This is a genomic window from Litorilinea aerophila, assembly GCF_006569185.2.
Taxonomy (GTDB): domain Bacteria; phylum Chloroflexota; class Anaerolineae; order Caldilineales; family Caldilineaceae; genus Litorilinea; species Litorilinea aerophila.
In genome coordinates this window covers 1-57,671 of sequence record NZ_VIGC02000034.1, presented here as the reverse complement: position 1 = coordinate 57,671, position 57,671 = coordinate 1, and the positions used below count along the sequence as shown (strand labels likewise).

General features: G+C 64.9%; 43 protein-coding genes (1 of these 43 running past the window's edge). 32 read left to right on the top strand and 11 right to left on the bottom strand.

Annotated elements, in window-relative coordinates; translation table 11 throughout:
- The 3 genes from FKZ61_RS20290 to FKZ61_RS20280 all read left to right on the top strand — a co-directional run.
- On the top strand, positions 1–86 hold the 3' portion of the coding sequence (locus FKZ61_RS20290) for a DUF3108 domain-containing protein (RefSeq protein ID WP_141611969.1). Its footprint begins 718 nt before the window's first position; 86 of the gene's 804 nt are visible here — the last part of the coding sequence; its start codon lies off the left edge, out of view; the stop codon is at positions 84–86.
- A 7-nt stretch (positions 87–93) separates the two neighbouring features.
- Complete coding sequence (locus FKZ61_RS20285; protein WP_141611968.1) at positions 94–576, top strand: hypothetical protein; 483 nt, start codon at positions 94–96, stop codon at positions 574–576.
- 79 nt (positions 577–655) lie between these two features.
- The gene (locus tag FKZ61_RS20280) at positions 656–2,284 is read left to right on the top strand and encodes a DUF5671 domain-containing protein (protein WP_141611967.1); all 1,629 of its coding nucleotides are present in this window, start codon (positions 656–658) and stop codon (positions 2,282–2,284) included.
- A gap of 24 nt (positions 2,285–2,308) precedes the next feature.
- Here the strand turns inward: FKZ61_RS20280 and dnaE are convergent, their stop codons facing one another.
- From dnaE to FKZ61_RS20250, 6 genes are all read right to left on the bottom strand, one after another.
- Positions 2,309–9,097 (bottom strand): DNA polymerase III subunit alpha, encoded by a 6,789-nt coding sequence (dnaE, locus tag FKZ61_RS20275; protein WP_141611966.1) that lies wholly within the window; start codon positions 9,095–9,097, stop codon positions 2,309–2,311.
- A 132-nt stretch (positions 9,098–9,229) separates the two neighbouring features.
- On the bottom strand, positions 9,230–10,249 hold the full coding sequence (locus FKZ61_RS20270; RefSeq protein ID WP_141611965.1) for a Gfo/Idh/MocA family protein: 1,020 nt from the start codon (positions 10,247–10,249) through the stop codon (positions 9,230–9,232).
- A gap of 379 nt (positions 10,250–10,628) precedes the next feature.
- Positions 10,629–12,158 (bottom strand): YifB family Mg chelatase-like AAA ATPase, encoded by a 1,530-nt coding sequence (locus tag FKZ61_RS20265; protein WP_141611964.1) that lies wholly within the window; start codon positions 12,156–12,158, stop codon positions 10,629–10,631.
- 363 nt (positions 12,159–12,521) lie between these two features.
- A complete protein-coding gene (locus FKZ61_RS20260; protein WP_229964338.1) occupies positions 12,522–13,832 on the bottom strand; it encodes a glutamate-5-semialdehyde dehydrogenase in 1,311 nt (436 codons plus the stop codon).
- A gap of 159 nt (positions 13,833–13,991) precedes the next feature.
- Positions 13,992–15,404: an arylsulfatase gene (locus FKZ61_RS20255; protein ID WP_170200073.1), complete on the bottom strand. Its 1,413-nt coding sequence runs from the start codon at positions 15,402–15,404 to the stop codon at positions 13,992–13,994.
- Positions 15,405–15,406: 2 nt separating this feature from the next.
- Positions 15,407–17,629 (bottom strand): CehA/McbA family metallohydrolase domain-containing protein, encoded by a 2,223-nt coding sequence (locus FKZ61_RS20250; protein WP_141611962.1) that lies wholly within the window; start codon positions 17,627–17,629, stop codon positions 15,407–15,409.
- A gap of 358 nt (positions 17,630–17,987) precedes the next feature.
- On the opposite strand from FKZ61_RS20250, the gene FKZ61_RS20245 reads away from it, so the two are divergent.
- From FKZ61_RS20245 to FKZ61_RS20210, 7 genes are all read left to right on the top strand, one after another.
- Positions 17,988–20,042 carry a beta-galactosidase gene (locus FKZ61_RS20245; RefSeq protein ID WP_141611961.1) on the top strand — a complete coding sequence of 685 codons (2,055 nt, stop codon included), beginning with the start codon at positions 17,988–17,990 and terminating at the stop codon, positions 20,040–20,042.
- Positions 20,043–20,354: 312 nt separating this feature from the next.
- Positions 20,355–22,424 carry a S8 family peptidase gene (locus tag FKZ61_RS24110; RefSeq protein ID WP_141611960.1) on the top strand — a complete coding sequence of 690 codons (2,070 nt, stop codon included), beginning with the start codon at positions 20,355–20,357 and terminating at the stop codon, positions 22,422–22,424.
- Between the two features lie 205 nt (positions 22,425–22,629).
- Positions 22,630–23,667: a potassium channel family protein gene (locus FKZ61_RS20230; RefSeq protein ID WP_141611959.1), complete on the top strand. Its 1,038-nt coding sequence runs from the start codon at positions 22,630–22,632 to the stop codon at positions 23,665–23,667.
- 355 nt (positions 23,668–24,022) lie between these two features.
- Positions 24,023–24,940, top strand: coding sequence for a hypothetical protein (locus FKZ61_RS20225; protein ID WP_229964337.1), 918 nt, complete (start codon positions 24,023–24,025; stop codon positions 24,938–24,940).
- A 187-nt stretch (positions 24,941–25,127) separates the two neighbouring features.
- Positions 25,128–26,804: a R3H domain-containing nucleic acid-binding protein gene (locus tag FKZ61_RS20220; RefSeq protein ID WP_141611957.1), complete on the top strand. Its 1,677-nt coding sequence runs from the start codon at positions 25,128–25,130 to the stop codon at positions 26,802–26,804.
- A gap of 10 nt (positions 26,805–26,814) precedes the next feature.
- Positions 26,815–27,453 (top strand): dTMP kinase, encoded by a 639-nt coding sequence (gene tmk, locus FKZ61_RS20215; RefSeq protein WP_141611956.1) that lies wholly within the window; start codon positions 26,815–26,817, stop codon positions 27,451–27,453.
- Positions 27,454–27,578: 125 nt separating this feature from the next.
- Positions 27,579–27,908 (top strand): cyclic-di-AMP receptor, encoded by a 330-nt coding sequence (locus tag FKZ61_RS20210; RefSeq protein WP_229964336.1) that lies wholly within the window; start codon positions 27,579–27,581, stop codon positions 27,906–27,908.
- 162 nt (positions 27,909–28,070) lie between these two features.
- Here FKZ61_RS20210 and FKZ61_RS20205 read toward each other — a convergent pair whose 3' ends face one another.
- On the bottom strand, positions 28,071–28,475 hold the full coding sequence (locus tag FKZ61_RS20205) for an FmdB family zinc ribbon protein (RefSeq protein ID WP_141611955.1): 405 nt from the start codon (positions 28,473–28,475) through the stop codon (positions 28,071–28,073).
- A 176-nt stretch (positions 28,476–28,651) separates the two neighbouring features.
- On the opposite strand from FKZ61_RS20205, the gene FKZ61_RS20200 reads away from it, so the two are divergent.
- The 8 genes from FKZ61_RS20200 to FKZ61_RS20165 all read left to right on the top strand — a co-directional run bounded on the left by FKZ61_RS20200 (position 28,652) and on the right by FKZ61_RS20165 (position 37,998).
- Positions 28,652–29,302, top strand: a complete 651-nt coding sequence (locus FKZ61_RS20200) for a guanylate kinase (protein WP_141611954.1) — start codon at positions 28,652–28,654, stop codon at positions 29,300–29,302.
- Between the two features lie 16 nt (positions 29,303–29,318).
- Positions 29,319–30,137, top strand: a complete 819-nt coding sequence (locus FKZ61_RS20195) for a rhomboid family intramembrane serine protease (protein WP_211358655.1) — start codon at positions 29,319–29,321, stop codon at positions 30,135–30,137.
- A gap of 73 nt (positions 30,138–30,210) precedes the next feature.
- Positions 30,211–31,782 (top strand): 4-alpha-glucanotransferase, encoded by a 1,572-nt coding sequence (malQ, locus tag FKZ61_RS20190; RefSeq protein ID WP_141611953.1) that lies wholly within the window; start codon positions 30,211–30,213, stop codon positions 31,780–31,782.
- 8 nt (positions 31,783–31,790) lie between these two features.
- Positions 31,791–33,848: a hypothetical protein gene (locus FKZ61_RS20185; RefSeq protein ID WP_141611952.1), complete on the top strand. Its 2,058-nt coding sequence runs from the start codon at positions 31,791–31,793 to the stop codon at positions 33,846–33,848.
- Positions 33,845–34,870: a glycosyltransferase family 2 protein gene (locus tag FKZ61_RS20180; RefSeq protein WP_141611951.1), complete on the top strand. Its 1,026-nt coding sequence runs from the start codon at positions 33,845–33,847 to the stop codon at positions 34,868–34,870. Before FKZ61_RS20185 ends, FKZ61_RS20180 begins: the two co-directional genes overlap by 4 nt.
- Positions 34,854–36,278 carry a Coenzyme F420 hydrogenase/dehydrogenase, beta subunit C-terminal domain gene (locus FKZ61_RS20175; RefSeq protein WP_141611950.1) on the top strand — a complete coding sequence of 475 codons (1,425 nt, stop codon included), beginning with the start codon at positions 34,854–34,856 and terminating at the stop codon, positions 36,276–36,278. The genes FKZ61_RS20180 and FKZ61_RS20175 overlap by 17 nt, the downstream gene beginning before the upstream one ends.
- Before the next feature lie 2 nt (positions 36,279–36,280).
- A complete protein-coding gene (locus FKZ61_RS20170) occupies positions 36,281–37,063 on the top strand; it encodes a class I SAM-dependent methyltransferase (RefSeq protein ID WP_141611949.1) in 783 nt (260 codons plus the stop codon).
- Positions 37,060–37,998 carry a metallophosphoesterase family protein gene (locus FKZ61_RS20165; RefSeq protein WP_141611948.1) on the top strand — a complete coding sequence of 313 codons (939 nt, stop codon included), beginning with the start codon at positions 37,060–37,062 and terminating at the stop codon, positions 37,996–37,998. The genes FKZ61_RS20170 and FKZ61_RS20165 overlap by 4 nt, the downstream gene beginning before the upstream one ends.
- A gap of 8 nt (positions 37,999–38,006) precedes the next feature.
- Here FKZ61_RS20165 and FKZ61_RS20160 read toward each other — a convergent pair whose 3' ends face one another.
- Positions 38,007–38,870: a TerC family protein gene (locus FKZ61_RS20160; protein ID WP_170200070.1), complete on the bottom strand. Its 864-nt coding sequence runs from the start codon at positions 38,868–38,870 to the stop codon at positions 38,007–38,009.
- A 127-nt stretch (positions 38,871–38,997) separates the two neighbouring features.
- Positions 38,998–39,615 (bottom strand): FmdE family protein, encoded by a 618-nt coding sequence (locus FKZ61_RS20155; RefSeq protein ID WP_141611946.1) that lies wholly within the window; start codon positions 39,613–39,615, stop codon positions 38,998–39,000.
- 729 nt (positions 39,616–40,344) lie between these two features.
- Between FKZ61_RS20155 and FKZ61_RS20150 the strand changes: the two genes are divergently transcribed.
- The 3 genes from FKZ61_RS20150 to FKZ61_RS20140 all read left to right on the top strand — a co-directional run bounded on the left by FKZ61_RS20150 (position 40,345) and on the right by FKZ61_RS20140 (position 44,767).
- Positions 40,345–41,847 (top strand): HlyD family secretion protein, encoded by a 1,503-nt coding sequence (locus tag FKZ61_RS20150; RefSeq protein ID WP_141611945.1) that lies wholly within the window; start codon positions 40,345–40,347, stop codon positions 41,845–41,847.
- A 133-nt stretch (positions 41,848–41,980) separates the two neighbouring features.
- Positions 41,981–43,927, top strand: coding sequence for an SH3 domain-containing protein (locus FKZ61_RS20145; protein ID WP_141611944.1), 1,947 nt, complete (start codon positions 41,981–41,983; stop codon positions 43,925–43,927).
- A gap of 222 nt (positions 43,928–44,149) precedes the next feature.
- Positions 44,150–44,767, top strand: coding sequence for an HAD family hydrolase (locus tag FKZ61_RS20140; protein WP_170200068.1), 618 nt, complete (start codon positions 44,150–44,152; stop codon positions 44,765–44,767).
- Here the strand turns inward: FKZ61_RS20140 and FKZ61_RS20135 are convergent.
- Entirely contained in the window at positions 44,703–46,019 is a 1,317-nt protein-coding gene (locus FKZ61_RS20135) for a glycosyltransferase (protein ID WP_229964334.1), read from the bottom strand. The genes FKZ61_RS20140 and FKZ61_RS20135 overlap by 65 nt on opposite strands.
- 201 nt (positions 46,020–46,220) lie before the next feature.
- Here FKZ61_RS20135 and FKZ61_RS20130 point away from each other — a divergent pair, with 201 nt between their 5' ends.
- The 6 genes from FKZ61_RS20130 to FKZ61_RS20105 all read left to right on the top strand — a co-directional run bounded on the left by FKZ61_RS20130 (position 46,221) and on the right by FKZ61_RS20105 (position 52,141).
- Positions 46,221–47,057 carry a PIG-L deacetylase family protein gene (locus FKZ61_RS20130; protein WP_141611942.1) on the top strand — a complete coding sequence of 279 codons (837 nt, stop codon included), beginning with the start codon at positions 46,221–46,223 and terminating at the stop codon, positions 47,055–47,057.
- A 123-nt stretch (positions 47,058–47,180) separates the two neighbouring features.
- Positions 47,181–47,924, top strand: a complete 744-nt coding sequence (locus FKZ61_RS20125; RefSeq protein WP_141611941.1) for a ThuA domain-containing protein — start codon at positions 47,181–47,183, stop codon at positions 47,922–47,924.
- Positions 47,925–48,053: 129 nt separating this feature from the next.
- Positions 48,054–49,136: a Gfo/Idh/MocA family protein gene (locus FKZ61_RS20120; RefSeq protein WP_141611940.1), complete on the top strand. Its 1,083-nt coding sequence runs from the start codon at positions 48,054–48,056 to the stop codon at positions 49,134–49,136.
- Between the two features lie 40 nt (positions 49,137–49,176).
- Complete coding sequence (locus FKZ61_RS20115) at positions 49,177–49,554, top strand: VOC family protein (RefSeq protein ID WP_141611939.1); 378 nt, start codon at positions 49,177–49,179, stop codon at positions 49,552–49,554.
- A 60-nt stretch (positions 49,555–49,614) separates the two neighbouring features.
- On the top strand, positions 49,615–50,163 hold the full coding sequence (locus FKZ61_RS20110; protein ID WP_141611938.1) for an MOSC domain-containing protein: 549 nt from the start codon (positions 49,615–49,617) through the stop codon (positions 50,161–50,163).
- 241 nt (positions 50,164–50,404) lie between these two features.
- Positions 50,405–52,141 (top strand): NAD(P)/FAD-dependent oxidoreductase, encoded by a 1,737-nt coding sequence (locus tag FKZ61_RS20105; RefSeq protein WP_141611937.1) that lies wholly within the window; start codon positions 50,405–50,407, stop codon positions 52,139–52,141.
- A gap of 16 nt (positions 52,142–52,157) precedes the next feature.
- On the opposite strand, the gene FKZ61_RS20100 is transcribed toward FKZ61_RS20105, so the two are convergent.
- Complete coding sequence (locus FKZ61_RS20100; RefSeq protein ID WP_141611936.1) at positions 52,158–52,376, bottom strand: hypothetical protein; 219 nt, start codon at positions 52,374–52,376, stop codon at positions 52,158–52,160.
- Between the two features lie 601 nt (positions 52,377–52,977).
- On the opposite strand from FKZ61_RS20100, the gene FKZ61_RS20095 reads away from it, so the two are divergent.
- From FKZ61_RS20095 to FKZ61_RS20075, 5 genes are read left to right on the top strand one after another with little or no spacing between them, the layout of a single operon-like run.
- Positions 52,978–53,730: a TVP38/TMEM64 family protein gene (locus FKZ61_RS20095; protein ID WP_141611935.1), complete on the top strand. Its 753-nt coding sequence runs from the start codon at positions 52,978–52,980 to the stop codon at positions 53,728–53,730.
- A gap of 17 nt (positions 53,731–53,747) precedes the next feature.
- Entirely contained in the window at positions 53,748–55,775 is a 2,028-nt protein-coding gene (locus tag FKZ61_RS20090; protein ID WP_141611934.1) for a glycosyltransferase family protein, read from the top strand.
- Positions 55,772–56,548, top strand: coding sequence for a class I SAM-dependent methyltransferase (locus FKZ61_RS20085; RefSeq protein ID WP_141611933.1), 777 nt, complete (start codon positions 55,772–55,774; stop codon positions 56,546–56,548). Before FKZ61_RS20090 ends, FKZ61_RS20085 begins: the two co-directional genes overlap by 4 nt.
- A 2-nt stretch (positions 56,549–56,550) precedes the next feature.
- Complete coding sequence (locus FKZ61_RS20080; protein ID WP_141611971.1) at positions 56,551–57,333, top strand: polyprenol monophosphomannose synthase; 783 nt, start codon at positions 56,551–56,553, stop codon at positions 57,331–57,333.
- Positions 57,334–57,351: 18 nt separating this feature from the next.
- Positions 57,352–57,591, top strand: a complete 240-nt coding sequence (locus FKZ61_RS20075; RefSeq protein WP_211358654.1) for a hypothetical protein — start codon at positions 57,352–57,354, stop codon at positions 57,589–57,591.
- Positions 57,592–57,671: the final 80 nt, after the last annotated feature.

Genomic DNA, 57,671 nt, shown 5'->3' with positions numbered 1-57,671 from the left:
TGGTCAAGTTTGTGGACGGCCATTCCCAGGGGACCTTTGAATTGACCCAGTTCGAGGCTGGCAAGCCAGGTCAGCAGGAGCCGTAAACTCACCATGGCATGGAAAATGGATCGCTTCACCTGGGGTGTCATCGGCGTGGTCGCCGTGCTGCTTCTGGCCGCCGTGATCAGTGTCACCTGGACCGGCGGCCGGGGGTGGGGAGAGGCGACCTACCTGGAAGAAGACACGCCCTCGGCCCCCGTCTACAACGCGTTTGTGGCCCTGCAGCAGGGCGACCTCTTCAAGGCCCGGGAGCAATACAGCCAGCGCATTCTGGAGGAGGCGGACAAGGAGCCGGGCTACGGCCCCTTGAGCAGTGGCGGCTACCGGGATACCAACAGCGCACGGCGGTTGCGCATCCTGAGTACTCAGCCCGATCCCAACGATCCAGATCGGGCCCTGGTCACCTTCGAGGTGGACACCTACACCAGCGGCGGCCTCTTCGGCGGCGGCTCCACCTGGACCCGCCGGGGAACGGTGGAGGTCATCCGCGAGGATGGGCGCTGGAAGATCAACGCCATGGAATTTTTCTATTGAGCGTGGCGAAAGATCGGGGCAGGGACAAAACAGTAGCATTGGCCAGGGGACATCTACCAGGGGAGAGGAGAAGAGAGGCATGCGCTTCGCCGTAGTCCGTCGGCTCTACTTCTATGGCATCGCCTTCATCAGCTTCATCGTCGGGATCAGCGCCCTGGACAACCTGCTGCGTATCCTGGCGGACTTTTGGCTGGAGTCGCCCGCCCTGTATGAGATAAATCGGGATCGCTACCTGGTGGACACGGTGGCGCGACAGGGTGGCCTGCTCCTGGTGGCCACGCCCATTTTCGTGCTCCACTGGCGCTACATCCAGACCCGTCTGGTGACAGATGAAGAACGCCAGGCGGGTCTGCGCAAGTTTTTCCTGTATGCTGCTTCGGCCGTGGCCGTGGGCTTCGTGCTGGTCCGGGCCTATGATTTGCTGCGGGGAATCGCCCTCCTGGCCCTGGGTGCCGGGCTGGCCGACATCGAGATCTGGCCCAGCCTCTGGCTCCACCGGCTGCTGATGGTGGTGTTGGGCAGCGCCGTCCAGGCCGCACTTCATGGGGTGCTGGTGGCCGACGGCGACTACGGCCAGGAGTCGGGCAACGCCGCCCTGTGGCGCCAGGTCTACCAGGTGCTGGCCGGCCTGGTGGGCCTCGGCCTGGTGATCGCCGGCATTTCCGGCATTCTGGAAACCGTCTGGCTGGCCGTGGTGGGGCGCCTGGTTCCGGCGGTGGAGGTGGGCTGGTGGCGCAGCGCCCTGTCAGACCGGCTGGCCATTCTGCTCCTGGGCGGGCTGTTGGCCCGGGTCAACTGGCGCCGCTGGCAGGCCATCACCGCCACGCGGCCAGCGGAGGCCCAGAGTGCCCTGCGGCGGCTCTACCTGTACGGCGCCGTGGTGATCAGCGCCCTGGCCACCCTGGTCCCGGCGGCCGGGCTGCTGCGGGAGCTGCTGTTGATCGCCTTTGGCGCCGGCAGCGGCACCCTGGCCGAGCTACTCCAGGATCTGGCCACGCCCGTCGGCCTGATTCCCGTGGGCCTGGTTACCTGGCGCTGGCACTGGCGCATCCTGGGCCAGGAAGCCGACCGTTACGGCGAGAGTCAGGAAGCCGCCACCGTGCGCCGTATCTACTATTACGCCGTGGCCGCCACCGGCCTGGGCCTCCTCTGGTTCGGCGCGGCAGATATTATCCAGATCCTGCTGGAAGCGGTGCTGGGGACAGGCGCAAGCACTCCGGGTGGTCCCTTCTGGCCGGAGCCCCTAGCCAACGGCCTGAGCCTCCTGGCGGTGGGCGCGCCCATCTGGGCTGCCCACTGGCGAGCCGTCCAGGGGATCGCCCGCCGACAGGATCGGGCCGGCCTGGCCGAGCGCAGCGCTGCCCCGCGCAAGGTCTACCTCTACGGCGTGGCCCTGGTGGGGGCTCTGCTCATCCTCTTCTACCTGGCCCAGGCCGTCTACCGGCTCCTCCTCTGGCTCCTGGGCGATCCAGAGGCCGGCTTTTTCTCCGCGACCACCGCCGAAGAAGTGGCCCGGAGCATGCTGGCCGCCATCCTGTGGGCGGTCCACGTGATGGCCATTCGAGATGATGGCCGCCTGGGCACGGAAGGGGAGCCTGAAGAGGAATCGCCCATGGATCGGGCCGAGATCTTGCGCCGGCAGATCGCCCGCCTGGAAGCCGAGCTGGCCCATGCCCGGGCCGAGCTGGAGGCCCTGGAACAAAAATGATGCATGGTGCGTGGTACGTGGTCCCTACGGGGCCGAATCGGTGACCGTGACCTCCAGCCGGAAGCGCTTGGTCAGCTCGTGGAGCAGGCGGTCGCTGATGGTGCAGGGATCGTTGGGGAAAGCCAGCTTGCGGGCGTGGCCGTTGCTCTTGAGAACGATGAAGAAGCGATCCCGCCCCCGAGGATCCCGGGTTGTCTCGTGAATTTCCTTGAGCCGGTATTTGTCCCGCTCCAGATTGCCACTACAGCGGAAGGTGATTTCCAGCACCCGAGGTTCGAGGGACGCCCGGGCAGCACGCTGGCTGCCACGTCTGGTGCCTTTGCGCTTTTCAACCCCCTGGGCCTCGTCCTCTCCGTTATCTGGGGCGGGATCATCTTGGTGGGCCTTGTGGCCGTTACCGCGTCCGTGGCCATTGCTCGGGGCGGCGCGGTCGGCGTAACCGTCAGGCTGGTTCGCCGCCGGTTCCTCCCCCGGGACGGCACGCCTGGTGGCTGATTCTTCCGACGGGCGGTCCCGGCCTGGCCCGGCAGTGGGGGACGGCTCTGGCGGCGCGGCTGAGGCCTGGGCCGTTTCCACCACTGCCAGAGCAGGGGCGGCGGTCGGCTCCTGGGATTCCGCTGGGGAGGACGTCGCCGCATGGGCCTCCGAATCGGCGGTTTCCGCGTCGGCAGGGGCAGCAGCATTGATCCAGGCGGGCGGAACATCCCGGAAGGGGCTTTCCTCGGCCAGGGGCAGGTCGTCGTCCGTGTAGGCGTCCATGTATTCTAGCTCCTCTTCGGCCACGGCCATTCCGTTGATGGTCGGTGCCACATCCAGCAGCGGCTTCTGGTATCGGCTGCTCTCGTCCTCATCCTTGACCACGGGCCGGTCGATGTAGGTCTGGATGCTGTCAGCCAGCAGGCTGGTCTGCCCTTCGCGCGTCTGGGCTTTGCCTTTCACCACCACCACATTGTCCGGGATCAGCAGCTCCTTGACCTCGGCGTAGGTGCGGGGGAAGACCACCACCTCACACTGGCCCTGCAGATCTTCCAGTTGTACAAAGGCCATGGGATCGCCCTTCTTGGTGGTGATGGTGCGCACGCCGGCGATCATGCCGGCCAGCATCACGTTCTTGCCGTCGTAGCGGGCATCCAGCTCATTACACCCACAGGTGACCAGGTTGCGCAGGTCCACTTCCAGGTGTTGCAGGGGGTGGCTCATGGCATAGACGCCCAGCAGCTCCTTCTCCCACTGGAGCCGTTCCCGGCCTTTGGCCTCCTCGATATCGGGCAGCCGGATGGGCGACACCTCGGCGGCGTTCACGTCCTCCAGGAGGTCAAACATGGAGAGCTGGCCGCTTTCCCGGGCCTGGTGGGTGCTGGCCGAGCGGGCCACCATTTCGTCGATAACGGCCAGGAGCTGGGTGCGTTTGCCGAAGCGGTCGAAGGCGCCCACCTTGATGAGACATTCCAGCGCGCGGCGGTTGACCTGGCGCAGGTCCACCCGGTCGCAGAAGTCCTCCAGGCTGGTGAAGGGGCCACCCTCTTCCCGGGCCTCGATGATGGCCTTGACCGGCCCTTCGCCCACGTTCTTCACGGCTGCCATGCCGAAGCGGATGGCGCTGCCGGGCGGCACGGGAAAATCGTAGCCCAGTTGGGGGTCCCGGTGGGCCATGGTGGGCGTATCGGCCGGGAGCTCCTGGATCTCGAAGTCCAGGCCGCTGTAGTTCACATCTGGCGGCAGGACGTCGATCCCCATACGGCGGCACTCGTTGATGAAGTTGACCACCTTCTCCGTCTTGTCCCGTTCCACCAGGAGCAGGGCCGCCATATACTCCACCGGGTAGCGGGCTTTGAGGAAGGCCGTCTGCACGGTGATGACCGCGTAGTCGGCGGCGTGGCTGTTGTGGACGAGGATGTCGTTGGCAATGAAATTGTGGGTGCCGGGGACCTCCAGATCGTACGTCTGCTTTTCGCCGACGTATTCAATGGATTCAATCTCATCCCAGTAGATGTCGTTATCGGCGTAGCGCCGCAACGCATCATCGTCGAAATAATCGGCCAGCCGCTGGATAGTCTGGCGGGTAAAACCCTGTTTGGTGGGCGCATTCGTTGGATAAAATTCGCGCTGGGCCACCCCGCAGTCGGCCTTGACCTGCGCCCAGGTGATGCCGGTGCGCTCTTTGGCTGCACGCACCAGGGCTTTGACGCCCAGCGGGACAATGTCTTTAGTAAATCCCGGCAGAAATTCGTTGATAGGCTCTACCAGAGACATTGCCGCCGAATTTCTGCCGTGGTATTTACGCCAGACCATACTGGTTCCATTTGCCAGGGGCGCTTTGAGCAACAGCTGCTCGAGCATGGCCTGGCGCTCCCGGCTGACGAAGAAGCAGCCAATTCGCTCCGCAAAGATCTGGATATTGTCGTGGCCCGTTATGAAAAGCTGATACCCAACACGTCCCTCCTTATACGGAAACTGAACCGTCCGTAAACGGCTGATGATGCCGAATCGCAGCAGGAGGTGTTGCATTTGCCGGGCCAGGCGTTCTGACGCAGTGGCGTAGTAGAGGCTACGCCCATGGACGTTGATGTGTCCGTCGCCTTCCCACATGCGGCTGAGAAGCAGGCCGATCTGCCGGTTGGTCAGCTCGAATACAGCCCCGGGAATCTCTTTATCGCGGGCATTTCGCCCCCAGATGCGGAGTTTTCTGGCCCAGGGGACAATCCCCGGCTCTTGTCGTCGGTCAATACGCCTGGCGTAGACCGAGAATGTTTCCCGATGCCTGGAGACGGTGCATTGGACGTTATCGAACTGTTCGGCGGCCTGGACATAATCCTCGACCTGCTCCCAATCCTGACTGTAGAAGTAGACCGAGTGTGGGTGGCAGAGGTTGCCTTCGGCCAGGAGATGTCCCAGCACGATCACTTCATGATCCGGCCACTCCTGCCTTCCCTCCACAGGTAGACGCCGGGGTACGGCGATCCGATCCCCTGGCTTCAGCTCTTCCAGGTGTCGCCAGCCCTCCAGGGTGTAGAAGGGGTGATTGGCCGTTGCTTCGAGCCGTTTCCCCAGGCGGGTGGTGAGCCGATAGACCGGCTTTACCCCATTATCCATCACAGCGGAGACACGCCCCGGCCTCAGGGTCAGGTGCGCCACATCGCAGGTGACAGTCTCCGCAAGTTGGACCGTACCGGCATAGAGATCCGCCACCCGTACCAACCTGCCAGAGGCCGCGTCCACGATTTCGGCGTCGCCCGGCAAACATTTGTTGAAGCCGTAACGGGCGAAATACTCGATGTCCGCGTAGATGGCGTGGGCCACCTCTTTGGGAATGCCGTTCCTGGCGCAGCCCTCGGCGAAGATCTTCTTATGCTTCTCGATGTCCGAGGCCTTCTTCTTGGAGATGGCCCGGCGCACCAGGTCGGCCTCGCCGGGAGTGTAGCCGGCGAGCTGGCTTAGGATCTGGATGATCTGCTCCTGGTAGACGCAGTTGTGGACGACAATGTTATCGGCCACAAAGCTATGGAGACCCTCTACGGTCAGATCGTACACATGCTCCACGCCGACGAACTCAATGGAGACGACTTCCTCCCAGGCCAGGTTGAGCCGCCTGCGGGTTTCGGGGAGGGGCATTACATCTGCCAATGAACCTGCCACCCGGGCGGAAATACGCTCCCTGGCACGCCCCTTCGGGTAGAAATGCTGGCGGCTGACGCCATAGGCTTCCATCAACCCTCGATAGGAGAGGGTACGGACTGCGTCCACCTCCTCTAAAAAAGGCTGGCGGGCAAGGGTGGGAGAACGCTGTTGGTTGCAGGCCACGTCCCGTTTGGCCGATACCATGTGGGGTTGAAGCAGGGCAGCAAAACGGGCTGTATCGTAAACGGTCACCTGGTAACTGGTGCGCTGTTGTGTCCCCCGGCCGACCGCGTATTGACTTTGATAGATGGCAGATTGAATCCCCAGCCGCAACAATAATGTCTGCACTTGTTCCGCCAGCCGCGGAGAAACTGTCCGGTAGTGACAGAGTTTATGGCTGACATATCCATCGCAGTCCCACAGGGATGCCAGGAAAAAGGCCAGATCTTCCGTCCCTAAACCAAAGACGAAATCGGGGATGAACTTTTCATGGCTGCGGACGCCGCCTGGCCGTTGGCCAGCTGGCGCCTTCAGCCCCAGTTCACGCAGCCAGGCCAACAGGACATTGGGCGTATGGTAGTCTCCAGCGCCCGCTTTCTTAGAAGCGCCAATTCGGATCACACCACGGACCTGTTTTGTGAAATGGGGACGAACCCCCTCGAATGCCTCCAGGCAGCGCTCATATTCGGCCAATAAGGCCGGATCTTTGGAGACAAAGTCAACGCAGGCAGCGCTGGCCAGGCTGCCATCCCCTAAGAGATAGGCCAATACCCGTAGCCGTCGACGATCTACCGGCTGAACAGTCTCTTGGGGACCAAACAGGGAAGGGGGCACAGCCACGTAGTCACCCGGCCTGAGATCACGCAAAGGACGCCAACCGAACTCGGTCAGGAGACGATGGTCTTCGGTGACTTTGGTACTGGCGCCGTTGCGCAACGTGATGCGATAGACGGGCTTCTCGCCGCTGTCAATCCAGTGGGTCACACGCCCTATCGCCGGTCGCCAATTGGCATCGACCCCCTGTACGTGGAACTCTTGGAGCTGGCCAATGTCAGCCAGCCGATAGCGACGACCGGTGCGCGCTTCGGTGATCAGCGCGTCACCGCTGACGCAGATCCCGTAGGTCTCCGAGAGGATGGGCTCCAGGGCCGGGTGCTTGTATTCCACCTGCTCTTCGCCGTGGAGGCGACGGATGAACTGGGGGATGTATTCCAGCGGGCCGGGCCGGTAGAGGGAAATGGTGGCCACGATGTGCTCGAAGGAAGTGGGGCGCATCTCGGTGAGCACCCGGCGCATGCCCTGGCTTTCCACCTGGAAGACGCCACTCACCTCCCCGCTGGAGAGGAGCTTGAAGGCATCTTCTGCCTCTGGCCCCTCGAAGGGAATGGTGCTCAGGTTATACTCCACCCCATGGCGCTCTTTGATCAGCCGGGCCGCCTCCCGCATGACCGACAGGGTGCTCAGGCCCAGGAAGTCCACCTTCAGCAGGCCGATGGACTCCAGGATGGGAAACTCATACTGGGTAATGGTGCTGGTGATGGTGTTCTTGTTCCCGCGCATGAGCGGGGTGTAGTGGGTTAGCTCCCGGTCGGCCACGATGACGGCCGCGGCGTGGACGCTGGAATGGCGGGCCACCCCCTCCAGCTTCATGGAGGTGTCCAGGAGGTCCCGCACCCACTCGTGCTGCTGGTAGAGCTCCACCAGCTCCGGGTTGTAAAATTCGTGGCCCTCGGTGAGCACATCCTGGATGGTGACCGGCTTGCCCGGGATGGCCGGGATCAGCTTGGCGATGCGGTCCACCTGTTTGAGCTCGATTCCCTTGGCCCGTCCCACGTCCCGGATGGCGGCCCGGGCTTTCATGCGGCCAAAGGTGACGATCTGGGCCACCTGATCTTCCCCATACTTTTCCACCGTGTAGCGGATCATCTCTTCCCGCTGGTCGTCGGGGAAATCCAGGTCGAAGTCGGGCATGGTGACCCGGCCGGGGTTGAGGAAGCGCTCGAAGATCAGGTTGTTCTTCAGGGGATCGATGCCGGTGATGCCGATGCAGTAGGCCACCAGGGAGCCCGCGCCAGACCCGCGCACGTTCCACCAGATGTTGCGGCTGCGGGCAAAGTTGCACAGATCCGCCACGATGAGGAAGTAGACATCGAACCCCATCTCGTGGATGATGCGCAGCTCCCGCTCCTTCCGCTCCTGCACCTCCGGATCATCGGCGCGGTCGCCATACCGTTCCCGCAGCCCCTTTTCGGTGAGATGGCGCAGGTAGGTTTCGTAGGTAAAGCCCTCGGGAATGGGCAGGTCGGGCAGGTGGTAGTTGGGATCCTCCAGATCCACCTGGCACATCTCGGCCACCAGCCGGGTGTTGTCGAAGGCGCTCCGCCCAAAAGGATCCTCCAGGTCGAGCAGGGGGCGGAAGGTCTCCTCCATCTGGGCGCGGCTCTTGAGGAAGTAGCTGCCGTCGCTCATGCGCATGCGGTCGGGCGCGTCCACGCTGGCGCCCGTCTGCACACAGAGCAAAATGTCGTGGGGGCCGCCATCTTCCTCCCGCACGTAGTGGACGTCGTTGGTCACCACCAGTTGCAGGCCGAACTTCTTGGCCCACGGGATCAGGACCTTGTTCACCTCCACCAGCTCGGGGATGCTGTGCTCCTGCAGCTCGATGAAGAAGTTTTCCTTGCCGAAGACATCCACATACCAGCCCAACCGCTGGTAGGCCTCCTCCTCCTTGCCCTGCATGAGGAGCTGGGGCACCTCTGCGCCCAGGCAGCCGGTGGTGCAGATCAGCCCTTTCGCGTGGGCCGCGAGGAAGTCGTGATCCACCCGTGGCCGGTAGTAGTAGCCCCGAAGATGGCTCTGGCTGCAGATTTTCAGGAGGTTGCGGTAGCCGGTCATGTCTTTGGCCAGGAGCAGCAGGTGGTAGTTCTCCCGGTCCAGCTGATGTTCCCGGCCGGTCATGGGCCGCCCCCAAAGGGTCTGGTAGGCCTCCAGCCCGATGATGGGCTGAATACCCGCGTCCCGGCAGGCCCGGAAAAACTCAATGGCGCCGTGCATGGCACCATGATCCGTCAGGGCCAGGGCCGGCTGCCCCAGGCGTTTGGCCTCGGCCACCAGCTTTTTGACCCGGCCCAGGCCATCCAGGAGGGAATATTCCGAGTGGGTATGCAGATGAACAAAGTCGTTGGAGTCGGCCATGGATCTGGTTTCTCCATCCTGGTCATGGGTGCGCCCCGATGGGACGCACCCCCTGGTCTTCGGTCTTCAACTGTCAGCGTCGATCCGCAGCGTTGACCCTGCAGCCGCCTGGAACCTGCCGCCGGGGTGACCTCACGCGCCGGTTTGCACGGGCACGCCGCCCTGGGCGGCCGAAGCCTGGATGGCGTCCCACAGGCGGGCCATGCGCAGGCCCACCTCCGGCGGGCAGGGATTGGCCATCTCGCCCCGGCGCACCCGCAGGAACTGTTCCCACTGGCCCAGGGAGGGAGGCACCGGCACCGGGCTCAGGTCTGCCTCACCCGACCGCTGGAGCAGGAGTCGCTCGCCCCAGATGCCCGTCTGGAGAATGCCCTGGGTGCAGAAGACCCGCACGTCCGACGCGCAGGATTTGATGGTGTCGCCGCAGGCGCTCAGGGTGACGAAGGCGCCGGAGCGGGTGCGGGCCATGACAGTGCCCAGGATGTCCACCGGCGTCCCCCGGTTGTCCAGCCAGGCCGCCACCTCGACGAAATCCTCGCCGGCCAGGTCGGCCACGGTGTTGAGCATGTGGGCACCCGTGTCGAAAAGGAAGCCGCCGCCGGCCAGGGCCGGGTTCTGACGCCAGGTGCCCGTGGTGCCGGCCTTCCAGCTCTGCCAGGCCACCGCGTGGATGTTGAGGATCTGGCCCAGTTCGCCCGAGCGCAGCAACTGCACTGCGGTGCGGATCTGGGGGGAGAGGCTGCCGTTGAAGGAGACCACCAGCAGCCGGCCGGTGCGATCCCGGACCTGGATCAAGCTTTCGGCCTCCTGGGCATTGAGCACCATGGGCTTTTCCAGCAGCACATCCAGGCCGGCTTCCAGGCAGGCCCGGGCCTGATCGTGGTGGAAGGCGTGGGGCGTGATGATGAAGGCCGCGTCCAACTCATCAGCATGATCCTGGAGCAGCTGCTCCAGGTCGGGCACGTTGGGCGGCGGTTCCAGCCCCACTTCGGCGAAGAGCTCGCAGAAGGCCTCGTAGGCCTGGCCAGACGGCTCGCAGGCGAAGCAGATCTGGGTGGTGTCCTGTTGTTGTAGGATGCGTCGGGTGTGGTTGCGGGCCATGCCGCCGCAGCCCACCATGGCGATGCGCACGGGTTGGTTGCCGTTGATCATGGCGTACCGTCCTCCTGCGACGGTGAAAAGTCGGGTGGGTGGAAGTCTGGTGGAACAGAAGCAACTACAGCTTCTGATCGTGCCATATCCAGCGTCCCTTTGTCCAATTGCCCGTTCCCAGGGGGGCGTTCAAGGGCGTCGGAATCTGCCCATCGGATGTCGCCGTAGGTCCCGTTTCCAAACGGGACAATCGTTTGTTTATGCGGTATGGAAACCGCACCTACGAGATCCACCGAAATCTGGGGACGCCCCGCCGTCGCGATGGGTCCCGTTCAAGATGGTCGGAATTCACCCATCGGACGCCGCCGTAGGAGCGCTGCTTGCTGCGTCCGCCACGGACAGGGGTCCACAGGGATGAAACTCCTCTTCATCCGGCGCTTCAGATCAACGCCCGGGGCCGATACTGGAGTGCCTCGGCCAGGTGGTGGGGTTGGATGCGCTCCTCGCCGGCCAGGTCGGCGATGGTGCGGGCCAGCTTCAGCACCCGGTGATAGGCCCGGGCACTCAGGTTCATCTTCTGCACGGCTGCCCGCATCAGGTTCCGGCCCGTCTCGTCGATGGCGCAGAAGCGCTGCACTTCGCCGGGGCTCATGTCCCCGTTGACCACCAGGTTGGGCTTGCCCAGGGGGGCAAAGCGTTCCGCCTGGATGCGTCGGGCCTGCTCCACCCGCCGGCGGATGGCCGCCGAGCTTTCGCCGCCTTCCAGAGCGGCCAGCCGCTGGAAGGGCACCCGCTTCACCTCCAGGTGGATGTCGATGCGGTCCATGAGGGGGCCGCTGATGCGCTTCTGGTAGCGCTGGACCATGGACATGGAGCAGGTGCACTCCTTGTGCTCGTCGCCGTAGTAGCCACAGGGACAGGGGTTCATGGCCGCCACCAGGATGAACGAAGCGGGGAAGGTGAGAGAGCCGCTGGCCCGGCTGATGGTCACCACCCGGTCCTCCAGGGGCTGGCGCAGGGTTTCCAGGTTCCGGGAGCCAAACTCGGGCAGCTCGTCCAGGAAGAGAACGCCCCGATGGGCCAGGCTGATCTCCCCCGGCCGGGGCCAGCGTCCACCGCCCACCAGGCCGGCATGGCTGATGGTGTGGTGGGGCGCCCGGAAGGGACGAGTCCGGATGAGGGGTTGGCCTTCGGGCAGGGCCCCGGCCACCGAGTAGATGCGGGTGACGTCCAGGGCCTCGCTCAGGGTCAGCCGGGGCAGGATGGAGGGCAACGCCCGGGCCAGCAGGGTCTTGCCGGCGCCGGGCGGCCCCTTGAGCAGGCAGTTGTGGCCGCCGGCACAGGCCACCTCCAGAGCTCGCTTGGCATGCTCCTGCCCCTTGATGTCCTGGAATTGGACGGGGTAGGGGGGCTCCTCGGCGGCGTCGAAGCGGAGGGTGTTTTCGTAGGGCGGAATGGGTCGCACGCCGGTCAGGTGTTCCACCAGGCTGGCCAGGCTGTCGATGGGGTAAACGCAGAGCCCTTCCACCAGGGCCGCCTCGGGCGCATCCACCCGAGGCACGAAGAGGCGCCGATAACCCCGTTCCCGGGCCATGGTGGCCATGGAGAGGACGCCGTTGACGTGGCGCACGCTGCCGTCCAGGCTCAGCTCGCCCAGGATGAGCGCGTCGTCCAGCTCGGCCGGGACCTGGCGGGTAGCCACCAGGATGCCCACGGCGATGGGCAGGTCGTAGGCGGGCCCCTCCTTGCGCAGGTCGGCTGGCGCCAGGTTGATGGTGAGGCGATGTTGGGGGAAGAAATAGCCGCTGTTGGTGATGGCTGCGCGCACCCGCTCGCTGCTCTCCCGCACGGCTGTGTCCGGCAGACCCACCAGGGTGATGCGCTCCAGGCCGCTGGCGATGTCGATCTCCACGTGGATCAGTTCGGCATCCAGGCCGACCACGGCGCAGCTCTGAACCTTGGCAAGCATCGGGGGATTCCTTTCTTGTCAGGTTTCTTGTCAGTGCGGAGACCGCTGGACTGTTATAGGATTTTCAGGTACAGAACTTTCAGGCGATTTTTGGCGTCTCGGATCCAGGATGGCCGGCGTAGGGTGGGCGGGCACGGGAGCCCGCCCCTACGGGACATGGTTGTTGGTCGTAGGCGCAGCTCGTAGCTGCGCTTCGTCGCCATTCCTTCACCCGCCGGGATGGGGCGACAGCGGGCGGGGCAAGCCCCGCCCCTACGGGACATGGTTGTTGGTCGTAGGCGCAGCTCGTAGCTGCGCTTCGTCGCCACCCCTTCATCCGCCCGGGTCTGGCGACAGTGGGCGGACACGGGGACCCGCCGGGCTTCAACGCCGGATGTGCCAGTCGCCCAGGCAGACCCACTTGTAGGTGGTGAGCTCTTCCAGGCCCATGGGCCCCCGGGCGTGGAGCTTCTGGGTGCTGATGGCCACCTCCGCGCCCAGGCCAAACTGGCCGCCATCGTTGAAGCGGGTGCTGGCGTTGACGAAGACGGCCGAGGAGTTTACCTCGTTGACGAAACGAACGGCGTTGGCCCAGTTGTTGGTCAGGATGCCGTCCGAGTGGTCCATGCTGTGTTCCTGGATGTGGGCGATGGCTTCGTCGAGGGTATCCACGATCTTGATGCCCAGGATCAGGGCCATCCACTCGGTGTCGAAATCCTCGGGGCCGGCTTCCCGCACAGTGGCGCCGTGGTTCCCCTGGGCCAGGATGGCGTAGGCGTCGGGCGTGGCCCGCAGCTCCACGTGGCTTTGGGCCAGGCGGGCGGCCACCTTGGGGAGGAACTCCTGGGCGATCTTGCGGTTGACCAGCAGGGTGTCCAGGGCATTGCAGACGCTGGGCCGCTGGACCTTGGCGTTCTCGATCACGTCCAAGGCCTTCTCCTGGTCTGCGCTGTCGTCCACGTAGAGGTGGCAGATGCCGATGCCGCCGGTGATGACCGGGATGGTGCTCTCCCGGCGGCAGAGCTCATGCAGGCGGTGCCCTCCCCGGGGAATGATCATGTCCACATATTTATCCAGGTGGAGGAGCTGGGTCACGTAGGCCCGGTCCGGGTTGCTGATGTACTGGACGGCTGCCCGGGGCAGGTTGACCCGATCCAGCGCGCGGTGGATCACATCCACCAGGGCCATGTTGCTGCGCAGGGTCTCGCTGCCGCCCCGCAGGATGACCGCGTTGCCGGTCTTCAGGGAGAGGCTGGCGATGTCGATGGTGACGTTGGGCCGGGCTTCGTAGATGACGCCCAGCACGCCAATGGGGATGCGGCGGCGGCTCAGGCGCAGGCCATTGGGCAACACCCGGCTATCCATCTCGGCACCCACCGGGTCGGGCAGGGAGGCCACCCGGCGGATGTCCGCGGCCAGCCCGGCGATGCGCTGCTCCGTGAGCAGGAGCCGGTCCAACAGAGCATCGCTGAGCCCTTTGGCCTGGCCGTCGGCGATGTCCAGCCCATTGCGCTCCATGACTGCCTGGCTCTGGGCTTCCAGCTCATCGGCAATGGCCAGCAGGGCCTGATTCTTGACGTCGGTGGTGAGGGTGGCCAGAACCCGGCTGGCCGCGCGTGCGGCCCGGCCCAGGGCTTCCATGTCCACCTGTTCCCGCGTCTTCTCCATCACCTCGTCCATGACAGTGGCGGCCATCCATACCTCCTCGTAGACCCTTTTTCTTGGAATCAGCAACGCGCCGGCCCGTCATCTTGCCCCTCCGCTGACTCATCGGGTCAGGTGGGCGGCCGGCCCGTTGTCCCCACGCTCAAATGATGCACAGGCTGGCCACACTTTACCACAGAAATGGCCATTCTACGAATCTTTTCCGCCCAAGACAGATGGTCGCCAGACAGGGACATCCCCTGGAATCAGCCGTTTGCCATCGGACAGTCCTTCCTCCCGATGGGCCAGCTCCGCAATGAGCCGCTGCCGCCATTCCTTCAGCACGGCTACATAGGCTGGGTCCTCCGCCAGCTCCTGGCGCTCCTGGGGATCGGTGGCCAGATGGAAAAGTTGCTCCTGGCCAGTGATGGGGTTCCAGATGTATTTCCACTCGCCATCGGTGAGGAACTGGTTGGCGTTCTCCGGGTGGTAGCAGGGCGCGTGCTCACCGTGGTAGTAGGGGCGCCAGTCCACCACTTCGCCCCGCAACAAGGGCAGGACGCTACGCCCTTCCACCGAGGACGGGGTAGGGAGACCGGCTACGTCCAGGAAGGTGGGCAGGATGTCCTCCCAGCCTACCACCTGGCGAATTTCCCGGTTGCGCGGGCCCGGTACTTGCCGGGGCAGGTGGACCAGGAAGGGCACCCGGGCCGAGGCGTCATAGGCGTAGGTCTTGCGCCACAGGTGATGGTCGCCCAACATCTCGCCGTGGTCCGAAGTGAAAAGGATGAAGGTATCCGCCAACAGCCGGCTGCGGGCCAGGGTGCGCATCAGCCGCCCCACCTGGGCATCCAGATAGGCCAGGTAGGCGAAGTAGGCTGCCCGGGCCCGGTGGAGCTGGTGTTCCGGGAGACGTCCCCGCCAGGCATTCACGTCCAGCGGATACTCCGCCTCCTCGGCGTGGTGGGCGGCCCATGGGCCCACCGCGGGCGGGGGCATTTCCCGATGGATAAACTGATCATAGTATACTTGAGGTGGACACCAGGGGGGATGGGGACCGTTGAAGGATAGGCAGAGGAAGAACGGCCGGGTGGGATCCCGCTTGCGCAGGAATTCCTGGGCCCGGCTGACGAACCAGGTCTCCTCCATGAGCGATTCCGGCAGATGGTTGGGGCGGGCCATCCACGAGTTGCTGTCCACCCCGTGGGCGTACTTGTCCACAGCCACACCGGGCTGTTGGGCCAGCCATTCTTCGTAATCCTCTGGCACGATCAACTGCTCGAAGCCCAGGTGAAGCCGGGGCGGGTGGAAGTGGGTCTTGCCGATGTTGATGGTCTGATAGCCGCCCCGGGTCAATTCACCGGCCAGGGTGACGGCATAGGGCCAGGGAAGACCATCCCGGTAGCCCACCATGCCCTGGCTGTAGGGGGTCAACCCGGTCATCAGGGAGCGCCGGGCTGCGATGCAGGAGGGGCAGGGGGTATAGGCCTGGACAAAGGCCGCGCCCTCTCGGGAAAGGGCGTCCAGGTGGGGCGTTTCGGCCACCGGGTGCCCCAGCCGGCTCAGGCAGTCCCCACGGAAATGGTCGGTCAGGATCAAAATCAAGTTGGGACGTTCTGGCATGGTCATCTCCCTTCAGCCTGGGCGGCCATCAGGCGGGGGCCGTACTCGAATTCATCGAAGGCGCCGTAGTCCCGCCAGCCCAGGTCGTAGCGGATCTTGGGGATCTCGAATTCGAAAAACCAGCGAATGCTCATGGGCAGATGCGCTGCCGACCAGGTGCAGTAGAAGAGGGCGCAGCGGCCCATGCTGAGCTCCAGCACATCCACCGGCGTCAGATGGTGGAACTGGGTGGGATCTTCTTCCACCGACAGATAGCGCTGGAGATCGGCCAGATGGGGCGTGGCGGCGTTCTCCCCGAAGGCGCCCAGATCCAGCGTCTCCTGCGCGTTCCAGCGGGGCAAATTCCCCGGAGACGGCAGCGGACCCGGATGCTCCAGCCAGATGGGCGAGGACCAGGCATACTCGCCGTCCACCTGATGCAGCCGCAGGTAGAGCCAGCTTCCTGGCAGCTGGCCAGCTGCCAGGGTGAGATCCAGCCTGAAGTCCAGGCTGTGGGGCTCCCACGAGCGGACGCAATATTCGCCCACGATCAGGTCCACCCGATCCAGGGGCGCGCAGGCGTGGCAGGCCACAGCGAGCTGCAGGGTCGATGCCAGCTTTACCTCGCTGCCGGGCGGCTGGCCGTTGGCGCGCACATCCAGATACAGGCGGGCGCCGCTGGTGGCATAGGTCTGCCCGGACACGAGACCTGCCCAGAGTGCGTTCCGGTTGAGCTCGGGCGCGAGGATGGCTGTCACCGGGCCGCTGCCATAGGCGGCATCCCGCTGACGCATGGGGAACTTCTGGCCGAAGCGGCCGCGGAAGGTTTCCACGGCCCGGGGGGCCCCCATCAGGCCCAGGTGCAGGTCCGAGGCGCCACAGATGGCCGGCCGATAGCCCAGCCGCAGCGCCCGCTGCAAGAGCCACTCGGCGCAGCCAAAGCCGGAGCAGATTTCCAACAGCCGCTCCCTGTCGGGACGATAGCGATCCCAACGGGGCGGATCGCCGCCGATGTGCACCTGGAGCAGGACATCCTCCCGCTGGCCGTAGGCCGCATCCACCTCCTCCATGGGGGCGCGCATGGGCAAGGGGAGGGGCTCATCTGCGTAGTCGCGGAAGATGACCTGGCGATCGCCGGCAGTGGGATGGGCCTCGTAGGCCAGAAAGGGCACGTACACGCCAGGCTCATCGGTGGCGGCACAGGCTGCCCGGTAGGCATCCCAAACTTCCTCCCGTCGCTCGGGATCCATGGACATGGCCGCCGGGCAGGCGAAATCGAAACGGCCGACCGTCCGTCCCTGGCGGTGGCGGGCCAGGGGATCCAGCTTGTCTGTACGGTTGAACATGAGGTACATGGTGGAGTCGCCCCAGCCATGGGCATGGACATCGCCCCAGTAGACCCGGCACGCGGGCGCCTCCTGGACCACGATGGGGTTGCTGGTCACGGCGAGGCCATTCTCGGCGACTCCCGCTAGTCGATAGACCCCAGGCCGGTGGACGCGGACATTCTCCAGCAGGGCCAGGCCGCCATCCTGGGGGGTGAATCGATAGCTCGCAGGCAGCCCCGTGACCCCCGGCTGGGGCCGGAAGGTGACGGCGCCGGTGAAGCGGTCCACCAGGTTGCGGTTGCGGTCAAAGGCGGCCAGATGCAGGGTAAAGGGCTCTCCGCAGGCGGCTACCGTGGGCCCCAGAAGCTGGAAGCGAGCGGGCTGATGGTGGGCAACCACCTGGAACGTCAACGGATTGCTGGCCACGCCCCAAAAATGGCCACTGCCGGTGGGGTCCACCGCCAGGAGGAAGGTGGCGGTGGTGGTACTCCAGAAGACTTCCGCGCCGGCGCCCCCCTGCCGGCGGTCCCCCAGGCGGATGACGCACGATTCGCCACGACGCCAGATGCCGTCTTCGACCAGCACACTCAGCAGGTTGACGGCAGAGCGCCCCACGAGAAGCCGCAGCCGGGCCTGGCTGTCTGTCTCCAGGGTGCAGTAATCCCGGCCGTGGGGCCGGTCCATCTGCAGCCGGTATGCGATCTGGATGTTCTGCCGAATCAGCGTGATGACCGCGCCCCGGGGCAGATCCCGTTCCAGGTTGCGCAGGGTAAGTACCCAGGTGCCACAGGTGCCGGCCACCAGGGGAGTATCGGGGAGTTCCACCACGGTGCCATCCGCTCCGACGAAGTGAACCTGGAACTGTACATTCAGGGCTGCGGGAGTGAAGTGATGGGGGTAGGCTGGAATCGGTTGCATGATTGAAGCGCTGTCCGTAGGTTGGAATGAAACAGGCGGGACGAAATGACCGGGATGAAAGGGGGCGTGTAATAAGGTCAACCAGACTGCGGCACCTTATTTCGTCAGACAAACATAGTCTCGATATTTTGGCAGAACAACCAGGCTTTTGGGGCAATGAAACTTCAATAAGTGGCGATTCAAGGCGAATCAGCCTGAGGCCCAGGATAGCATTAAATTGACATCAGAACAAACGCCCAGAATTCCGAATGCCCCCTGCCCCAATCTAACCAGATCCCCTGACCAAGGGAGGTCACAAGGGAGGACAAAGGTGATGAAAACCGTTGTTAAACATCCAGAGGGAGAATAGGAGTTAAACATGCCAAAACCCCAACGATATCCCCCCATCAACCCCAAATTCCCTCACCTGCTCCACGGCGGCGATTACAATCCCGACCAGTGGCCGGAGGAAATCTGGCACGAGGACATGCGCCTGATGGAGCTGGCCCGGTGTAACGCCATGTCCGTGGGCATTTTCGCCTGGTCCCGGCTGGAGCCCGAGGAAGGCCGCTTTGACTTCAGCTGGTTGGACCAGATCATGGACATGCTCCATGCCCGGGGGATCTACGCCGTGCTGGCCACGCCCAGCGGCGCCCGGCCCGCCTGGCTCTCGGCCAAATATCCGGAAGTGCTGCGTGTCCGCCCGGACCGTACCCGAAACCTCCACGGCCTGCGCCACAACCACTGCTTCACCTCCCCCATCTATCGGGAAAAGGTGCGGATCATCAACACAAAACTGGCCGAGCGATACCGGGATCACCCGGCTCTGCTGGTCTGGCATATCTCCAACGAGTACGGCGGCGAATGCCACTGTGAGCTCTGCCGGGAGGCTTTCCGCCAGTGGCTCCAGCGCAAATATGGCAGCCTGGATGCCCTGAACCACGCCTGGTGGACCGCGTTCTGGAGCCATACCTACACGGACTGGTCCCAAATCGATCCGCCCAGCCCCATCGGCGAATCCCGCCTCCATGGCCTGAACCTGGACTGGAAGCGCTTCGTCACCGACCAGACCATCGACTTCATGCTGGCCGAGGCGGCGCCCCTGCGCGCCATCACGCCAGATGTGCCCATCACCACCAACTTCATGGGCACATACCCCGGGCTCAACTACTGGAAGATGGCGCCCCACCTGGATGTGATCTCCTGGGACAGCTACCCCCAGTGGCACGGGGCCGAACCGGATTGGGTTCTGGCGGCCAACGTGGCCTTTACCCACGACATCAACCGCTGCCTGAAGGGCGGGAAGCCGTTCATGCTCATGGAGTCCACCCCCAGCACCACCAACTGGTTCCCCGTGGCCAAGCTCAAGCGGCCCGGTATGCACCTGCTCTCTTCGTTGCAGGCGGTGGCCCACGGCTCCGATACCGTCCAGTACTTCCAGTGGCGCAAGAGCCGCGGCTCCAGCGAGAAGTTCCACGGGGCCGTCGTCGACCATGTGGGCCACGAACATACCCGGGTCTTCCGGGATGTGGCCCAGGTAGGCGAGCTGCTGCAGCGTCTGGATGGGGTGGTGGGCACCACCACCCAGCCGGAGGTGGCCCTCATCTACGACTGGGAGAACAACTGGGCCATCAACGACGCCCAGGGCCCACGCATTGAGAAAAAGGACTATCTGCCCACCTGCCAGCGCCACTATCGTCCGTTCTGGCAGCGGGGCATCCCGGTGGATGTCATCGACATGGACCAGGAGCTGGAGGGCTACCGGCTGCTGATCGCCCCCATGCTCTACATGGTGCGTCCGGGCGTGGCCGAGCGCATCGAGGCGTTCGTCCGCAACGGCGGCACCTTCGTCGCCACCTACTGGAGCGGCATCGTGGACGAAAACGACCTCTGCTTCCTGGGCGGCTTCCCCGGCCCCCTGCGGGACGTGCTGGGCATCTGGGCCGAGGAAATCGACGCGCTCTACGACCACGACGTGAACCACGTGGTGCCTGTGCCGGGCAACAGCCTGGGGCTCAGTGGCCTCTACACGGCGCGGGAGCTCTGCGACCTGATCCACGCCGAGTCTGCCCAGGTGCTGGCCACCTATCGGGATGACTTCTACGCCGGGCGGCCGGCACTGACGGTCAACCACTTCGGCCAGGGGCAGGCCTACTACATCGCCTCTCGCAACGACGACCGCTTCCTGAGCGACTTCTACGGCGCGCTGGCCCGCCATCTGGGCCTGGCGCGGGCCCTGGAGACCGACCTGCCGCCAGGGGTCACGGCCCAGGTGCGAGGAGACGGCGAACGTCGCTACATCTTCCTCATGAACTTCAACCCCACGCCCGTCACCGTGGCCGTGCCCGGCCCCTACACCGACCTCCTCAGCGGGCAAACCGTGGATGGACCGACGGGGCTGGCCAGCTATGGCGTGATGGTGCTGACGGCGTAGTCCGCCCGGCGTCCGTCGGTCGGCGGTGCCCCATGAAGTGCGTGGTGCGTGGCGCAGGCGGCGCGCCACGCACTCCCCCTGCGCTGATACCCCCTCCGAGCGCCACGCACTCCCCCTGCGCTGATACCCCCTCCGAACAATCGTTCCCCAGCACACCCGCTGCCCCCGTCTCCGCAAAAACACATGCCACAAATGTAGCAGAGCGGTTGCATAGATGCGCCCTGGCGCCGGGCGCGCCCCAGGCTTATGCTGGGAGAGTAAGCGACATTGTCCCCCATCAATGACTCATGGCGCGCATGGCGGGAAAGGAGCATGATGAAAGAGAACCAGGCACGTCGTCGACATGGCCTCCCTCGACTGCCCATCTGGATCCTGGTGACTCTGGTGGCCCTGCTGACCCACTCCCTGGCTTCCCGGGCCCAGGATGATCCACCCCAGCGGGTCTATCTTCCGGTGATCACCAGCCAGGGGGTGCCCGGACTCAGTGCCGGTGAACCGGTGCCCAATCAATACATCGTGGTTTTGCGGGAAGAGGAAGCGGCCGCCGCCAGCCAGGGCATGGCGGTGAGCGCGGCCGCCCTGGCCCAGCGCCTCACCGATCAGTACGGCGGCTCCGTGCTCTACACCTACGAACATGTGCTGCTGGGCTTCGCGGCCGAGCTTCCGCCCGAGGCGGTCCAGGCCCTGCAGGAGGATCCCACCGTCGCCTACGTGGAAGAGGATCGGGTGCTGACCATCCAGGGAGAGCAGTCCCCCGCGGTGTGGGGGCTGGACCGGATCGACCAGCGGGATCTGCCCCTGGACAACCGGTACATCTACCCCGGTACCGGCGCCGGCGTCCATGTCTACATCATCGATACCGGCATTCGTAGCACCCATGGGGAATTTACTGGCCGCATCGGCAACGGTTTCTCGGCTATCTTAGACGGCCGGGGGACGGAGGATTGCAACGGGCACGGCACCCATGTGGCCGGCACGGTGGGCGGCACCACCTACGGGGTGGCCAAGGGGGTGACCCTCCACCCGGTGCGGGTGCTCAACTGCCAGGGCTCCGGCACCACCTCCGGCGTGATTGCCGGGGTGGACTGGGTGACCGCCAACCACGTGAAGCCAGCCGTGGCCAACATGAGCCTGGGTGGGGCCGCTTCCCTGGCCCTGGACAACGCGGTACGCAATTCGGTCAGCGCGGGGGTGACCTACGCGGTGGCGGCGGGCAATGCCAACCGCAGCGCCTGCAACGACTCGCCCGCCCGGCTGACCAACGTGTTGACGGTGGGGGCATCCACATCCAACGACAGCCGGGCCTCCTTCTCCAACAAGGGAAGCTGCGTGGATCTCTTTGCCCCTGGCGCCAACATCACATCTGCCACGGCCAGCAGCGATGGCGCCACCGCCACCTGGAGCGGCACCTCCATGGCGTCGCCCCACGTGGCCGGCGTGGCAGCCCTCTACCTGGCGGATCACCCGGACGCATGGCCGGCCCAGGTGATGGCTGCCCTGCTGGACAACGCCACCACGGGCAAGTTGAGCAACCTGGGTGCGGGCTCCCCCAACCGCCTGCTCTACGTTGGTTTCCTCCAGGCGCCGCCCACACCCACCGCGACGGCCACGGCCACCGAGACGCCCTCGCCCACGCCCACCGCCACCCCGACCGCTACACCTTCGCCCACGGCCACGCCGACCCAGACAGGACCCATCTCGCCCCTGCCCACCCCTGTCGCCACGGCCACGCCCACACTGACACCTTCACCGACACCCTCACCGACACCGGAGCCAATCACCTGCGTGGATGGGGTCCAGAATGGCGACTTTGAGGCTGGCCGCCTGGCCTGGCATGAGTATTCCCGGCGGGGATATCCCCTGATCTGCGACGCGGGACTCTGTGGCGGCCCTCTGCAGCCCCACAGCGGCGCCTACCTGGCCTGGCTGGGCGGCGCCGACCGGGAACTGGCTCAGATCAGCCAGCGTATTCAGGTGCCGGCTTCGGCGCCGGCCACCCTGCGCTACTGGTATCGCCTGGAATCCGAGGATCTCTGCGGGTACGACTTTGGCTACGTTCGGGTGCGGGAGGGCAACCGGATGCTCACCCTGCGCCGCTTCAGCCTCTGTACGGCCCGGGAGACCGGGGGGTGGGTCGAGGATCTCCTGGACCTGAGCCGCTTCGCCGGCCGGGAGATCGAGCTCTACTTTGTGGCCCGCACCGACAGCTGGCTGGTGAGCAGCTTCTTCGTGGATGATGTGCAGCTGCTCAGCGGCAGCAACTGCCCGGCAGCCCTGGGGGCCGCCCAGGTGGAGGACCTGGGTGACGACGCCCCTGCGGAGGAAACTGCACCTCGCCCGTCGGTGACCCCGGCTGCGCCGGCTGAGTTCCGCCGGCCCTGAGCCTCCGGGCTTGCCGCTCCTTCTGATATTTACTTCCTCTCTCTCCTGACAAGGGGTGCCATCGGGATCCCGATGGCACCCCTTGTCCCGTCCTCCCTGGAACGCCCTGCCTCCGAATCTTCTCTTGAAGGATCGCCCCTTCTCATTTACAATCCCTCGTACCGGTGAGGGTCACCGGCGATGCAAGCAAGAGAGATGACCGTTCATGGGCTTGACCTTTCGTACCCGACTGTTGGGCGTAATATTCACCCTGGTGGTTTTGTTGGCTGTGGGCACCCTGGGATACATGTGGCTGGAGGGGTGGTCGTGGCGAGAAGCCTTGTTTATGACCATCATCACCTTGAGCACGGTTGGGTACGGTGAAGTCCGACCCCTGTCGCCCGAGGGCCAGGTCTTCAGCATGATCCTGATTCTGCTGGGCGTGGGGGGCGCGGCGTACACCTTTAGCACGGTAACCGACTACATTGTCGCCGGTGAGCTGCGGGGGGTTTTGCGCAGGCGACGTACACTGAGGACGATTCGGAAAATGCACAAGCACTATATCATCTGTGGCTATGGCCGGGTGGGCCGGCAGGTGGTGGAGGGATTGCGGGCCAACCGCTTTTCGGTGGTGGTTATCGACGCAGATCCGGATGTGGCGGCAGAGTTGGATGAAAAGGACATCCCCCACATCATCGGTGATGCGGCTGACGAGGAAGTGTTGATCCAGGCGGGCATCGACCGGGCCAGTGGCCTGTGTACCTGCCTGCCCAGCGACGCCACCAACGTGTTCACCATTCTGAGCGCGCGGACGTTGAACCCGGACGTATACATCGTTTCCCGCAGCAACTTCTACGAAAGCGAGAAAAAGCTGCGCATGGCCGGCGCCGACCATGTGATCAACCCCTACTGGATCACGGGACACCGCATGGCCGCCCAACTGCTCCACCCGGGCGTGGTGGAATTTCTGGATGTGATCATGCGCCAGGGGGAGCTGGAGCTGCGCATCGAAGAGATCCGCATCAGCCAGGACTCGCCCCTGGCCGGCAAGACCCTGGGGCAGTGCCAGGTGCGCACCGAAACCGGCGTCAACGTGCTGGCCATCCGTTGCCACGACGGCCAGATCGTAACCAGCCCGGGGCCCGAGTACCCGCTCCAGGTTGGGGACGCGTTGATCGGGCTGGGAACAGTGGCGCAGCTGACCAAGCTGGCCCGCCTGGCCGGTGACAATCGCCCCTGGCTCCACATGGCCGACGCCCACTGAGGCATTGGCCTGGCCGGCATATTGACATAATCGCTTTGTATGGCGGGATACTTGCCAATCGGCCTGTTTTCCGGTAGAATGTTTCCACGTAAGAGGGTTGCGGGCGCTTCCTGTTGCAGGGTGTGATGGCCTCTGTGTGAATGCTCTGTAAGAATAATGGAGATGGTCCTCCTTTCAAGGAGCAGACGATTCGGTGATTCGCCCTTTTCAATTTAGTGACGTCCTCTTGATCCAACGGCTGGGCCGTCAGGCAACGACGCTGAACATTGTCCAGTCGTTGCTACAGCCCCAGTCGCCTCTGTGGGCGTCTCTGAGCACCTTATTTCCCTGGAGCCACACCAGGGTTACCACCTACGTGCTTCGACAGCAAGGGCATGGCCTGGCACGGGTTGGCTTTCTCCAGGCGCAAAAGCGGGCCGGCCGCCCCGAGGCGGACATTGTGCTGTTGGCCCCTGCCCTGGATCAGCCCCTGGGCCACCCCGCTATCTGGGAAAAGCTACTTTCCCACTACATCAACGAGGCCGCGAAACAACAGATCGCCCGGATCTACCTGGATGCGCCGGATCAGCCCCTGCCGGTCAAGAGCTGTAGCCAGGTAGGGTTCCAGCTCTACGCCCGGCAGACCATCTGGCGGCTTCGCCCCCAACTTTTAACCAGCTACGCCCATCTGATCTACGCCGACATTCGCCCTCAGGTGGAAGCAGATGCCTGGGCATTGCGGCGGCTTTACGCGCGCCTGACGCCGGAACGGGTGCAGATAGCCGAGGGGATCCAGGCCGATGGCGACCTGCAGCCCGCCATCGTGGAATGGCGGTACCCCGGTGTCTCCCATAGCTTTGTCCTGGTTCGGGGGGGGATGGTAGGGGGGAGTATCCAGATCGTGCAAGGCGGACATGGATACTGGCTCCAGATCTGGGCCGATACCCTGCAGCCCGATATGGAGGACTATCACCAGCTCCTGTGCTATGGACTGACGGTGATCGCCGAGAGTGAAGGAGAACTGCCCATCTACGTGGGCGTCTACGACTATCAGGGCGGGGTCGAGTCCCTGCTGGGCGACTACGGCTTTGCCCCCTTCACCGATCGCGCCAAGATGGTCAAACACCTGGTTCAGTGGGTGCACAAAGTCACCCCCGCCCGGGTGCCGGCCATGGAAAGCGTCGGTGAGGCCATCCGTCCCAGTTTCATGCTCCAGAAGCCCCCGCACACCTTAACTCCCCATCGGCGTTCCCGCACCCCAGCCGAGCCCTCCCCCAGCCCTGGGAACCGGTGAGCCCATCCTGGCGTCTTACAGGTGAATCTTACATAATGCTGGACGAACATCATCTACCACAACGCGATGTCGCAATTTCGTATAACAGGGTCGCAGTTTAGTCTAACAGGATCGAACAACAGATAAATTGACTAACCAGAAAACGAACAAGGCTCCATTGGCCACTTCGTCTGCCCACGACGCAACTATGACAACACTCCATATTTCAGATGATCTGGACCTTCTCCTTGCCATCCTGCCCGAGCGCGTGCGGGAATCCCTGGAAAAGGCCAACCGTAGCTCCGATCTCCTGGAAGTGGTGATGGACCTGGGGCGGCTGCCGGAAGCCCGGTTTGTGGACGGGGAAATGTACCTCAGCGACCGGGAGATCACGCCAGAGGATATCCAGACCGTGATCAGCCAGATCGGTGACTTCGGGGCGGATAACCGCGCCGGTATCGAGCGGACGCTCCACCGCATTTCCGCCATCCGCAACCGGCGGGGGGACATCATCGGCCTCACCTGCCGGGTGGGCCGCGCCGTCTACGGCACCATCGAGATCATCCGGGATATCGTCATGAGCGACCAGAGCATCCTGCTGCTGGGGCGCCCAGGCGTCGGCAAGACGACCCTGCTGCGGGAGGCGGCGCGGGTGCGTGGCGAGCACAAGCGGGTCGTCATCGTGGACACCAGCAACGAGATCGCCGGCGACGGGGACATCCCCCACCCGGCCATCGGCCGCTCCCGCCGGATGCAGGTACCCGAACCCACCCTGCAGCACGAGGTGATGATCGAGGCGGTGGAAAACCACATGCCCGAAGTGATCATCATCGACGAGATCGGCCGAGAGCTGGAGGCCGTGGCAGCCCGCACCATCGCCGAGCGTGGGGTCCAACTCATCGGCACGGCCCATGGGAATTCCCTGGAAAACCTGCTCATGAACCCCACCCTGAGCGATCTGGTGGGCGGGATCGAATCGGTCACCCTGTCGGACGAAGAAGCCCGACGCCGGGGCACCCAGAAGAGCGTCCTGGAGCGCCGCGCGCCGCCCACCTTCAACGTGCTGATCGAGATCCAGGATCGTCAGCGCATGGTCATTCATCACGATGTGGCCGCGGCGGTGGACGCCCTGTTGCGGGGCCGCCCATTGACGCCGGAGCTGCGCTATGTGGACGAAAACGGCGAGATCCACATCGAGCAGCTCTCGGATGGCGGACGCATGCGCCCATATTGGGATGGCAGCGACGGCCGTTCGCGGCGAGGAGGCCGGGTGCGCGAGATGAACGGCAACCGGGCCACCGCCAACGGCAGCCACCGGGGCGCCGAACGTCCGGGTTCTCACTGGAATCTCACCGAGGCTCAGGAAGAATCGACGGCCACAGAGCGCTTCCCGAACGACGTCGGCGAGGAGCCCCGAACCCGGAAGCCCCTGCGGATCTTCCCCTATGGCGTGGGTCAGAACCGGCTTCGCTCCGCGGCCAACAGCCTGGATGTGCCCATCCAGATCGTGGATAACCTGAATGCGGCCGATGTGGTGATGACGCTGAAGAATTACTATCGCCAGCAGCCTCAACCGCTGGCCGATGCCGAGCGGCGGAACATCCCCATCTACATCCTGCGCAGCAACACGGTGACCCAGATGGAGCAGTGCCTGGCCGACATTTTCCACGTGCCGTCGGATCCGGTGGATGTTTTCACTGAGGCCATGCGGGAAACCCAGGAGGGGATCCAGCGGGTGTTGAATGGGGCTTCCGATGTGGAGCTCTCACCCCGCTCTGCAGCCATCCGCAGCCAACAGCATCAGTTGGTGCGGGCGGCCAACCTGATCAGCCATAGCTACGGTCGCGAGCCCTACCGCCGTGTCCGCATCTTCCGCAAGGATTAGGCAGGGAGCGGTGGGCTTGCTGATCACCTTTGAAGGCCCGGAGGGCAGCGGAAAAAGCACCCAGATCCGCCTGCTGGCCCAGGCATTGGCCGACCAGGGGCTGCCGGTACTGACCACCCGGGAGCCCGGCGGCACCGCCATCGGCAACGCCATCCGGGCCCTGCTGCTGGATCCCGTCCACAGCGAAATGAGCCCCCGTGCCGAAACGCTGCTCTTCACCGCGGCCAGGGCCCAGCTGGTGGATGAAATCATCCGGCCTGCCCTGGCCGCCGGCCAGATCGTGCTCTGCGACCGCTATGCCGACAGCACCCTGGCCTACCAGGGGTATGGCCACGGCCAGTCCCTGGAGGAGCTTCGCCGCCTGAATCAGTACGCCACCGGCGGTCTCCAGCCCGACCTCACCATCTACCTGGACCTGGATCCCGAGCTGGGGCTGGCACGCAAACAGGCCGGCGCCCAGCAGGAGTGGAACCGGATGGAAGAGCAGGCGCTGGACTTTCACCGGGCAGTGCGGCAGGGCTATCTGGCCCTGGCCGCGCAGGAACCCGGCCGCTGGCTGGTGATCGACGCCACCCGGCCGGTGGACTGGGTGCAGCGGGCCATCTGGCAGCGGGTCGAGCCGGTGTGCCGGGCCCACGGCACGGTGTAACGCGCAAAGTTCAACGCTCGATATTATCTGGCATCCATACCGCGACAGAAATTCGGCAGCTTCGCCCCAGCAGAATCGGTTGGTGAGCAGCTGCCGGGATTGCCTACCAGCCCGAGGGGAAGCCCATGAAGTTAGTCATGGCCATCATCAACAGCGATGACAGCCGCAATTTGTTGGACCGGCTGGCACGGCGGGGATTTTCTGCCACCCTGACCAGCTCGTCCGGTGGTTTTCTGCGTATCAGCAATACCACCGTCTTCTGTGGCGTGGAAGATGACAAGGTAGAAGAAGTGCTGAACATCATCCGGGAAAGCTGCCCGGATCGAGTTCAGTATGTGACGCCCCTGCCCCCGGTAATGGAACCGGGCGAAGTTCACATCCCCACACCGGTGGAGAAGCACATGGGGGGCGCCACCATTTTTGTGCTGGACGTGGAGCACTACGAGAAGGTGTGAGTTGAGGGTATAAGTGGAGGGTGCGGTCCAGGCCTTTCCACCGGAAGACCCGGACCGCACCGTAGCTACTACGGTCTGGCGTAGCTACCACGGCAGAAATTCCGGGTGCCCTCTGGGCGCTTCCTCTGATGGAAACCATCGACGAATTTCTGCCGGGATTTACTACAGGTCGTCCAGGTCGTCGGACGCCGAGAAGTCCCCGTCTCCGGCCAGCTCGGGCATGGACTGTTCGATGGACTCTGGATCTTCGCCTGCTTCCAACCGGTCGATCACCTCGCTCATCTCCGGATCCAGGGGTTCGCCCATTTCGTCGCTCATACGGCGCATGAAATGGGCCAGGGCCCGGGGATCCTCGTTTTCCAGCCCGGCCATCAGCGACGGATCGGCCATCTCCTCCAGCCGGCTCTCTTCGGAGCGCAACACGCGTACCCGACTCACCAGCCGGCGCAGTTGTGTCCCATCACATTCCGGGCAGCGGGCTTCCTCTTCGCTGGCCGCCCGGATGCTGCGAAAGAACACACTGACCCGCTTCCGACAACTCCGGCAATAATATTCGTAGATTGGCATAACGACCTCGCCGATTGCAAAACAGCCGATTGCAAAACAGTTGCCCGGAATTTTCAATCCTCGCCCGTCCTCCCTTATACTGTCCACGACGCCCGCGGGGCTTGTCGGCCCTGTGGCTCTGTGAATTCAGATGGAGGCCTGTTGATTATACAAAGTAGGGAAACCGGAAGCAAACCGTGACACAGATCTCAGAACGAGACCACGAAATTGATGCCCTCTACGAAAGTTTGAACCGGCCCAGGCCCGTGCTGGTGGTGCTGTCCGGCCCAAGCGGTGTGGGCAAGGACGCCACCCTGAACCTGATGAAGCAGTATTACCCCTCCTTTCACTTCGTGGTGACGGCGACCACCCGGCCCATTCGCCCAGGCGAAGTCCACGGCCGGGATTACTACTTCGTCTCCATGAGCGAATTTGCCGAGATGATCGAGCAAGGGGAACTGCTGGAGTATGCGGTGGTCTACGGCGAGTACAAGGGCATCCCCAAGAAGCACCTGCGGGAAGCCCTGGCCAGTGGTCAGGACGTCATCATGCGCATAGACGTGCAGGGCGCGGCGACCATCCGCAAGCTGATCCCCAACGCTGTGACCATCTTCCTGACCGCGGAGAGCGAAGAAGAGCTGATCCGCCGCCTGCGGGAACGCAAGACGGAACCGCCTGACAAGTTGAAAATGCGCATCGCCACTGCCCGGCAGGAACTGCGGCGAATCATGGAGTTCGACTACGTGGTGGTCAACCGGGAGCATCAACTGGAGAAGACGGTGGAGCAGGTCATCAGCATCATCATCGCGGAAAAGAGCCGGGTGGACTGGACGCCGGTGGAGCTGTAGGGGTGGCAACAGACTTGTGAACAGACCGGAACTGTACGCGCCCAGGCCCACGCCAGACCCCCAACTGGGGGCCCCTTTCCCGCCGCGGCCCCAGTTTTTCATCCGCCTGCGGCCACCCTGGCTGACCCGGGTGTTGCTGGTAAGCAACCTGGTGGTTTTCGTGGCCATGGTGGTCTACGGCATTGTGGTCTATAATGACCTCAACGGCACCCAGAACATCTATGTGCTGCGGACCTTTGGCATGAAGGTCAACGAGCTGATCGCCCAGGGGGAGGTCTGGCGGCTGTTCACGGCCATGTTCTTGCACATTGGGGTCTTTCACCTGCTCTTCAACCTCTACGCCCTGTATGCCCTGGGCCCCATGGTGGAAGGCTATTTCGGTCACCTGCGCTTCCTGGCCATCTACCTGTTGGGGGGGCTCTTCGGCAGCCTGGCCAGCTACGCATTTTCACCGGTGCCATCTGCGGGCGCTTCCGGGGCGATCTTTGGCCTGGCTGGCGCCATCACCGTCTACTTTTTGCGCTATCGAGAGAACTTCGGTCCCCGGGGGCGGGCGATCCTGCAGAACATGCTCATCGTGATCGCCATCAACCTGTTCTTTGGCCTGAGTGTGCCGGGCATCGATAACTGGGGACACCTGGGCGGCCTGGCAGGCGGCGCCCTGGTCTCCTGGGGCCTGCTTCCCCGCTACAGGCCGCCAGCCTTTATCGTCTTCGGGCCCCAGGCGCTGGAAGAGGAGCCCCGTACCTGGCAGGAGGTGGCCTGGGTCCTCTTCTGTCTGGCCTTGCTGATCGCGGGCCTTCAGATCGCCACCAGCCGCATGCTGGCATCCTGAAGGCGTGGGCAGCCGTGCCCCGGGTGTTCCACCGGGCGACGGCTGTGCGTGTGGTATACACGGAGCATTCTCGATGAACTACAGACGTCAGAGTGGCATTCTGCTACACCCCACCTCGTTGCCGGGCCCGTACGGCATCGGCAGCTTCAACCAGGCCGCCTACCAGTGGGTGGACTTCCTGCACCGCACTCGCCAGACCCTCTGGCAGGTGCTGCCCCTGGGGCCCACCGGCTACGGCGACAGCCCGTACCAGAGCTTCAGCTCCTTCGCGGGCAACCCCTATCTGATCAGCCTGGAAGAGCTGGTGGCCGATGGCTTGCTGGATGGCCAGGTGTTGGAGCAGGCACCCCCCTTCCCGGCCGACCGGGTGGACTACGGCGCCATCTACCGCTGGAAGCTGCCAGTGTTGCGGGAAGTGGCCAATTCCTTTGGGCGACGGGCCAGCCCCGCCCAGCAGGAGGAGTTCGAGCACTTCTGCGCAGAAAACGCCCACTGGCTGGATGACTTCGCCCTCTTCATGGCCCTGAAGGATGCCCACAACGGCCTGCCCTGGAACCAGTGGCCCATGGAACTGCGCGCCCGGGAACCCCAGGCCATTGCCCAGGCGGCTCGCCAGCACGCGGCCGCAGTACACAACCACAAGCTGAACCAGTGGCTTTTCTACCGCCAATGGCAGCGGCTGAAGGACTACGCCAACCAGCGAGATATCCAGATCATCGGCGACATCCCCATCTTCGTCGCCATGGACAGCAGCGATACCTGGACCAATCCCCAGGGCTTTCACCTGGACGAAGCCTACCAGCCCACCATGGTCGCCGGCGTCCCCCCAGATTACTTCAGCGCCACCGGCCAGCTCTGGGGGAATCCCCTCTACCGCTGGGAGCGGATGAAGGAGGACGGCTACCGCTGGTGGCTGGGCCGTATCCGGGCCGCGCTGCGGCTGTACGACATTGTGCGCATCGACCACTTCCGGGGATTTGCCGCCTACTGGGAAGTGCCGGCCCAGGAGGAAACGGCGGTCAACGGCCGCTGGGTGCCGGGTCCCGGCGCCGACTTCTTCGCCACGGTGCGCCGGGAGCTGGGTGAGCTGCCCATCATTGCCGAAGACCTGGGCGAGATCACCCCGGACGTCATCGCCCTGCGCAACCAGTTTCAATTGCCGGGCATGAAGATCCTCCAATTTGCCTTCAGCACCGACGCCAGCGACAAGTTCCTGCCCCACAACTACCGGCGCAACTTCGTAGTCTACACCGGCACCCACGACAACGACACCTCCCGGGGCTGGTACGAACACAGTGCCACCGACAAGGAGCGGGACTTCTTTCGCCGCTACTTCCGCACCGACGGCCACGACGCCGCCTGGACCCTCATCGAGGCGGCCATGCGCAGTGTGGCCGCCATGGCCGTGGTCCCCCTGCAGGATGTGCTCAACCTGGGCACCGAGGCCCGCATGAACCTGCCCGGCCGGGCCTCGGGCAACTGGACCTGGCGCTTCCAGGCCCATCAGCTGACGCCGGAGATCGAGGCCCGACTGCTGGAGGCCACCACCCTCTTCGGCCGGGACCCGGCCATCTACGCAGGCAAGGACGAGGAAGCCGGCGGACAGCAGGGCCAGGACGCCCCCGGGATCGGCGGACAGGGGTAGAAGGGCGTATGGCCAGATATGGACTCTCCCTGGCTGGCTCGGCTACCAGGGCCGACCGCCGGGCGCGCGGGCTGCTGCAGGCTTCCACCGTGGGACTCTTTGTCCTCCTGCTGGTTTCTCTCCTGACCCGGCTCTGGTACAGCCAGGCCACGCCCCTGAGCTATGACGAAACCCACAACCTGATGTTCGCCGTGCTGGCCCAACATGGCCATGCACCCTACCGGGAGATTTACGTGGTCATCGCCCCGTTCGCCCTGTTGACCATGGAGATCAGCGCCTGGTTGTGGGGCGCCACGACCCACGTCCGCCTCCTGATGATGGCCTATGGGCTGGCCGGAATGATGGCCCTGTTCTACCTGGTACGCCGTCAGGCCCCTCCGCACCAGGCCACCCTGGCGGCCCTGCTGGCAGGGCTCTTCTTTTCGTTTAATCCCCACTACTTCTTCGTCTCCACCTCCATCAACCTGGAGGCCGGAGCCCTGGCCTTTGCCCTGCTCTCCCTGGCCGCGGCAGAGCAGTTCCGGACCCAGAGCCGACGGCGTTGGATTTTGCTCTCCGGCGTGCTCTTTGGGCTGAGTGCCACCTTCAAGATTTTCGTCCCCTATTTGCCCGCGGTCATCGCGGCCCAGATGGTGGTCTGGGCGGTGTATGACCGGGGCTATGCCCTGACCGACTGGCGCACCTGGCGCACCCTGCTGCTTCTGGGCCTGCTCTGGACGGCAGGGGTCCTGGCTGCGGCGTCCGTCTTCCTCTTCATTTATGACCCCGGCGCGCTCATCCACCAGGTGCTCCTCTCCCGCTTTGCCCTGCGGGAAGCCATCGAGACCGACGGGGCCGGCGTCAACATCGCCGAAGCCCTGGAGTTTGCCGACGTGGCCCAGTTTATTCCGCTGATGGTGGGCGCGCTGGCCGGCCTGGTCCTGGCCTGGCGGGCTCGCCTGGTCCGCCTCTGGCCGTGGGGAGTCTGGCTGATGCTGGCCCTGGCGTTCCTGTTCCTGCACGACCCGGTACGGCCCCGCCACCTGGTGACAATGCTGCCGCCTCTGGCCGCGCTGAGCGGCGTTGCCGTGGCCGCGGGCAGCCAGCGCCTGGCCCAGCACCGGGCCGGTTGGGCGCCCCATTTCAACCGTTTACTGTTGGGTGGCCTGGCCTGTCTCACCGTGTTGGCCCCCTTGCCCCTGGTGGAAACCGAGGGCTTCGTGGAGCGCCACCCGGCCCGTCAGGCCGTGATCGACCTGGTTCAGGCCACCACCGCGCCCGATGACTGCATCGTCACCAAGGAAAACCGCCTGCTCTTCCTGGCCGAGCGCCTGCCCACGCCCCGGCTCTCCATGATCTCCACGGCCCGGCTCTTCAGCGGCGTGTTGACGGCTCAGGATATCCTGGACGAGATCGACCGCTACGGCTGTCCGGTGCTGGTCTACACCGACACCTTCGACCAGCTGATCCCGAGCCTGCGCACGGGCGCTGAACAGCGCTATGCCCTGCGCCTGGACGTGCGGGACGACCGGGAACCGGACCACGAGATCCAGGTCTACACCGTGCTCATGGACGCCCCCCAGTCGCCCAGCCAGCCCCTGGATGTCCCCCTGGGCCAGTCCGTGCAACTGCGGGGCGTGGATGTGTCCCCAGGACCCTGGCAGCCGGGCGAGTCCATCTACGTCTCTACCTACTGGGAAGCCCTGGCGCCCATGCCGGGCGACTACAAGATCTTCCTGCACCTGGTGGACGAAGCGGGCAATCAGGTGCAGGCCTTCGACCACTATCCCTTTGAAGCACAAGGGAAGTTCCAGGTGGCGGAGGTGGTACTCAACCCGGACCTGGCCGGAGAAAAGCCGGACGGTTACCCTGCCCGGGGGTTGCTCCCCACCAGCCTGTGGCAGCCCGGCCATGTGCTCAAGGAGACGGTACGCCTCCCCCTGCCAGCCGACCTGGCACCGGGAAGCTATCGCCTCCTGATAGGCCTCTACGACGAGGCCACCATGGAACGGCTGGATGTCCCGGACACGACACCGGACGGCATCCTGAACCAGGTTGAAATCGCCCGTAGCCAGATCCGCCCATGAACCCGGGACATGAGCCTACGATTCCGCCGCCCCCCGCGGCTTCCCAGCCTGTGAGCGTCATCATCCCGGCCTACAACGAAGAGGCCGGGATTGGCTCTGTGCTGGCCTCCCTGCGGCGAGTGCTGGAGGCAGCAGGCCTGGTCTACGAGATCGTGGTGGTGGACGACGGCTCCCAGGATGGGACCGGGGCCATCGCCCGCCGGGAAGCCGGCGTCCGGGTGTTGCAGCATCGGGAGAACCGGGGCTACGGGGCAGCCCTCAAGACGGGCATCCGCCATGCCCGCCACGAGCTGGTGGTGATCACCGACGCGGACGGCACCTATCCCCATGAGCCCATTCCGCCCATGGTAGAGCGGCTTCTGGCCCGGGAATGGGACATGGTGGTGGGTGCGCGCATTGGCGAGCATGTGGCCATCCCCTGGCTGCGGCGGCCGGCCAAGTGGCTCATCGGCCAGCTGGCCAACCTGGTGGCCGGCGAGACCATCCCCGATCTCAACTCCGGGCTGCGGGTCTTCCGACGGAGCGCGGCCCTGGATTTCTTCGACCTGTTGCCGGATGGCTTTTCATTCACCACCACCATCACCCTGGGCATGCTCACCAACGGCTATCTGGTGGACTATTTCCCCATCAACTACCATGCCCGCATCGGCCGCTCTAAGATTCGCCCCATCCAGGATACCCTGAACTTCATCCAGCTCATTCTGCGCATCGCGCTTTACTTCGCGCCCCTGCGCATCTTCCTGCCCCTCAGCGGGCTGTTGTTGCTGCTGGGGGTAACCTGGGGCGTGCTCAGTGTGGTGGTGTTCGAACAACTGGCTGACGTCAGCACCATTGTCATCGTCATGGCGGCCATCCAGGTGGCAGCCACCGGGTTGCTGGCCGAGCTGATCCACCACCGCTCGCCCAACGCCTTTCAGACCCGCCGGCAGAGCGATGTGGTCATCGAGCTGACAGGCCCGGCCGATGACGCCCAGCCGACCGACGGGGCCCAATCCCACGAGAACCATGTCCGACCATCTTGACGCCCACGTGGCCGACCCAGTCTTTGCCCGGTTGGAACGCGAGGTGATTCAGCCGGGCCTCTGCACCCACTGCGGCACCTGTGTGGGGCTCTCCCAGGGGACCTTGCACATGGTCTCCACCGCCCATGGCCCCCTCCCCCGGCCCACCGGCAACGGCCCGGTACGCCTGGCTCCCGGGGCGTGGGAGGCCTGTCCCGGCAAAGGGGTGGACTATCCCGCCCTGTGCCGCTGGCTCTTCGGGCAGCTGCCGGAAAACTGGCTGATAGGCTGCTACCGCCACCTGTACATCGGCTACTCGGCCCGCCCGGACGTGCGGCGGCGGGGGGCCTCGGGCGGCGTCATCACCCAGACGCTGCTCTACCTGCTGGAAACCGGCCTGATCGACGGCGCCGTGGCCGTCTGCCAGGGGCGGCCCCACCCCTGGCAGGCCGAGCCCATCCTGGCCCGGACGCCCGAGGAGATCCTGGCCACCAGCCAGAGCGTCTACGCGCCGGTTCCCGTCAACACCATCCTGGCCTCCCTGGCCCACTTTCCCGGCCGGGTGGCCTTTGTGGGGCTGCCCGACCAGGTGGCTGCCCTGCGCCAGCTCCAGAGGATGGGGGATCCCACGGCCAGGAAAGTCCGCTACGTCCTGGGGCCGTACGTGGGGACCAACATGTACTTTGGCGCCATCGAAAGTTTCTTGCGCAGCCACGGCATCCAGGATGTCACCGACGTGGCCGAACTGCGCTACCGGGAAGGGGAATGGCCCGGCTACCTCCAGATCCGCACCCGTTCGGGACGGGTGTTGCGGGCGGAGAAGTTTTACTACAACTACCTGATCCCCTTTTACATCACCCGCAGCACCCGCTATTCCGTAGACTTTACCAACGAACTGACGGACATTTCCGTGGGCGACGCCTGGCATCCCCGCTATGAGGCCCAGGGCCAGGGCTTTTCGGTGGTGGTAGCCCGCAGCCAGCAGGGCGAAGAGCTGCTTCAGGCCATGCAGCGCCAGGGCGTGGTCCACCTGGAGCCGCTGGCGCTCCAGGAAGCCCTCTCCATGCACGGCCACATGTTGGACTTCAAAAAACGGGGGGCGTTTATCCGCATGGAGTGGCGCCGGGCACGGGGAAAGCCGGCGCCCAAGTACGGCTACCGCCCCCAGGCCATTCCCTTCTCGCGCCGGCTGGTGGAGGTGGTGATCAGCGGCCTCTTCGTGCTCTGTGGGACCCGGTGGGCGCGCCGGGCGGTGGAGTGGGTGCCTTTGGGCGTGCTGGGGCCCCTGTTCAACAGCCTGCGCAAGGGCTGGAAGAACCTCTCCAAACCGGCCAAACGGCGCGGGCTGGCCGACACCACGTTTGTGGTCCAGCCGCCAGAATCGTCTCCCACGGCAGCGGTTCCCATGCAACCAGAACAGGAGGCCTAGCCATGTGGCGAACCCTCTGGCAGCGGACGGCCACGGAGGTGGCCCACTGGCTGCGTGCCGACTGGGACTTTACCGACGTGGCCGCCCACTGGGACGCCACCGAAGATTACGACGCCATCAATCAGGAGACCTACTCCTATTTCCGGCGCTTCGTGGACGGCCTGCGCCTGAGTGACCTGCCCCCGGGCGGGCGGGTCTTGGACCTGTGTGCCCGCACCGGGAACGGGACCCTGTACTTTTACCAGCACGGCAAAGTGAGTTCGGCCGTCTGTGCGGATGTTTCCCGGCGCATGGGGGAGATCTGTTGTGCCCGGCTGCGGGAAGCGGGCTTCGAAGAGTTCGCCTGGCTGCAGCTCTTCGACTACCCCCTGCCCTTGCCCGACGCCAGCTTTGACGCAGTGCTCTGTTTCGAAACGGTGGAACACCTGCCCCATCCCGAGCGGCTGGTGCAGGAGCTGGGGCGGGTGACCCGACCGGGCGGCACCCTGATCCTGACCACCCCCAACGTGCTCTGGGAGCCGATCCACGCGCTGGCGGCCATCACAGGCCTGCACCACTCCGAGGGCCCCCACCGGTTCATCCGCCACAGCCGCCTGCGGGCCATGATCCAGGACGCCGGCTTCACCATCGAGAAGAGCGAGACCACCGTCCTGGTGCCAGGTGGCCCGGCCTGGCTGGTCAGCCTGGGCGAGTGGATAGAGCGCCGAACCCGCCACTGGCTGATGCCCTATGTGGGGCTGCGCCATATCTTCATCGGCCGCAAAAAGGAGGAATCACACCCATGACGACGCCCCTACGTTTTCGCCCTGACCGGACATTTACCCTTGTCCAGTTCACCGACACCCACTGGCGCAACGGCGAGCCCGCGGATGGACAGACCGCTGCGCTCATGGCGGCCATCTTGGACGCTGAGCAGCCTGACCTGGTGGTGTTGACGGGAGATGTGATCGACGGCAGCCACTGTCGGGATGGGGCCGCGGCCTGGCGCCAGGCGGTGGCCCCCATGGTAGAACGAAACGTGCCCTGGGCGGCCGTCTTCGGCAACCATGACGACGAGGGCGCACTGGATCGTCAGGCGCTGCTGGCCGTCCAACAGGAGTTGCCCGGCTGCCTCACCCAGGCTGGGCCCGCCCACGTTTCTGGGGTGGGCAACTACGTGTTGCCGGTGTTGTCGGCCAGCCAGGACCGCCCCGCCGCCCACCTCTACTTCCTGGATTCCCATAGCTACGCAGAACGGGAGCTGACAGGCTACGGCTGGATCCGGCGGGATCAGATCGCCTGGTACCTGGAGACGGCCGCAACCTTGCAGGCCGACAATGGAGGCGAGCCCCTGCCCGCCCTGGCCTTCTTCCACATTCCCCTGCCCGAGTACGTGGAGGTGTGGGACTACCACATCTGTCGGGGTGAAAAGCACGAGGCCGTCTGCTGTCCGCCCATCAACACCGGCTTTTTTGCGGCTTTGTGGGAGGCAGGGGACGTGTTGGGGACCTTCGTGGGCCACGACCACATCAACGACTACGTGGGCGAATTGCACGGCATTCGCCTCTGCTATGGCCGGGGAACGGGCTTCAACACCTACGGCAAGGAAGGGTTCAAGCGGGGCGCCCGGGTCATCCGTCTGCAGGAGGGGAAGCGGGACTTCTCCACCTGGCTACGGCTGGAAGGGGATGAAGTCATCCAGGAGCAGCCCATTCACCCGCCGGAGCGAGAATCCCGCTGAGAAGGAGATCAACTGCCACGGCCTGGCAGGCTGAGCAGGCCGAGCACCGCGGAGAGGGGGCGCAGAACCATCTGTCGGCCCAGCTGTAGTCCACTGCGCATGCCGCGACGCAGCCGATGAATCAATGGACGCAGGGCACGGGCTGGGGCCCAGTGGGCATAGAGCAACGCCATCGCCACCAGGAGCAGAGAGAGGCCGAACTGGCTCAACGCAGAGATGTCCAGATGGAAGAGCTGCTCCGCCCAAAGACGCAGTCCGATCATCAAGACCAGCAGATAGGCAGCTGTTTCCAAGATGGGTTCCCGCTCGATCAAACGGGAGAAGAGGCCGGCGGCAAAACGCATGGTCAGAATGCCCAGCCCCACGCCCAACATCACCACCAGAAGATGCCGGGAAAGGGCCACTGCAGCCACCACATTGTCCAGGCTGAAGGCCAAATCGGCCAACTCCACGGCCAGGACCACCTGCCAGAAACCCTGGCCCGGCTTCCCCGGTTGCAGCGGGCTCTGACCGGCCTCCCCCGCCAATTCGGGCAATTCGGGCCAGGCCAGGGCATCCACGCCCAGATAAATGAGATAAGCGCCGCCGACCAGATGGATCCAGGGGTTGCGCACCAAGAGGTTGGCGATCAGCAGCATCAAGCCCCGGCCCAGATAGGCACCCAGCAGCCCGACTTTGAGGGCCGCTTGCCGTTGAGGGCCCAGGGCGGGATCGATCCGCTGTCCGAGGGGGCGTAGCCAGCCAGGCCAGGGGATGGAGCGGTCTGTCGGCAGGGGCATGACCATGGCCCCCAGGACGGCCGCATTGTCAATCGAGAGGATCCCTTCCAGGAAAAATAGCTGCGCAATGATGATGGCCCAACTGAAACCCATGGCCGGCTCCGCTCCGCTGGGAGGACAGTACAACCACAACTTCTCCCCCATTGTACAGAGCCTGGGCCGACGGCGCAATTTCCAACGTTTCGGCGTGGAGGAACGCCGTGAGAAAGGGCCTCCGCCGTCAGGGCAGGGAAGGAACGGCCGTGGCCGTTTCAACCGGGCGGTAGTAACTGTCCCCGGCACAGGAGCGGCACAGGATCACCCCCTGCTGGATCACCTCCCGCTCGTTGATGATCTCCTCACCGCAGCGGGCACAGTTCACCCGATGCCCGGCCCGGCTGACGATGGCCGCCACCGGCGTCACCAGGGCAACTTCCTGGGCCGTCAGGAGCGCTGTGACCGGCAATCGCTGGTAGCCCAGGAGCATGGCCTCCCAGCGATTGCGGGCCTCCGGTGCGTAGGTGTGAGCCTCCTGGCGAGCCGTGGAGCAGGGGATCACCCGGACAGCCCGGCCCGTCTGGGTGTCCACAAAGGTCGCCGCGATCTTGCCGTAGTCCTCCACCCGCATGGTCCGGCGCCCCACCCAACAGTTGGTGGCCACGGCCACCCCATCGGCAAAACAACCATCGGTCTCGACGATGGTGAGCAGCCGCTTGTCCGTCTGGGGCAAGTTCAGATCCAGCAGCTCGGCCGCCCACATCCCCATGCGGACGCCCAGCACCTGTCTGGGACAGAGGTGACGGTGCAACGCAGACGATTCCTGCAGGTAAGCTTCCAGGGTCTTTTGGCTGGTTCCCATGACAATCCCTCAATCTCCGGCTGATCGCGGCCACCCAAGTCGACGGCCCGGGCCAGCCTCCAGGATGCGCCGGCCGCCGTCAGGATGGCTCCAGCATGCCCGAATTCCGCTTCTCCGTCAAGTGACATCTGTACCTGGCTCTGTCCCAAATGGGAAGGTCTGTCTGATGCCCCAGGGGGCGGATCTTCCCGGGTAGCGGGGCGCGCGTTGGCGCTCGCGCAATTGGCCTAAGTGGGTAAAATCGTCTAAACTATGGGGCGTCTACCTGGATGCACCATCGGGCGAAACAGATGCTCGTATGAGTGGATGCCCGGTGCATCTGCGCTGCCGGGATAGACGGCACCATCTTTCTTTGGGCCTCTCCCCATGTTTTGAGTCTCTCTGACACGATTTTTCTTTTCATTTTCTTTTCAGCAGCTCATCGACCACCTGTGCGCACCAGCGACACCGGCCCCATCGGGCGCCAGACAGGTCCGCACCCATTGAAGAGATGAGCACTCCAGCAAGGACAGCCCACCGCACCAGCCCGTCGATCCCTGTCCCTTGCGCGACGGCCAGACACCATTCCGGCCGTTTCAAGCTGCCAAACCCACCAACCTGGATCATCCTTTGGCCGCCGGCTGGCCATTCACCGGCGATACTGAATAGAAATCACCACATAGAAATCACCATCCTGTAGGAGTAGCCCGTCATTTTATGTCCACCCCATCATGAATTGAGGAGTTCATCATGAAGCGAATGCTCAGTTGGACGGTTCTGTTTGTCCTGTTTGCTTCCATCGGCTTCGGCACAACCCTGATGTTGGCCAACGGTGCTGGCCTCCAGGAGATGCTGACCCAGGCCCTCACTGCCCAGCCCGGCACCCTCAGCGCCAGCAGCGCCGGCGAGGCAGCCCCCCAGGAGCAGCTTCCCCCGCCCGGCCCCGTCCCTGTGAACGCCGTGGGGCGCATCGACCTGGTGACCACCCGGCAGGTGGTCCTGGAGAGCAGCGGACGCATCAGCGAAATCGCGGTGGAAGTGGGAGACCAGGTGGAGGCAGGCGATCTGCTCATGAGCCTGGACACCACCCAACTGGAATGGGCGCTGGAGAAAGCCGAAATTAACTTCGAGACCGCGCGGCTGGCCTTTGAAAAGCTGGGACGCCAGGTGGACGAAAGCGACATCGCGCTGGCCGAGGCCAATCTCCTCTCGGCCCAGGAAAACCTGGCTCGGGTGAAGGCCGGCTACACGCCCGAGGAACTGGCCGCCGCCGAGAGCGCCGCCGCCGCAGCCTGGGCCCGCTACAACGAACTCAAAGAGCGACCCACCCAGGCCCAGATCGTCCAGGCTCAGGCCAACCTCAAAAAGGCCGAGCTGGCCGTCCAGGCCGCCCAGCGGGAATACGACAAGATCGCCTGGCTGCCTGAATCGGCCGCCACCGCCGCAGCGGATAACCTCCAGCGGGCCACCATCGACTACGAAGCAGCCAAAGCCGCCTACGAAGAGGCCATCAAGCCGGCCACCCAGGCCGAGCTGCAATCGGCCCTGAGTGCAGCCCAACAGGCCCAACATAACCTGAACCAACTCAAAGAGAAGCCCACCCCGGCCGAGCTGGCCGAGGCCGAGGCCCGGGTGGCTGCCGCCGAACATGCCCTCAAACAGGCCCAGGAAGGCGTGGACGAAGCGGATCAGCGCACCGCCGAGCTGCGGGTCCGCCAGGCCATGATCGACCTGGAACAGGCCCGGCTGAACTTGCAGAACGCCCAGGTGCTGGCACCGGTCGCCGGCACGGTGCTGGATATCTCCGTGGAACTGGGCCAGCAGGGTTCCGCCGGCACCGTGGTGGCCACCCTGGCCGACCTGAATGATATCGAGCTGGTGGCCAACGTGGAACAGCGGGACATCGCCCGGGTCCATGTGGGCCAGGTGGTGGAGATCTCGGTCTACGCCCTGCCGGATGAGCACTTCCAGGGTGTGGTGGAGAAGATCGCCCCCGTGGCCGACTCGGGCGCCAGCTTTGTCACCTTCCCGGTCATCATCCGCCTCACCGATGGCCCCCTGGAGCTGATCCGCCCGGGCATGACCGCATCCGCGAACTTCATGGAAGGCGAGACGGCCACGCCCGAGGCCCAGGCCGAACCGACGGAGGATACTTCTGGACAGGCCGAAAGTGCTGAACAGGCAGAAGGGGAAGGCGAGTCCACCGAGGCGGATGCCACCGCCACCCCGGCCCCGTCTGGCGGCAACAACTGACCGGCTCGCCCCCATACAGTCGGACGATACCCCGGCAGAAATTTGGCGGCATTCCCCCTGGGGAGGCTCCCCAAGTTTCTGCCGGGATTGACCCAACACATTTGGTTTTCATCTTCTGGACTTGTCAATCGTTATGAAACCTGACCCCTACGAAATTCTGGACAATCAGGCCGACAACGGCCAGGGGCATGGCTCCGGTGTGGCGGGCCGCCTCTGGCGAGCCGGCCTGCTGACCTTCAGCGCCCTGTTGCTGGGCGGCACTGTGGCCCTGGCCTGGCTGATCTATCCCCAGCTGAACCAGTTGGGGACCGTGCCCCAGGAAGAGGCAAGCCGTGAACCCTCCCCCACACCCTCGGCGCTGGCAGCCCAACCGGACTCGAAGCCGGAGGTCGCCACCTCCTCCGCCCTGGCCCAGGCGCCGGCGCTCCCCCGGAGCACCAGCTCGGTGTTGGTGACGGCCACTCCCACCCCGGTGGCCAGCCGGGAAGTGGTGGTGGGCAGTGCAGGGGCCACCCTTTGGGATGAAGAGACCGGCCTGTTGCTGGCGACCCTCCCCCGGGGTGAACTCCTGACGGCCACCGCCCGCAGCACAGATGACCAGTGGCTGCTGGTACACACCGCCGCCGGCGTCTCCGGCTGGGTGCGGACGGCGGAGCTCATCGTGGTGGAGACCCGGGGTCTGCGCGCCGAGCCGGTGGCCATTGTGCCCATGGTGCCCACGGCGACGCCGGCACCCGCGATGGCAAACGCGACCCAGTCGGCGGAGGCGGATGGTGCCCCGGCCGATGCTTCGACCCTGTCCATGCCCACCCAGCGCCCCTCGCCCGAGGCCGATGGCCGCCCCACGGCCCGGGTGATCATCGAGGACGCGCGCCTCAACGTGCGCGCCGGTCCCGGCACCACCTACCCGGTCATTGCCAAAGCCCTGCCCGAGGAGCATTTCGTGGTGCTGGGGCGCAACGAAGCTGGCGACTGGATCCAGATTGCCCTGCCAGATGTGGACGGCGGCATCGGCTGGGTGGCCACCGAATATGTGGAGCTCAGCGAACCGGTGACCGATCTCCCCGTCCGCTCGGAAACCAGCAGCGCCCCCCGCTACCAGGAGGGCACCCCGGGGGACTCGGACCTTTCGTGGCAGCCAAAAGCCAGGCCCAAAACCCAGATGACCGGGGGCGCCGGCCTGTCCGGCACCCTGGCCATTCAGGTGCGCTATGGCCAGGAGATCTACCTCTATGACCTGGCCAGCGGTGAGCTGCGCTACCTCACCTGGGGCTTCGACCCGGCCATCAGCCCGGATGGCCGGCAGGTGGCCTTCACCCGCGACGGGGGCGATCACGGCCTCTACCTCATCCACGTGGATGGCAGCAACGAACGGCGCATCTTCAGCGGACGGGAACTTCTGCGGGCGCCCAAATGGAGCCCGGATGGCCGCTGGATCCTTTTCCAGCGGGGCGATCAGTATGTCCTCTGCCGGGATCTGGCCAGCCAGTGCCGGCGCACGCCCCTGCTGGAGGATGGTGTAGTGCCAGAGAAGGAGCGCCAGCCCCAGCTGGCCCGGGTGGATGTGAACGGCGAAAACTACCAGGACCTGGCCACCCTGCTCTACGCCCAGGCCGCAGATTGGAACCAGGCCGGCATCGTCTATCAGTCGGGCGCGGGGATTCAGATCACCCGGGACGAGCCGTCCGCCACCACGGTTGAAGTTTACTACGAGCCGTTCAAGCAGTACGAGATGGATCCAGACTGGCAGCCCAACGGCGGGCGAATTGCTTTTCAGCGCAAGGAGGCCAGCCACTGGGAGATCTTCGCCATCAACCCGGACGGCTCCGGCCTGGTGGCCCTGACTCGGCCCCGCTACACCCTGGTTGAGCAGATTCCCAGCAACGTGGCGCCCGCCTGGAGCCCCGACGGCAGCCACCTGGTCTTCTTGAGCAACCGGGATCCCGACAATCCGGACGAAGCGGGCGCCTGGGGCGTCTGGGTCATGGATGCGGACGGCGCCAACCCCCAGCGGCTTCCCATCGAGTTGCCCTTTGAGTACACCTACGTGTCGGAGCAGATGCTGGATTGGGGCCCCTGAGTGGCCGGTCGATGAGCTGGATGATTTCCTGGGGACGATCCTTGCAAGGCGGCCCCTTTTCCCGAATGCCTGCGCCTACCCCTTTATGGCGCAGGCATTTCCTTGTGTCGTATCAAAATCTATCTCCATCGGTGAAATCTGGGATTTTCACAGTGGAGCCATCTGTGAAGCGGAATTTTTGCCGGGGCATTGCCCCCAGTATGTACGGGAGAGGCTAAAGGCGTGGCAATTCAAGCGGTGATTTTTGACGTGGGCGGCGTACTCATCCGGACCGAGGATCGGAGTCAGCGGGCCGCCCTGGAACGGCAGTATGGCCTGCGCCCGGGCGAAGCGGACGAACTGGTCTTCAACAGTGAAGCAGGCCTCCGGGCCCAACAGGGCGCCATCACCACCGGGGAACTCTGGCGGTGGGTCCAGGAGCGGCTGGGGCTGGACGACCAGGCCTTGCGGGCCTTCCAGCGGGCTTTCTGGGCCGGAGATCGGCTGGACGAGGCGCTGGTGGCGTTCATCCGGCGTTTGAAGCCCCGCTACCAGACGGCCATCATCAGCAACGCCACCGACAACCTGCTGGAGGTGGTGCGGGAGCGATACCCCATGGCCGATGCCTTCGACGTCATCGTCGGCTCCGCGTATGAAGGCATCATGAAGCCGGACCCGGCCATCTTCTGGCGCACCCTGGAACGGCTGGGCAGGGAGCCGGCAGAAGCCGTCTTCATTGACGACTTCCCCCACAACGTGGCCGGTGCCCGGGCGGTGGGCATGCACGCCATTCACTTCACGCCCGGCATGGATCTACCGCAGGCGCTGGCGGCATTGGGGGTGCGCCCCGCTGAGCCATGACCGCGGCGTACACGTCCAACATGCGCTGGACGATGCGGTCCCAGCTAAACTGTTGGGCGTAGATCCGGGCCTGTTGTCCCAGCCGTTCCCGCAGTTCTCGGTCGGTGAGCAGTTCCAGGATGCGGGCCGCCAGGGCTTCCGGATCTCGGGACGGGACGTGGAAGCCGTTGAGGCCGTGCTGGACCAAGTAGGCCAGGCCGCCCACCTCTGACGCAATGACCGGCGTGCCCATGGCCATGGCCTCCAGCGCCACCATGCCGAAGCTTTCATAGTGGGAGGGCATGACCACCATCTCCGCTGCGGCGTAGTAGTAGGGCAGGACGTCCTGGTCCTTGGCGCCCAGGAAGGTCACCAGGTCATGGATGCCCAACTCCGCCCGCAGGGCCTGCAGGCGGGCCATCTCCGCATCCAGGTCATCGGCCCAGGGGTCGCCGCCGATGATGGCCACGCAGGCATTCCGCACGGCTTCGGGATGACGCTCCTGGAGGATAGACATGGCCCGGAGCAGGGTATCCACTCCCTTCAGGGGCTCGATGCGGCCGGCGAAGAGAATGTTGGTGTCGCCGCAGGGGATGCCCACCTTCTTCTTGGCCATGGCTTTATCCAGGGGGTGGAAGCGGGCCAGATCCACGCCGGGGGGGATGACAGTGATCTTGGCCGGGTCTGCGTCGTAGAGCTCGATGAGCTGGGTCTCCTCGGCCGGTGTGGCCGCGATGATGCGGTCGGCGATGGCCACCACGTGATGTTCGCCGTCCAGCCGATCCTGGGGCGCCCGCTCGCTTTCGTCCCGGGCAATCTGATTCTTCATGTGGCCCAGGGTGTGGAACATGTGCACCAGGGGCAGATCGCCCCATTGCCTTTGCAGGGCTTCAGCCACCAGACCGGACATCCAGTAGTGGCTGTGGATCAGGTCGTAGTGCCGGCCTTCAACCTGGGCAAAATGCCAGACGCCCTCGGCGAATTCGTCCAGGTATTGGGCGATCTCGGCCACGGGGATGGGCTTTTCCGGGCCGGCGGGAATGTGGATCACCCGGGCGTTGGGACCCAGGTCGTGGTTGATCATGGGCTGGCAATCGTCCTGGGAGCGGGTAAAGACATCCACCTGAATGCCCTGGCAGCCGAGTTCCCGGGCAAAATCGCGCACGTAGACATTCATGCCGCCGGTCTTTTTCCCGCCCAACATGGCCAGGGGGCAAGTGTGGACGCTGAGCATGGCAACACGGCGGACGGGGATGGATATGGGAATGGTCATGGCAGGAGGTTCCCCCTTGTTCTGAGTTGCTTGAAGACCGGGCATCCGGCGGACGCGCCGAAAGGGCCCGGGGCGTCATCTGCGAAATCGTGTGGGATCCTGTGGATCCACCAGGCGCACGGAAGGCAGCGGGCTTGCCGCTGCTGCCGGCGCACACCAAACGTTTATCCACTTCAAACATTATAGTACACCATTGAGCCAATGACTGTAAGGACGCGACAAAAAGACGAAGAATCCAGGTGGCTTCCCCCGGATTGGATTTACCTCTCTCCCCACCTGGACGACGTGGCCCTGTCCTGTGGGGGGCAGATCGCCCGGCTGGTGGCTGCCGGGCAGCGGGTATGGATCGTCACCGTGATGGCCGGAGATCCGCCCACCCAGGGGGTTTCAGCCTATGCCCAAAGCCTCCATCAGCGGTGGGAGCTGGCCATGGATGCGGTGGCCGGGCGGCGCCAGGAGGATGTGGCGGCCTGCGCCATCCTGGGCACCGACTATCAGCACTGGACGGTGCCCGATTGCATCTACCGCTACCATCCGGAGACCGGCGACCCGTTTTATGTGTCGGACGACGATATTTTTGGCGAGGTTCATCCGGCAGAGCAAGGGCTGGTGGAGACCCTGGCCCGAGAGATGGCCCGTCTGCCGGCCCTGGCCCGGGTGGTGGCACCCCTCACCGTGGGCCATCACGTGGACCATCAGATCGTTCGGGCGGCGGCCGAGAAGGTCCTGGCGCCTTCCCGCCTCTTCTACTACGAGGACTATCCATACGCCCAGGAGGCGGGCAAACTGGAGGCTGCCCTGTCGGCCGGGGATGGCCCTTGGGAGGCGACGGTCATCCCCCTGGACGAAAGGGCGCTTCAGCGCAAAATCGAGGCCATCGCCGCGTTTCGCTCCCAGCTCAGCACCTTTTTTGTGGACCGCGCGGACCTGGCGCGGCAGGTGCGGGGCTACGCGGCTGCCGTGGGTGGCGAGCGCCTCTGGCGGCGTGTCTCGGGGAAGGCCGCGGCTATTGCCAGATCCGGGCGGCCGGAAATCTGACCCCACGGAGCCTGGTGGTAGAATAGGGGAACAGAAAGCCCCCCGAGCACGGCCCATCGCCACCCACCTTAACGACCGACTTACCTACCGACCACCGACCACTAACATCGAGGAGTCTTCACCATGAGTGACATTCGCGTAACTGTCTGGAACGAGTTCCGCCACGAAAAAGTCCACGATGCGGTACGCCAGGTCTATCCTGAAGGGATTCACACGGTGATTGCCGCGGGGCTACGGGAACATGGCTTCACCCAGGTGCGCACCGCGACCCTGGACGAGCCGGAGCATGGCCTGAGCGAAGCGGTGCTGGCCGAGACCGATGTGCTCACCTGGTGGGGGCATATGGCCCACCGGGAGGTCAGCGACGAAATCGTGGAGCGGGTCCAGCAGCGGGTGCTGGCCGGCATGGGGCTGATCGTGCTCCATTCCGGGCATCATTCCAAGATTTTCAAGAAGCTGATGGGGACCTCCTGCAGCCTGCGGTGGCGGGAAGCAGGGGAGAAGGAGCGCATCTGGGTGGTGGCGCCGGGCCACCCGATTGCCCAAGGGCTGGGGCCCTACTTCGAGGTACCCGAATGCGAGATGTACGGCGAGCACTTCGACATCCCCGCGCCGGATGAGCTGGTCTTCGTGAGCTGGTTCCAGGGGGGGGAGGTCTTCCGCAGCGGCTGCTGCTTCCACCGGGGCCACGGCAAGATCTTCTACTTCCGCCCCGGCCACGAAACCCATCCCATCTACTACCAGAAAGAGGTGCGCCAGGTCATTGCCAACGCGGTGCGCTGGGCCGCGCCGACCCTGGCCTACCCCTTCGCCTATGGGGACGGCCGGGCCATCAACGTGAAGGAACCGTTGGAGCCGCTGGGGTAAATCCCGGCAGAAATTCGCCGCTGGTTTCCGCCAGAGGTAGCGCGCCCAGAGGGCACCCGGAATTTCTGCCGTGGTATTTACGCCAGGCTGTAGTAGAGCCATCAGAGCCATCAGAAAGAGTAAAAAGCGATGAGTACAACCAACAAAACATGGCGTGTCGCCTTCATCGGCGCCGGATCCATCGTTCAGCGGGGGCACATCCCGGCTTTCCAACGCCTGCCCAACGTGGAGACCGTGGCCGTCTGTGACGTGAATCAGGAGCGGGCCCGCCAGGTGGCCGAGAGCACCGGCATCGGGCAGGTCTTCAGCGACTACCAGGAGATGCTGGCCCAGGTTCAGCCGGACATCACCGTGGTGGCCACGCCCAACGTCTTCCACAAGCCCATGGCCCTGGCCGCGTTGGAGGCCGGCTCCCATGTCCTCTGTGAGAAGCCCCTGGCCCTCACCTACGCGGACGCGCGGGAGATGATGGACCGGGCCGCCGAGAAGGGACTGGTGTTGACCGTGGGCACCCACTTCCGCTGGTCTGCCCCCATGCAGGCCTGCAAAGCCCACGTGGATGCCGGCTTCTTCGGCGAGATCTACGCCGTGCGCACCCTCTGGCAGCGTCGGGCCGGCATTCCCGGCTACGGGAGCTGGTTCACCAACAAGGACCTGGCTGGCGGCGGCTGCCTGCTGGACATTGGCGTCCATGCCCTGGATCGGGCCCTCTACCTGATGGGCTACCCCCAGCCGGTGACAGTGAGCGGCACCCTCTTCGCCAAATTCGGCCCCCGGGGACAGGGCCTGGGCGGCTGGGGCAGCGACATCTTCCAGCCGGGCGCCGGCGCCCGCTTCGACGTGGACGATATGGCCTGGGCCTTTGTGCGCTTCGACAACGGCTCGGTGCTCCAGTTCCAGGTGGCCTGGGCCAGCCACTACCCGGAGCAGTTTTTCACCGAGCTCTTCGGCACCGAAGGCGGTGCCTACGTGGGTAACCGGGACGACGTGGAGCTGTATACCACCCTGAATGGGCAGCAGGTTCAGATCCAGGTGCAGGTTCCCCAGGAGTCCCTGGGCTCCTACCCCCGCCTGGTGGAAAACCTGGTCCGCCACCTGGACGGAGATCCCACCGCCGAAATCGTGACGCCCCAACAGGCCCTCACCAGCGTCAAGATCGTGGACGCCATCTACCGTTCGGCCGAAAGCGGGCAAGAAGTAACGCTCCGCTAACGCGCCATGTTGAACACACCGGAACGAAAAGGAGCCACCCATGCAACTCAAAGCCACCCACCACGTGGCCCTGCGCACGCCTAACTTTGCCGCCATGGAACAGTTCTACACCCAGACCCTGGGCTTGCCGGTCACCCGGCGCTGGGATGACGTCCAGATCGTCTTCATCGACGTGGGCAGCACCACCATCGAGCTGATCGGCCGGGACGACGCCACGGCGGAGACAAAGCCCACCGGCGGCTGGGATCACATCGCCTTCCACGTGGAGGATGTGGACGCGGCCTTTCAGGAGCTGGTGGAGAAGGGGGTCCGGATCCGGAGCGAGCCCCGAAATTTTAAGGAGGTGCGCATCGCCTTCTTCTACGACCCGGACGGCAATGTCCTGGAGCTGGTGGAGGATCCCCGTAAGGATGCCTGAACGAGCGGGAGGGCTGCCGCGTCGGTCGGCGCCCTCCCGTGGTTCTTCCTGCCGTCGACCATGAGCCACAGATACCCAGCCACCATCCACCTGATCCTGATTTCGCCCGGCCACAATTACTTCGGCCATCCGGCCGGCGCACCAGGAGAGCACCCTACCCATCTGGTATCGGCCGTCCAGGTTCACGCGGGCCGGGGGCTGGTGGGCGACCGCTTCTATGGGCGAGGAGAGGACTTCGATGGCCATGTCACCTTCTTCGCCTGGGAGGTGTACCGGCTCCTGCAGGAGGAGCTGGGCCAGGGCCCCTGGTCGGCGGCCACCCTGCGGCGCAACGTGGTGGTAGAAGGCATTCCCCTCAACCAGCTCATCGGCCAGGAGTTTATCCTGCAGGGCATTCGCTTCCGGGGGACCAAACACTGTGCCCCGTGCCGGTGGATGGCCGAGATGATCGGGCCGGAGGCGCGGCGGCTGCTCCAGGGCCGGGGTGGCCTGCGGGCCCAGGCGCTGAGCAGCGGCGTCCTGCGCACCGGGGCGGCCATCCTGGAAACCACGACCCCCTTGGACCTGACCTCCATCACCGCTCCCCTGAGCCGCCCCCGCCTCCCGTGAAGGAGGCGTCCCCCGCCCCCCAACCGGTACAGTGACATCGGGCGGACCGAGGGCCCGCCTCCACGTGAACTGGCACCCCGTCGTAGGCGCAGCTGGTCGCTGCGCTTCGCCGCCGTCCCCTTCACTCGCCCAATTGGCAAGGCTGGATGGAGAGGCAATGAACCATGTTAAAATCTGTGTTCATCAGTGAAATCTGGGGGCATGAAGTCCAGAGATAATGGGTTAAGTTTGGGGAGGACGGATGGAAACAAACACGAACCACTACCATGTGGTGATCATTGGCTCTGGTATTGCCGGCTCGTCCCTGGGGGCCATCCTGGCCCGCCACGGTCTCCGGGTGCTCATCCTGGAGGCTGGCAGCCATCCCCGCTTTGCCATTGGCGAATCCATGATCCTGGAGACGTCGGAAACCATGCGGGCCATGGCCGAGTTCTTTCACGTGCCGGAGCTGGCCTACTTCAGCTCGGAGCACTATTTCCCCTACATCGGCACCACCCACGGGGTGAAGCGCCACTTCAGCTACCTCTACCACGTGCCCGGCCAGCCCCAGGATCCTCGCCAGAGCCTCCAGGCGGTCATCCCCCGCCAGCCCCACGGCCATGAGCTACACCTCTACCGCCAGGACTGTGACTACTACCTGAGCAGCGTGGCCGTGGCCTACGGGGCCACCCTGCTGCAGCAGACCCGGGTAGAGGATGTCCGCCTCCACCCGGACCGGGTGGAAGTGATAGCCGGCGGGCGATCCTTCACCGCAGACTACGTGGTGGACGCGGGCGGCTATCGTTCCGTCCTGGCCCAAAAGCTCGACCTGCGGGATCACAACCTGCAGACCCACTCCCGAGGCCTCTTCACCCACATGATCGACGTCCCCTGTTTCCACCAGGTCCACGCGTCCCGCCGGGCCTACGGGGTCCCTTTCCGGGTCTCCGAAGGCACCCTGCACCACGTCTTCCGGGGCGGATGGCTCTGGGTCATCCCCTTCAACAACCACCCCCGGTCCACCAATCCCCTCTGCAGTGTCGGGCTGATGCTGGACCCGCGCATCTATCCGCCCCAGCCAGAGCTGAACCCAGAAGAGGAATTTCGCACCTTCATCAGCCGCTTCCCCAGCATCCAGGCCCAGTTCCAGGGGGCCAAAGCCGTTCGTCCCTGGACCCGGGCGGATCGGATCCAATACAGCGCCAAGCAGGTGGTGGGCGATCGCTTCTGCCTGCTGGGCCACGCCGCCGGCTTCATCGATCCCCTCTTTTCCAAGGGCCTCTACACCTCCCTGATGAGCGTGGCCATGCTGGCGGACCTGCTGCTGGAGGCCCACCGGGACGGAGACTACTCGGCCAGTCGGTTCCAACCCCTGGAAACCCTGACCTTGGGCTACATCCGAACCAACGACCGGCTCATTGCCAACTCGTTCAAGTCCTTCAGCAACTACAAACTTTGGTCGGTCTACGCGGTGCTCTGGCTGCTGGGCGCCTACACCGAGCTGGTCAAGCTGACCAGCGCCCGGCTGCGCGCGCCCGACCGGCAGGCCTACTTCGCGGAGCTCCGCTGCCTGCGGCTGGCCGGGGGGGGCTTTCCGGAGTTCTTCGCCATTGCCGACGAGATCGATACCGTCATGGAACAGACCGATCCCGACGATGAGAAGGCTGTGGACGCGGCCGTGGCGGCCATGAAAGGACGGCTGGCCCAGGTGAGTTGGATGCCCCAGCCCTTTGCAGAGGTGCTGGCGGGGAAGAATCATCTGCCCAAGAACAAGCTGCGGCCCACCCTGCTGCGCACCGAGCACGGTTTCATGGGCAGCGGCGACTACCGCCGTCACTTCTTCGGAGACGCCACCGAGGCGGAGCTGGTTCGGGTATTTTTGGCTGAAAAGGTGAAATATGCGGCGTTGACGCTGGGCCTGCGGAAGCGACTGCAGTGGCGCCGACTACTTCATGCCGCGTCCCCAGGAAAGAGTGCGCCGCACTCTTTCCTGGAATAGGGGGCAACCGTCTTCACTACTTCTCAGGGTTCCTGGAAGTTCCAAACACGTCGTCCAAAAAAGTCGCCACATCGAGCTCATCTTGCCATTGGCGATGCCATTCCACATAGTCATCCAGGCGGGAGCGAGACAATGCCAAAAAACGCGCCGTTTCTACAGGGCCTAGAGCAGACATCAGTGCCTCTATGCCGCGACGAGCGACGGTCTCTTCAGGCAGATAAGTCTGAGGATTCATCGTAGGTTTTCCCTGTCGCAGTACCCTTACGCGATTGGCAACAGCGGGCGGGCACGGAGGCCCACCCCTACGGGAGCGGGTGCCACGTCGTAGGCGCAGCTCGTAGCTGCGCATCCGTCGCTGTCCCTTCGCCCGCCTGGGGCTGGCACCATCGGGCGGCTGGAAGCCACCCCTACAGGAACCGGTACCCTTACGCGATTGGCAACAGCGGGCGGGCACGGAGGCCCGCCCCTACGGGAGCGGGTGCCACGTCGTAGGCGCAGCTCGTAGCTGCGCATCCGTCGCTGTCCCTTCGCCCGCCGGGGGCTGGCACCATCGGGCGGCTGGAAGCCGCCCCTACGGCAAACTGGCGCCATCCGCGCAGATCGGACGCGGCGGATACGTAGGGCGGGTCTCCGGCCCGCCGTGGGTGGCTGTAAAATCTGCGGAATTATACCACAGGCAAAATTCTCGCCTAACCTCTCGACCGTTTTTGGCGGGATCCCATCACCGGTGCTACGATGCTAGTCCTGTGTGAATCCTGTTGAATCGAGCCCAGGCACGCCGGCTCAGCCTGGGGGAATGGCCCGCACCGACAGGTGATGTGTCAGGTGATCTGTTTATGACGTGGAAATTTGCGCGACGCTCCGCCCAGTTGATGGCCCTGGCGCGACGCCAGGAGCTCTGGATGCTCCTGGGGGCTGCGGGGGTGGGCCTGCTGCTGGTCTGGCTGCTGGATACACCCTTCACCGCCCTGCTCCTCCAGGCCCAGGAACTACGGCTCTGGATCCGGAGCTTCGGCCCCCTGGCCCCCCTGATCTACATCCTGGTCTTCACCGCCCAGATCCTGCTGGCGCCGGTGCCGGGCCAGTTCATGGCCGTCATGGGCGGCTATCTCTTCGGCGTCTTCTGGGGCTCCCTCTACAGCCTGCTGGGCCTGTTGCTGGGCGCCGGCGGGGCCATGCTCATCGGGCGTAAGCTGGGCCGGCCTTTCCTGGAACGCTTCTTCACGCCGGAACAGCTCACCTACTGGGAGCGGAAGCTGCGCATGCGTTCGGCCATCACCTGGTGGCTTCTCTTCGTCTTTCCCGTGCCAGACCTGGTCTACTACGTGGCCGGGCTGACCACGGTCCCCCTGCGCCGCCTGTTGGTGGCCGTGTTGACCGGCCGGGGCCTGGGCCTGATCCTCTCCAACGTGTTGGGGAGCTGGAGCGCCCACCTGCCGCCCGAGTGGGTGCTGATAAAGTGGACTTTGCTGCTGGTGGCTGCCGCCCTGGTCATCCGCCACCAGCGACGGGTTCGGCTCTGTGCGCTGCTGGCCGTCCGCGCCCTGAGACGCCGCCTGCGGCGTCTCCGTTCGATGATGGCTCTGTAACCTTCGTCCATTTTCCCATGTTGTGGCGTCGCCTGGGCCTCATCACCATTCTCGGGATGGCCGCTGCTTTGCGGCTGTGGTGGATCGACCGATTGCCGCCCGGCTTCCACTTCGATGAATCCTTCGAAGGGCTGGAAGCCTGGCGAATCCTGACCGAGCCCGGCTACCGGCCCATCTTCCTGACCGGCAACTTCGGCGTTCCCCCCCTGAACGCCTACGCCAACGCGCTGACCTTTGCCCTGGCTCGCCTGGTCGGCGGCGAGGCGGGCCCCACGGCCATGCGGGTGACGGCGGCCGTCTTTGGGGTACTGGGGGTGGGTGTCCTCTATGCCCTGGCCGCGGAGTTGCGCCGCACGGATGGCGTGCAGGGCAAGCTGTCCGGCTTTTTTCCCCTGGGCGCGGCCGCGGTGCTGGCAATGATGCGCTGGCACATCCACTTCAGCCGCATGGGCATCGAGCCCATCCTGGTGCCCCTGATCTGGGCCGGCGCCACAGCGCTGCTGCTGCACGGCTGGCGCACCGGCCGGTGGTGGGCTTTCGTCGGCTGCGGCATCGCCCTGGCCGCGGGCATGTACGCCTACCAGGGTGCCTGGATCATCCCTTTCCTCACCGCCCTAACGGTGGCGCACCTCTGGCTGGCGGCTGGCCGTCCCGCCCCGGTTCATCGGATACCCGGCGTGGCCGTGGCCGCGTTGACCGCGGCCCTGCTGGTGGCGCCCCTGGGCTGGTTCTTCTGGCAAAATCCAGAGCTCCTGCTCCTGCGGCCCACCCAGGTGGCCATCGTGGGCGCCACCGGCGGCAGTGCGCCGGGCGCGGGGGACAACACCCTGCCCCACAACCTGTGGGCCACAGCCCGGATGTTCGGCCCCTTCGGCCAGCCTGGAGACCTGGATCCCCGGCGCAACCTGCCGGGCGCGCCGGCCCTCAACCTCTGGCTGGCCGCGCCTTTCTACCTGGGGCTCCTGCTCAGCCTGGTCCGTATTCGGCAGCCGGCCTTCGCCGTGCCGCTGCTGGGGCTGGTGGGGCTGCTGCTACCGGGCGTCATCACCGAGTACGCGCCCCACTTCCACCGGGTGCTGGGCGCGTCGGCGCCTGCGGCCCTGCTCTGCGCCGTGGGCCTGGATGCCATCTGGCAGTGGGGGAGCCGCTGGCAAGAAGGGCGATGGCGGCAGCGCCTGGCCAGCCTGACGGTGGCAGCACTGCTGCTCGCCGGCGGCGTCACCTCGGCCTACAACTACTTCGTCCGCTGGGCCAGCCTGCCGGATCTCTTCTACGCCTTCGACCAGGGGTTGTGGGAAGTAGGCCAGCGTATGGCGGCGCTGCCGCCGGATGCCCCCCTCTACATCTCGCCGCGCGGCCAGGAGCACCCCACCCTGGCCTTCGCCTGGCAGGTGGGCGCGGGGGAGGAAGCGCCCCGGCCTATCTCCTTCGACGGCCGCCACATCTTCCCCCTGCGCCTGGCGCCGAATCCCCAGGCAGAGCGCTACGTGGTCATCCTGCCCGAAGACTTCCGCACGCCCCTGCTTCTGCCGGAGGTCTTCCCCACCGCCCAGGTTGAGGCCGAAATCCTGGACACGACCGGCCAGCCCTACGCCCGGTTCTATCGGCGGCCGGTGGATGTCCGCCCGGCCCGCCTGCCCCGACAGCCCCTGGTCCAAGAGCTGGGTGACGGCATTGCCCTTGTGGGCTACGACGTGCTGCCGGAGCTGCCCCAGGCTGGCGGGATCCTCTACCTCCAGCTCCACTGGCAGGTGCAGGATGAGCCGACCCAGGACTGGACGGTCTTCACCCACGTGGTCAACCTGGCCGATGGCACAGTGGTGGCCGGCCACGACAGTCGACCGGGGGCGGGCAGCCTGCCCACGGTCCGCTGGCAGCGTGGCTGGCGCATCCTGGACGAGTACCAGATCCCCCTGCCGGCGGATCTGCCCGCCGGTGATTACGGCCTGCGCATCGGCCTCTACCGGCCGACGGGTGACCGTTTGCCGGCGGAAGGGGCGGGGGCCTTCCTGGGGACAGTGTCTGTGGAGGGCAGCGCCGAGTGACCCCCCAGGTGGGCGCCATGCTGGCGTCGCTCTACGAGCGGGAAAGGCAGCCCGGCTGGAGCAGCGGCATGCGGGCGGTGACCCGGGCGCTGTTGGCCGACCTGGCATTGCCGCCTGGCCCCCTGTTGGAGTTGGGCTGCGGCGGCGGGGCCATGCTGGCCGAGCTGGCGGCGACCTTTCCAGACCGGCCCGTGTACGGGCTGGATCTATGGGAGTTGGCCTTGCGCCAGGCTCGCCGGGGACTTTCCACAGGCGACTCCGCCCTGGTCCAGGGCGATCTTCAGCGCCTGCCTTTCCCGGCCCAACACTTTGCCCTGGTCCTGGCGTTGGATGCCTTTGACCAGCGGGGGGTGGATTTCGTAACCGGCATCCGGGAAAGTTGGCGCATCCTGCAGGTTGGGGGTATGCTGGTCATGCGGGTGAGTGCCCATCCCTGGCTCTACAGCGCCCACGATGTGGCCTTCAACACAGGGGCCCGCTACTCGGCCACAACCGTGCGCCAGGCGTTGGAAGACGCGGGGCTGGAGGTCATCCGGCTGACCTATGCCAATTTTCTGTGGTTTGTGCCGGTGGCTGTCCTGCGCCTGCTCCAGCGATGGGGTATACTTCCCTTTCGGGCGGACTGGTACCAGTCGGCCAGACTCCAGCGGGCCATGGCCGGAGCGTTGACTCGAGAGGCCGCCTGGCTGGCGCGGCGAAATCTGCCCATCGGGCTCAGCCTCTATGCGCTGGCCCGCAAGCGACCTGCGCACCGGCGAGAGGGGTGTGGTTGACGATGCAAGGCGATCCGTTGGTATGTACGGTCTTGCCCACGTACAACGAGCGGGACAACATTGTCCCCCTGATTCGGGGCATCCTGGAGCACGCGGCCGGCCGCCACATGGTCCTGGTGGTGGACGACGACTCGCCGGATGGCACCAGCCAGGTGGTGGAGGAGCTGGCTGCCCAGTACAACCAGGACGGCCGGTTACGGGTGGTCCTGGAGCGCCGGACAGACGAAAAGGGGCTGACCTCGGCCATCCAGCGGGGCATCGATCTGGCCCTGGAGCGCTATGGCGCAGACATCGTCACCTGGATGGATTGCGACCTTTCCATGCCGCCCCAGGATGTGGCCCGACTGGTCCAGGCCATCGTCCAGGGGGGCGCGGATGTGGCCGTGGGCTCCCGTTGGATTCCGGGTGGTGCGGACGTGGCCCACGGCGTTATGGCGCGCACGTTGAGCTGGCTCATCAACCACTTCGCGATCCTGATGCTGGGCAACCAGGTCCACGATTACACCAGCGGCTTCATTGCCGCCCGGTCCCAGGTGTTGCGGGCCATCCGGCTACAGGGCGACTACGGCGAATATTGCATTGATCTGTTGGCCCGGGCCGTCCAGGCGGGCTTTCAGGTGGTGGAAGTACCGTACATCTGTGTGCCACGGACGGCCGGCGCCAGCAAGACGGGCGCCAACCTGTGGGATTATCTGGTCAAAGGGCGCAAGTACGTGGCCACTGTGTGGCGTCTTCGCAGAATTGCCAACAGGCACAAAATTGCAAACAGGCATAAAAACGTGTAACAGCAGGAACGGGGAATCATGCTACAACCGGCCGAACTGTCCCTGGAGGAAATGGGTGACCTGGCGGAGATCATCCCGGCCGCCGACCCGGAAGTGAAGGTCCGCTATCGGGCCATCCCCTCCTTCGAAGAACCCACCCGTCGGTCCATCATCCCGGTCTGTGAGCCGAGCCTGACCGGCAACGAGATGAAATATGTGCAGCAGGCCATCGATTCGACTTTTGACAATGAGCAAGTGCCTCAACGAGTGTTGAGTTGAGACAGCACCTTTACAATTGAGCAATCGAGCCAAGATCAGGCCGCTTTGGCAGCGTTTTGGCTCTTGACCACGACCTTTTG

What these genes read in the sequence shown, in the direction of transcription:
- FKZ61_RS20285 (WP_141611968.1), top strand. Translation starts at nt 94, where the DNA reads ATGGCATGGAAAATGGATCGCTTCACCTGGGGTGTCATCGGCGTGGTC.
- FKZ61_RS20280 (WP_141611967.1), top strand. Translation starts at nt 656, where the DNA reads ATGCGCTTCGCCGTAGTCCGTCGGCTCTACTTCTATGGCATCGCCTTC.
- dnaE (WP_141611966.1), bottom strand. Translation starts at nt 9,097, where the DNA reads ATGGCCGACTCCAACGACTTTGTTCATCTGCATACCCACTCGGAATAT.
- FKZ61_RS20270 (WP_141611965.1), bottom strand. Translation starts at nt 10,249, where the DNA reads ATGATCAACGGCAACCAACCCGTGCGCATCGCCATGGTGGGCTGCGGC.
- FKZ61_RS20265 (WP_141611964.1), bottom strand. Translation starts at nt 12,158, where the DNA reads ATGCTTGCCAAGGTTCAGAGCTGCGCCGTGGTCGGCCTGGATGCCGAA.
- FKZ61_RS20260 (WP_229964338.1), bottom strand. Translation starts at nt 13,832, where the DNA reads ATGGCCGCCACTGTCATGGACGAGGTGATGGAGAAGACGCGGGAACAG.
- FKZ61_RS20255 (WP_170200073.1), bottom strand. Translation starts at nt 15,404, where the DNA reads ATGCCAGAACGTCCCAACTTGATTTTGATCCTGACCGACCATTTCCGT.
- FKZ61_RS20250 (WP_141611962.1), bottom strand. Translation starts at nt 17,629, where the DNA reads ATGCAACCGATTCCAGCCTACCCCCATCACTTCACTCCCGCAGCCCTG.
- FKZ61_RS20245 (WP_141611961.1), top strand. Translation starts at nt 17,988, where the DNA reads ATGCCAAAACCCCAACGATATCCCCCCATCAACCCCAAATTCCCTCAC.
- FKZ61_RS24110 (WP_141611960.1), top strand. Translation starts at nt 20,355, where the DNA reads ATGATGAAAGAGAACCAGGCACGTCGTCGACATGGCCTCCCTCGACTG.
- FKZ61_RS20230 (WP_141611959.1), top strand. Translation starts at nt 22,630, where the DNA reads ATGGGCTTGACCTTTCGTACCCGACTGTTGGGCGTAATATTCACCCTG.
- FKZ61_RS20220 (WP_141611957.1), top strand. Translation starts at nt 25,128, where the DNA reads ATGACAACACTCCATATTTCAGATGATCTGGACCTTCTCCTTGCCATC.
- FKZ61_RS20210 (WP_229964336.1), top strand. Translation starts at nt 27,579, where the DNA reads ATGAAGTTAGTCATGGCCATCATCAACAGCGATGACAGCCGCAATTTG.
- FKZ61_RS20205 (WP_141611955.1), bottom strand. Translation starts at nt 28,475, where the DNA reads ATGCCAATCTACGAATATTATTGCCGGAGTTGTCGGAAGCGGGTCAGT.
- malQ (WP_141611953.1), top strand. Translation starts at nt 30,211, where the DNA reads ATGAACTACAGACGTCAGAGTGGCATTCTGCTACACCCCACCTCGTTG.
- FKZ61_RS20185 (WP_141611952.1), top strand. Translation starts at nt 31,791, where the DNA reads ATGGCCAGATATGGACTCTCCCTGGCTGGCTCGGCTACCAGGGCCGAC.
- FKZ61_RS20180 (WP_141611951.1), top strand. Translation starts at nt 33,845, where the DNA reads ATGAACCCGGGACATGAGCCTACGATTCCGCCGCCCCCCGCGGCTTCC.
- FKZ61_RS20175 (WP_141611950.1), top strand. Translation starts at nt 34,854, where the DNA reads ATGTCCGACCATCTTGACGCCCACGTGGCCGACCCAGTCTTTGCCCGG.
- FKZ61_RS20170 (WP_141611949.1), top strand. Translation starts at nt 36,281, where the DNA reads ATGTGGCGAACCCTCTGGCAGCGGACGGCCACGGAGGTGGCCCACTGG.
- FKZ61_RS20165 (WP_141611948.1), top strand. Translation starts at nt 37,060, where the DNA reads ATGACGACGCCCCTACGTTTTCGCCCTGACCGGACATTTACCCTTGTC.
- FKZ61_RS20160 (WP_170200070.1), bottom strand. Translation starts at nt 38,870, where the DNA reads ATGGGTTTCAGTTGGGCCATCATCATTGCGCAGCTATTTTTCCTGGAA.
- FKZ61_RS20155 (WP_141611946.1), bottom strand. Translation starts at nt 39,615, where the DNA reads ATGGGAACCAGCCAAAAGACCCTGGAAGCTTACCTGCAGGAATCGTCT.
- FKZ61_RS20150 (WP_141611945.1), top strand. Translation starts at nt 40,345, where the DNA reads ATGAAGCGAATGCTCAGTTGGACGGTTCTGTTTGTCCTGTTTGCTTCC.
- FKZ61_RS20145 (WP_141611944.1), top strand. Translation starts at nt 41,981, where the DNA reads ATGAAACCTGACCCCTACGAAATTCTGGACAATCAGGCCGACAACGGC.
- FKZ61_RS20135 (WP_229964334.1), bottom strand. Translation starts at nt 46,019, where the DNA reads ATGACCATTCCCATATCCATCCCCGTCCGCCGTGTTGCCATGCTCAGC.
- FKZ61_RS20130 (WP_141611942.1), top strand. Translation starts at nt 46,221, where the DNA reads ATGACTGTAAGGACGCGACAAAAAGACGAAGAATCCAGGTGGCTTCCC.
- FKZ61_RS20125 (WP_141611941.1), top strand. Translation starts at nt 47,181, where the DNA reads ATGAGTGACATTCGCGTAACTGTCTGGAACGAGTTCCGCCACGAAAAA.
- FKZ61_RS20120 (WP_141611940.1), top strand. Translation starts at nt 48,054, where the DNA reads ATGAGTACAACCAACAAAACATGGCGTGTCGCCTTCATCGGCGCCGGA.
- FKZ61_RS20115 (WP_141611939.1), top strand. Translation starts at nt 49,177, where the DNA reads ATGCAACTCAAAGCCACCCACCACGTGGCCCTGCGCACGCCTAACTTT.
- FKZ61_RS20110 (WP_141611938.1), top strand. Translation starts at nt 49,615, where the DNA reads ATGAGCCACAGATACCCAGCCACCATCCACCTGATCCTGATTTCGCCC.
- FKZ61_RS20105 (WP_141611937.1), top strand. Translation starts at nt 50,405, where the DNA reads ATGGAAACAAACACGAACCACTACCATGTGGTGATCATTGGCTCTGGT.
- FKZ61_RS20100 (WP_141611936.1), bottom strand. Translation starts at nt 52,376, where the DNA reads ATGAATCCTCAGACTTATCTGCCTGAAGAGACCGTCGCTCGTCGCGGC.
- FKZ61_RS20095 (WP_141611935.1), top strand. Translation starts at nt 52,978, where the DNA reads ATGACGTGGAAATTTGCGCGACGCTCCGCCCAGTTGATGGCCCTGGCG.
- FKZ61_RS20090 (WP_141611934.1), top strand. Translation starts at nt 53,748, where the DNA reads ATGTTGTGGCGTCGCCTGGGCCTCATCACCATTCTCGGGATGGCCGCT.
- FKZ61_RS20080 (WP_141611971.1), top strand. Translation starts at nt 56,551, where the DNA reads ATGCAAGGCGATCCGTTGGTATGTACGGTCTTGCCCACGTACAACGAG.
- FKZ61_RS20075 (WP_211358654.1), top strand. Translation starts at nt 57,352, where the DNA reads ATGCTACAACCGGCCGAACTGTCCCTGGAGGAAATGGGTGACCTGGCG.